Source organism: Tardiphaga sp., from assembly GCF_028290495.1.
GTDB lineage: Bacteria > Pseudomonadota > Alphaproteobacteria > Rhizobiales > Xanthobacteraceae > Tardiphaga.
In genome coordinates this window covers 1-57,671 of sequence record NZ_JAQGJT010000054.1, presented here as the reverse complement: position 1 = coordinate 57,671, position 57,671 = coordinate 1, and the positions used below count along the sequence as shown (strand labels likewise).

Genomic DNA, 57,671 nt, shown 5'->3' with positions numbered 1-57,671 from the left:
AGCCACGACGACGCCGATCCTGTATCTTCCGACCGTGGCAGGCAATTTTGTCACGGCAAATCTGGCTGCCGCACTTGGTTACGGGGACATCGCCGCGATGTTCTTCGGCGCGGCCATCTTCGCGTGGCTGGCGCTCGAATCCGTGTTGATGCACCGGCTCTACACGCTGCCGTCATTGCCGCTGCCGCTGCGACCGACGCTAGGCATCCAGCTTGCGCCCGCAGTCGTGGCCTGCTCCGCCTATCTGTCGATGACGACAGGCCAGCCGGATCTCTTCGCCAAGGGTCTGCTCGGATATGGCCTGATCCAGGCGTTGATTCTCGCCCGACTGTTACCATGGATCATGCAGCAACCGTTCGGCGCATCCTACTGGGCTTTCACATTCGGCCTGACGGCCCTTTCCTTCGACGCAATCAGGCTGATTGAACGCGGGTCCGACGGGGTGATGCCCGATCTTGCGGTCGGTCTGTTCGTCTTCGTCAATGCAGCGGTGGGCCTGATCGCCGCCGGGACGGCGTGGTTGCTCGTCACAGGGCGGCTCATTCCTCAACCGCAGTCGGCGGCTACGTCACGCCCCTGACCCTTCTCGTCACCAGCTACCGCGTACACCGCCAAAGATCGGACTTGCGTTAGCCAAACCAATGTAGCGGCCCATCTCGACCGCCATCAGCAGGAGCGCGCCATGCCTCTCGTTCGCATCAATCTCAGCAACAGCTACAGCGCCGAAGAACGCCAAATAATCGGCGACACCGTCTACTCGGCGATGGTCGACATCGCAAAAGCACCGGCCGGAGACAAGTTTCTGATTTTCACGCGCCACGCTGACGGTGAATTGATACATCCCGCCGCCGCTTTCATGGGGATGGAATACACCTCAAAAATTGTCTTCGTGCAGGTGTTTTGGGTCGCGGGTCGATCGACCGACGTCAAGAAAGCTTTCTATCGCAACGTTGCCGACACCTTGAACGAGAAGATAGGCATTCGGAAGGAGGATGTCTGGATCAACCTGGTGGACTGTGCGCGCGAAGACTGGTCGTTCGGCAATGGTGACATGCAGTACGCACCGAAATGAGGTGGCATCTCCATCTCTTCGCAAGATCCGGACCGAGCGGCGCACGGCGTCGCTCGTCTCCCGCATTCCGGGAACCTTTGGTTCGCCGGCTCTCAACTCCACATCTCCCGTTAAGGGGACCGTTAGTCCACATTACCCCTCCTCCACATCCGATGACACCGGCCGCTTTGCGCCATGGGCGGCCAGTCAAAATCTATTCGATCGCACAACACTAGAATCAGAATAGGTTGACTTGCTCGCGTTGAGCGATGCGGAGGGCGGGACGGCGGAGGACTCCTCATGTCTGCACGTCTTATCGCTAAGACTCAGCAACCTTAGAACAAGGGATTGCTTGTCGGTCAAAAGAAGCCGCTCGAGCCAAAGCACGTCTGGTCCATCCGCGTTCGCCTAGAACTCGCAGGATCGAAGCGCGATCTTGCAATTTTTAACATCGCGATCGACAGCAAACTTCGCGCTTGCGACCTCGTAAAACTGCGCTTTGACGACGTTTACTCAGGGACAAAAGTGCGAAATCGCGCAACAATCGTCCAAAAGAAGACGGGGCGACCAGTGCAATTTGAAATCACGGAGCAATCACGGAATTCCCTTGAAGCCTGTTTACCAATGCTACGGGTTACAGGCTCCCGATTTCTATTTCCGAGTCGCCTTCACGCAAGTCTTCACATATCAACCCGCCAATATGCCAGACTGGTGCATCGCTGGGTCGAAAGCATAGGCTTAGATACGAGATTGTATGGCACGCACACGATGCGTCGGACTAAGGCGGCTCTAATATACCGAAAGACCGGCAACCTACGCGCCGTTCAACTTCTTCTCGGCCATACGAAACTGGAGAGTACCGTTCGATATTTGGGAATCGAGGTAGATGACGCTCTCAATATGGCCGAACAGATCGAGCTCTAGACCATTGGCCGCCGGTCCACGCCGGTGGCCGATCCGCGCCATGAGCGGCCATCCAGGACATGGCTGCCGCCTCCATCAATTCCGATATGACGGATCAACCCGGTCGAGCTTGCGGAGAAGCGCGGGCCAGGCCAGTTCACCACTGAGGCCCGGCACGTTGTCGCGCGGCTTCATACGATCGTAAGTCTGCTGCAGGACCTCTAGCGGAGGCATGATCAACTTGGTGTTGCAGGACAGGGCTGCGACCTGCACCTCGCAAGCGCGCTCCATCCGAAACAGCACATTGAATGCCGCGGCAATCGTCTTGCCGACCACGAGCAGTCCGTGATTGCGCAGCACCATGGCTTCATGGTTGCCGAGATGAGCAACCAGTCGCTCCCGCTCTTCAGGATTGTCCGCGATGCCCTCGAAGTCATGATAGGCGACGTGAAGGAACCGCATGCAGGTCTGCGCCACCGGCAGTAACCCGCACTCCATTGCAGAGACCGCCATGCCGGCAACCGTATGCGTGTGCGCAACGCAATCGACATCATGGCGCGCCATATGGATCGCGCTATGGATTACGAAGCCGGCCGCGTTCACAGCGTAATCGGACGCGTTGAACAGGACGTTGCCGTCGACATCGATTTTGACGAGGCTTGACGCGTCGATCTCCTCATAGAGCATGCCATAGGGATTAATAAGAAACTCGTTCTCCGTGCCCGGAACACGGCAAGAGATGTGATTGGCGATCATTTCAGTCATGCCGTACGTGGCGGTCAGGCGATAACAAGCCGCAAGGTTGACGCGCGACTGCCACTCTTCCGGGCTGACCTGATCCTGGACCGATCGAACGACCTTAACGGCCGGTGCACTGATGGCGGCATTCATAGGTTTTTCCCTTGATTGTTTTGCTGCAGGTTAGTGACCGCTCACCCCGCAGGCAAGCAGTCGGCGATCCTCCTCAGCCCTTTATTCCACAATGATGTTAGCGTCGCGAATGAGCTTGCCCAGACGTTCCCGTTCACTCACCACATGGGCACCAAGTTCGGCCGGCGTCATCGCCCATGGCACGTTGCCGATCGCTTCCATGCGCTTCGCGAAATCGGGCGTGTTCACGACGCGTGTGATTGAACTGCTGAGCTTGTCCAGCACGGGCTGAGGCGTGCCGGCCGGCGCGAATACCGCGAACCACGTTTCACCGACAATGCTGGGGTAGCCCAGTTCCTTGAATGTCGGCACGTCCGGCATCTGCGGCAGACGCTGCTCCGACAACACGGCCAACGCGCGATACATGCCTGCCTTGTGGTTTGGCGCTGAATTCGTCAGCGCCTCCACGTTGCTGTCGACGATGCCTCCGAGCATATCGTTCATCGCAGGCGCGGCGCCGCGATAATGCACATGCTGGAATTTGACCCCGAGCCCGCGCGCCACGATCTCGCCCATCAGATGTACCGTGCTGCCCGGTCCGTTCGTGGCGTTATTGACCTTGCCCGGATTGGCCAGCGCATAGGCGCGAAATGCCGTGATGTCGGCCGCGGGAAAGTCCTTTCTGACGACGAAGGCGAACGGCACCTTCACTACCATCGCGACCGGCGCGAAATCCTCCAGCTTGTACTTGATGGAGGGAAGCAGATGTGGGTTCGTCGTGAAGGTCGTCGCGCTGGCGAACAGCAACGTATAGCCGTCCTTGTCTGCGCCGGCGACCATCTGCGCGCCGAGCGACGTACTGGCGCCGCCGCGATTTTCGATAAGGACCTGTTTTCCGAAGTCCGCGCTGAGTTGCTCGACCAGAATGCGACCCACGATGTCGGTTGTTCCGCCCGGCGGAAATGGAACGACGAGGGTGATATTATGATCGGGATAGGCTTGCGCGTGCGCTTGAGTGTCGGCGAAGGCCAGCAGCGCCACCGCCATGCCTCCGAGCACCCGAGAAAAACTGAGCGTGGGCATATTAGCTTCCTTCCCTGATATCTCGCGCCATTCGGCATCGACTTTTTGCAATCCAAGGACTGTGGCACACAACATGGCCTCCGCAAAGATTCAGCCACTCTGCAGTGCTGCATGCAGGCTCGCTCAAATCGACATTACTGCGATGGGTTGACGCGGCGTGCTGCTATGGGATGGTGACGCGAAGGCTCGCCTTATTTCAATGACGAGCCGCACTGGCGAGAGAACGATTCCCATGACCATAGCAGACGCTCCGATTCTGGCCCCGCGCCTGACGCCCTATGCCCGGGATGATCTCAGACGATTGATCGCTCCGCGCAGCGTCGCCATCGTCGGCGCCTCCGACCGCAAGGGTTCATTCGGCAATCGCGCGATGGAGAACTTGCAGAGCTTCGATGGCCCGGTGCATCTGGTCAATGCGCGCGCCACGTCCGTGGCAGGCCGACCTTGTTTCCCCTCGGTACAGGCCATCGGCGAAGTACCCGACTGCGTGTTTGTCGCCGTACCCCGGGAGATGGTCGAGAGCGTGGTGCAGGATTGCGCGAGCGCAGGCGTCGGCGGGGTCGTGATCGTCGCGTCCGGCCTCGCCGAAACGGCAAAGCCCGATCGCGTGGCCGAGCAGAGTCGGATCGTCGCCCTCGCGCGTGGCGCGAATATGCGTCTGGTCGGCCCCAACACGATCGGTCTTCTCAACTACGACATCGGTGCCGGCCTGACGTTCTCGGCGATGCCCGCACGCCGCCCGCTTTTGCCGCATGCCATAGGCATTGTCAGCCAGTCAGGGTCCCTCGGCTTCTCGCTGGCACAGGCAGCCGAGCTTGGCGTCCCGGTCAGTCATGTCCTGACCGCCGGAAACTCGGCCGATGTCGACGTCGCCGACTATGTCGCCTACCTCGCAAAAGATCCTGCGTGTAAGGCGATCGTCTGCGTATTCGAGGGCATGACGCATCCACAGCGCATGGATCATGCCCTGCGACTTGCGTGGTCCGTCAACAAGCCGGTCATCATGTACAAGATGGCCACTGGTAACGAAGGCGCGCGCGCGGCGATGTCACATACCGGCTCGCTCGCGGGATCGAACGAAGCCTATGCCGCGATGTTCGCGCGCGCCGGGGTCATCCAGGTCGATCGGCTCGAATATCTGATCGAGACCGCCGCGTTCTTCGCGAAGGCGCCGCCTCCCAAAGCGGATGGCGTTGCCGTGATCGCGACCTCTGGGGGCGCCACTATAATGGCGGCAGACAAGGCCGAACTGCACGGCATTCCGTTGCCACAACCTGCTGCCCACGCACGCGAGCTGCTGGCGACCCACGTGCCGGACTTCGGTTCGCCGCGAAATCCCTGCGACGTTACCGCGCAACTGATGAACGACATGGCCGCGCTGGATACCTGTGTCGATGCTTTGATGGCTGACGGGCAATTCGGCGCGATGGTGACGTCGCACGCTTATGCCTATGAATCCGCCACCTCCCGGCTCCCCGTCTTCGGCCGCGCCGCCGCCAAACATGGCAAGATCGTTTGCAACGTCTGGGCGCCGGCCTGGCTTGGCGGCCCGGGTACGATCGAAACCCATCGAGACAGCCATCTTGCGTTGTTCATTGGCATGGATCGCTGCTTTGCCACCCTGGCTGCTTGGCAGCAGCGCGAACGCTTGCGTCACATGGTGCCCGACAAGCCGGCCGCACGGTGCTCCCCACCGGAAGCTGCAGGACGCGCAGCCGAGATCCTGAACGCCACCGCCGAGGCGGCATTGACCGAGAGCCAGAGCAAGCGCGTCGCCGCCACTTACGGCATTCCCGTGGTCGAAGAGGCTGTGGTGGCGACCGCCGATGATGCTGTGGTCGCAGCCGATCGTCTGGGATATCCCGTCGTGCTCAAGATCGAGAGCCCGGACATCATGCACAAGACGGAAGCCGGCGTGGTCAGCCTCAGCTTGCAGAATGCGCAGGATGTCCGCGATGCTGGGCGCCTTCTGTTCGAACGCGCGCGCGCCATCGTTCCGACACCGCGCATCAACGGACTGCTGGTCCAACCGATGATCCCTAAGGGCGTGGAGGTCATGGTCGGCGTGCGCAACGATCCGCTGTTCGGCCCGCTGGTGATGGTCGGACTGGGAGGAATTCTAGTCGAACTGCTGAAAGACGTGGCCATTGCAATCGCTCCTGTCTCAGTCGCAGAAGCGCGACGCATGGTTATCGGTCTGAAGGGCGCGACATTGCTGACCGGCTTTCGCGGCAGCGCGGCAATCGATATCGATGCGCTCAGCGAGATTGTGGCGCGCGTCTCGGAACTCGCCGACGATCACCGCGTGACAATTGCGGAAATGGATTTCAACCCGTTAATCTGTGGCGCGAACCGTATCACCACGGTTGATGCGCTTATTGTGAAAAGACCAACCGAATAGAAGACTGCGATGCCAAGCCGACCTTCCACCGCCGTTGTAGTGCTGCTCATCGGCGTCCGCTTTGCGCCAGGAGCCGCCGGTCGCCACGTAACATTTTTGCTGTGTCTCTGGCCCCAGCGTCATTCCGGCTAGCCGGCGGCCTAGAGCTCGTCGCCGAGAGCCGCAGCCATTGTCGGTTCACAGCTCACGCCGGCGAACTGTTTGCTGTAGCGAAATGAGGGCTAGAGTTGCAGGACTTCCGCGGCGGACATCCTCGCCTGATCGAGCCTGACAGCGTTCACCAGCGACGCGGTGATCAGCATGTGAGAAATGCTGTGGCCAGGATTGGCATGGACGACCTTCTGGTCGGCACTTGTAGCTTCTCGAAGCTACCGCGATGGAAATGGCCCAGTGCCTGCACGTGAAGCGCGGACCATGCCCACGGGTCGAACGGACTCAACCGCATCGCGCACGCCCCCCATTCGATCGCCTGCTTGGCCTTTCCCGCCCGCCCTAGAATGACGCCCCCAAAATATAAGTGATCGCCGACAACGGACTGACCGCGAGCGCGGTGTCGAGCGCCGCACCAGATCGCCATCGCCGGGCGCTACAAGCCTCCATTCAGAATGAAAAGTTAGGAAATGCAAAAAGTGCCTGCGCCGCAGGGCTAAATGCTGGCTGGGGCGGGAGGGTTCGAACCTCCGCATGGGGGAATCAAAATCCGCCAACTTCTCCAGCAATATCAACGTTCATTCTGAATTTGGCGGGGAATTCGCCCCTAGACGCATCAGTAGGTTAGCTAGGCTTTCAGAATGCCCACCCGGGCCAGCACATGACGAGGGCACACTTTTGCGCTTGAGAACTCTTTTTGGGACTGTCGCTGCCCGACGCAGATCTCAGTAGATAACGGAAGCTGCGCGATGACGGGAATCGACGAAGTGAAGTCGGTTCCGGCCCGATAGACGGCGCCGCCGACACACGAGCGCGGTTAGAAGCTGGACATGGCCATCACGCGGCCTAAGTCCCACCTAAGCTGACACGGCTAGGCATTTTGCATCGCAATAGCAGTGCTGATCATGCCTTCCGGATTACTCTTCGTTTCCCGTAAACTGAATATGCGTCTCACGGGCGCCGTGACGGTTATCGTGTTGCTTTCGGCTTGTTCGCAGGTGCCTATCTACGAGCGGCCAAGCGTGCCTGCTTTGTCATCCTGGTCGACGCGCCCCTTGATCGATCAAGCCAGTCACGATGCCTTCTGGTGGCGGGAATTTGGCAACGCCGAACTGACCTCACTGGAGCAGGCAGCTCTCAGCGACAATTTCGACCTGCAATCGACCATCGCACGGATCCGGCAGGCACATAGCACGGCCACCATCGCTTCAGCGGCATTGCTGCCTTCGATCGATCTCAACGGCACGCTGGATCGGAGCACGGGCTTTTCGACCAAGAGCACACAGGATGTTCTCGCGCTTGCTAGCTACGAAGTCGACTTTTGGGGAAAGAACCGCGCGGCGGCGGACGCGGCTAGGACGCTAGTGGCTGCCGCTTCCTCCGACGCTGACACGGTCGTCATCACGCTGGCCGCCTCTGTCGCCAACACCTACTTCCAGGTTTTATCGCTGAAAGAGCGTATCGAACAGGCAAGCCGGATCGCCAACGATGCCAAGCGAATCCTGTCGCTGGTGGAATTGCAAAGAAACGGAGGGACAGCCGCCGAACTCCAAGTGGAGCAACAGCGCAACGTGGCGGCAACCTTCGCCGCCAGTGTTCCGGTGCTGCAGCTCCAGCTCGATCAGAACGAGCACCTTCTCGCTGTGCTTGCCGGCGTGCCGCCGGGCAGCCTGCGCGTCGCTGGTCGCGGCCTTGGCAGGATCGCCGTGCCTCGACCGCGCAGCGGCCTGCCATCTTCACTGCTTGAGCGCCGTCCCGACATCCGCGCTGCGGAGTCGCGGCTGATCGCGGCCAATTTCAACATCGGTGCTGCACGGGCGGCATTTTTGCCAAGCCTGACACTGAATGGCAGCGCCGGATTATCCGCACTGGCACTTAGCAAGACGTCACCGGCCACAGTCATCACCGACGCGGCGGCCGGCCTTGTACAGCCGATTTTCGATGGCGGCCGTCTGCATGGCCAACTTGCTTTCGATGAAGCGCACGCGACCGAACTCGCCGCGACTTACCGCCAGACCGCGCTGAACTCATTTCAGGACGTCGAGGATGCGCTCTCGGCGCAGCGACGGATCAAGGCACTCGCCGCATCGAGTCTGGAAGCCGTCGCCTCCGCCCGGCGCTCCCAGGCTCTTGCCGAAGAGCAATACAAGCTCGGCGGCTCCGACTACCTGACCGTCCTCAACACCCAGCGGACCCTTTTCCAGGCCGAAGACAGCTATCTGCAAGTCCGCCTACAGCGGCTTCAGGCGGCCGTGAGCCTGTTCAGGGCGCTGGGCGGCGGCTTCCCCGATCGCGCGGGCGCCATCTAATCTCATCGAGGGAAAAACGTGAGCGCTTCAAACGACCACCAGAACATCGGTAACGGCCAGCAGCTTCCCCTGCGCAGCCGACGTGCGCGCATCATCGTCGTTGTCAGCCTGATCGCAATGGCAGGCACCGGTGTCTTTTGGTATGGAAAGGCATACAGACCCGTTGCAAAATCGACTGCCGCCGCAGCAATCCCAGTCACCGCGGTCAAAGCGAGCGTACGTGATCTGCCGATCGAGCGCTCGGGACTTGGCACCGTCCTGCCGCTCAACCAGGTTGACGTAAAGGTCCGTGTCGACGGCCAGTTGCAACGCATTGCGTTCATCGAGGGGCAGGATGTTCAGGCCGGTGATCTGCTCGCCGAGATCGATCTGCGTCCCTACAAGGCGCAGCTTGATGGCGCCGAGGCGACATTGCAAAAAGATCTGGCCCAACTCGCCAGCGATCGCACGGAAGATGCACGCGCGGCCAAGCTGACGATCTCCGGCGCAGGCACCGGCCAGGCTGCCGATAAGGCCAAGGCGCAGGTCGCCATCATGCAGGCGACCGTGCTCGGCGATCAGGCTGCCGTCGATACGGCGAAGATCAACCTGAGTTATACGCACATCCTTGCCGCAATCACCGGTCGCGTCGGCCTCAAACAGATCAATCAAGGCGCCATCATCCACGCCAATGACACCACCGGTCTGGTGACGATCACACAGATCCATCCGATCTCGGTGCAGTTCTCGCTGCCGCAGGACGAGCTCCCGGATCTGCTCGCCGGCCAGGCGAAAGCACCGTTGCAGGTGACCGTCCACATCCGCGATGGATCGAAATTGCTCGCAACCGGCAGGCTGACTGTGATCGACAGCCAGGTCGACACGCTGACCGGCATGATCAAGCTGAAGGCGGAGTTCGACAACAACGATGGCAGCCTGTGGCCAGGTGAACTGGTGACGGCACGCGTCGTCGTCAGGAGCGACCGGAATACGACCGTCGTGCCGTCGGCCGCCGTTCAGAACGGCCAGAACGGCGCATATGTCTTCGTCATCAATCCCGCCAACACCGTCGCACTGGCGAAGATCAGGACTGGCCCAACGGTAGGCGATGTCACCGCACTGACCTCTGGCATCAATCCCGGCGATAACATCGTGCTCTCCGGCCAATCACGCCTGACGCAGGGCACATTGGTGTCCGTCACGCAGTCCGACAACAAGACAGCGTCCTCAGCGGCAAGGACGGAGTGATGAGCATCTCGGAGCTGTTCATCCGCCGGCCTGTCGGCACCTGTCTGCTGGCGCTGGGGCTCGTGCTTCTCGGCACTGTCGCCTATTTCATGCTGCCCGTGGCGCCGCTGCCGCAGGTCGACTTTCCGACTATTCAGGTCTCCGCCCAATTGCCCGGCGCGAGCGCCGAAACGATGGCGACTGCCGTAGCGACGCCTTTGGAAAACTCGCTGGCAACGAATGTCTCCGGCATTGCCCAGATGACGTCCACAAGCTCGTCCGGCCGCACCACCATCGTGCTGCAGTTCGACCTCGCCCGTGACATCAACGCCGCGTCTCAGGATGTGCAGGCCGCAATTTCGGCAGCAGCAGGAACGCTCCCCAAAAACCTGCCGAACCCGCCGACCTTCCACAAGGTCAATCCCGCGGAATTTACGCTGCTGACCCTGTCGCTCAGTTCCGACATCATGTCCACGACCGAGCTCGATCATTTCGCCGAAGACGTCATCGCTCAGCAGGTGTCGCAGATGTCTGGCGTCGGCCTCGTGGACTTCCATGGTCCGCAGCGGCCATCTGTTCGCATCAGGCTGGATCCCGACAAGGTCGCGTCGCGTGGCCTCACATTGGAAGACGTCCGCGCCATGATCGGCCAGCAGACCGTCAATGCGCCCAAGGGCACCCTAAGCAATGCGGACCGCACGGTGGTGCTCGACGCAACCGACCAACTGATCGACGCGCCGGCCTATCGCGGCATGGTGATCGCCTACCGCGACGGCGCGCCCGTGCTGCTGAGTGATCTCGGCACGTTGATCACCGCCCCTGAAGATACCCACCAGGCGGCGTGGCTGCAGGGCGCCCGCGCGGTCATGATCGACATCCACAAGCAAGCCGGTTTCAATGTGCTGAGTACGATCCAGTCGATCAAGGACCGGCTGCCCGCGCTTTCCGCCGGCCTGCCCGCGGCCATCACGCTGTCCGTGGTCGGCGATCGCACCCAGATCATTCAGGCGTCGGTCGACGACGTCCAGTTCACGATGCTGATCACCATCGCCCTCGTCGTCGCTGTTATCTTCGTGTTCCTGCGCAACGTCTGGGCAACGATTATCCCGAGCATCACAATTCCGCTGTCGCTGCTGGGCACATTCTGCGTGATGTATCTGCTCGGCTACAGCCTCGATAACCTGTCGCTGATGGGGCTGGTCATAGCGGTCGGCTTCGTTGTGGACGATGCGATCGTGGTGATCGAAAATGTCATCCGCCATCTCGAGATGGGCAAGACGAAGGTCCAGGCGGCCATCGAGGGCTCGCGCGAGGTCGGCTTCACTATCATCTCAATGACTGTCTCGCTGATCGCCGTCTTCATTCCTATCCTGTTGATGGGCGGCATCGTCGGACGGCTGTTCCGCGAATTCGCGGTCACCGTCAGCGTCGCCATCCTGATGTCGGGGCTGATCTCACTCACCGTTACGCCGATGATGTGTGCCTGGCTGATCGACGATAGCCATGACAAGTCACGTGGCCGTCTGTTTCGGTGGTCGGAACGGGCCTTCGAGTCAGTGACGAACGGCTATGCGCGTTGCCTCGACGTCGTATTGCGGCACCGGATCCTGACGCTGCTGGTCACAGTGGGGACGCTGGCGCTCACAGTCTGGCTTTACACAATCATGCCGAAAGGCTTCCTGCCGCAGCAGGACACCGGCTTCATCCAGGGGCAAGCGCAGGCGGCAACCGATATTTCCTTCGACCTGATGTCGACCAAGATGCAGCAGCTTGGCCACATCGCCTCGGCCGATCCCGATGTTTTCAATACCGTATACTGGATCAATCCCAGTCCCTCGGCGAGCGTCGGACAGATCCAGATCAACCTGAAGCCCTTCTCCGAACGAAAGTCCACCGCCGCAGAGATCCTGGCGCGCATCAAGGCGGCCACCATCAATATAGAAGGCCTGACGCTGGCGATGCAGATCCGCCAGGACATTCAGATCGGCGGCCGAGCATCGGCGGCACAGTATCAGTACACGCTACAAAGTGGGGATCTCGCCGAACTGGACAAATGGGCGAGCGTTCTGGCGAAGACCATGTCCGCTTTGCCCGGCATTCAGGACGTCACCTCCGACAAGCAGAAGGCCGCCACCAGCGCCACGCTCGTCATCGACCGACCCACGGCCGCCCGGCTCGGCGTCAGCGTGCAGGCCATCGATGACATCCTCTACGACGCCTTCGGACAGCGCCAAGTCGCGACGTTGTTCACGCAGGTCAGCCAGTATCACGTCGTTCAGGAGTTGGACCCCAGCTTCCAACTCGACACCGAAGCACTGACGCATCTCTATGTGCGCTCGTCGATCACGCAAAAGCTTATCCCCCTGAGCATGCTCGCCGCCGTGAAGATCGGCGTGCTTCCGGTCACGATCAATCATCAGGGCGCGCTGCCGGCGACGACGCTGTCGTTCAATCTGGCGCCCGGAGTCTCGCTCAGCGACGCCGTCACCGCGATCCGTGATGCCGAGGCCAAAGCCGGCATGCCCGTCAGCCTGACGGGCACGTTCCAAGGCACGGCGCAGGCGTTTCAGGAATCGCTCAAGAGCCAACCGTGGCTAATCCTGGCCGCCGTCATCGCGGTCTATATTGTGCTCGGCGTACTCTATGAGAGCGCCATTCACCCGCTGACCATCATCTCGACGCTGCCGTCGGCGGGGCTTGGCGCGCTGCTGGCGCTGTATCTGTTCGGACAAGATCTCTCGATCATGGGCATGATCGGCATCATCCTGCTGATTGGCATCGTCAAGAAGAACGCCATCATGATGATCGACTTCGCGCTCGAGGCGGAGCGCGAGCACGGCATGTCACCGGCGGAGTCGATCCGGCAGGCTTGCATTCTGCGATTCCGGCCGATCATGATGACGACCCTGGCCGCGCTGCTCGGCGCGCTACCGCTGGCTCTCGGCCACGGCCCCGGCGCCGAACTGCGAGTACCACTCGGCATCGCCATTGTCGGCGGCCTGGTCATTTCGCAGATCATGACGCTGTTCACGACACCCGTCGTGTATCTGGCCTTTGATCGGCTGTTCGGGCGCCTTGTTCGGGGCGCGAGCACAGCCGCCGCGCTCTCGAAGCAGGTCTTGTAAATTCATCGCGCGCACAGGGAAATGGCGACCACTTTCAAAAGGTGGCCTCCATGCTTGTCGCTCCAAAATCGTGTAGTTCACGTCATCCCGTCACGAGCGCATCCATCGTCGATAGAACGTTGGTGAGCGCCTGCTTGCACTTCGCCGCGTCCGGAGTGCTGGCGCGAACGGCGTCGAGCGCAGCGTCGATAGCCTTGTCCACCTTGTGCCAATCGGCCGCGGCCCGCGGCTTCAACCCGGCTTCGGCCTCGTCCCATTGCGTCTCGAGATCCTTGATACGGGTCTTCGCACCGGCAAGATCTCCCTTGTTTACCAAGGCTGCTGTATCAGCGACGATCGTCCGGAACGGCGTCAGATCTCCGAGCTTCGAGAGCGTTGCCGCCTGCGCCAAACTGATCAACTCAAACGAGCCTGACGGCACGAACTGGACGTGACCTCCCAGCACTGCCAAAATGCTAGCGGCCATCACAATTGATTTCTTGTTCATCGGCATTCTCCTCTAGGCTCGATCCGTACGTTATTGCGCGGATCGCGATACACGGTGTTTTGGTTCTCAGGCGGACCGCTTCGCCGACGGGCGATCAGTCGACAGCGTGACCCAAGCGACAAGAGCGACGATCCCGGTCAGGAATGCGAGGCTCGTATAGATCGTGCCCCAGCCGAAGCCGCCATAATTTTGGGCCTGCGAAAGCAGATCGCCGAGCGACGCACCCAGCGGTCGTGTCAGGATGTAAGCCAGCCAGAAGGCCAGGACCGCGTTTGCACCCGAAAAAAAATGAGCGACTGCGATGACGGCAATCAGGGCGGCAAAGACGAAGACACCGAGATCGAAGCCCAGACCCAGCGCTTCGGTCGCGAGATCGCCGGCAGCCGTTCCCAGTGCGAAGGTGAAGAGGATGGCCGTCCAATAGAACAGCTCGCGCCGGGTCGTGACGATCGTGTGGATCGACAGCGTTCGCTCGATCCCATACCAGACGGCAAAGGTGATAGCCAAAGCCACAGCGAATGCGGCGGTGCTCGCATAGAGGCTGACGTCCAGCTTGTCGGTCAAGACGTCGGTGATCTGCGTTCCCACCACACTGACGAGAACTACCGTCAGCCAGTAGACCCACGGCACGTAGCGTCGTGCCAACAGTTGCCTTGCCAACGACACCGCAAGGATGCAGACCATAATGAATCCGGTGACGGCCATCCCCAGACCGACATGCACAGCCAGATAGTCGGCTCCCGTTTCACCGACGGTGGTCGACATGATCTTGATCATCCAGAAGACGAGCGTTGCTTCCGGGACATTGTTCAGCATGTCTGATGGATTTGTCGGGTTGCCCATGTCTGATCTCCTCAAAGGCGGTGGAACCGCATCGCTGCGCTAAGGAGATCGTGGTTGCCGCAACTTAGAAGCGACATAGGGCATGACGTTTCGCAGCACAGATCTCGATGCATCTGCTTGCGCACCGGGATACCGACCGCCGGACATCGGCCCTGCATCCTTCGTTTTCACCTAAGTAACAGCTAAGTTTGACGAACGATAATTATCGTCCGGCCATCGCTGCCGATCCACGTGACAGGGTCCGAATGAGAGTTTTGCTGATCGAAGACGACCGGATGATTGGAGCAGCCGTCGAGCAGGCGTTGAAGGATGCCGCCTATGCCGTCGACTGGGTGATGGACGGCGAGACCGCCATTCAGGCCGCAAAGGTAGAAACTTACGAGGTTGCGCTGCTGGATCTGGGCCTGCCCGAAATAGACGGGACGGAAGTGCTCCGGCGCCTGCGGGCGAGCGGAAGGAAGCTGCCGGTGATCATCGTGACGGCACGCGACAGCATCGACGACAGGATCGGCGGTCTCGACCTCGGCGCAGATGATTTCCTCGTCAAGCCGTTCGAAATGCGCGAGCTGCTTGCCAGGATGAGGGCCGTGCTTCGCCGCCAGGGCAGCGGCTCATCACCTACTCTGAGCAACGGAAAGATCACTCTCGACCCTGCAACAAGGGAAGCCTCCTTTTCAGGCGAGACGACGATCGTCACCGCACGCGAATTTGCGCTTCTGCAAGCGCTGCTCACGCGCCCAGGCACCATTCTCTCCCGCACCGACCTGGAGCGCCAGATCTACGGTTGGAATGAGGAGATCGAGAGCAACGCGGTGGAGTATCTCATCCATACGCTCCGCAAGAAGCTCGGTGCGCTAGCGATCCGGAACGTCCGCGGAGTCGGCTGGATGGTCGATCGGCCGTCATGACCTATTCATTGCGCGGACGGCTGTTGATCGGGCTGGTTCTCATGATCCTGGGCGCAGGTATGGCCACCGGAGCGATCATCTTTCGATGGGCTTTCGACGAAGCGATCGAAATGCAGGATCGCACACTGACGCGGATCGCCGCCGTCACGCTGCAGACACGCTTTCCAACCGGCAAACCCATCAGCAGCGGCACCGATGATAAATCAGGGATCGTCATCGAAGAGCTGGGCAACAGACCCGATGGCAGCGCGGGGTCGCAGCTACTATGGCCGCTCAAAGAAGGACTGCACGTCGCAACACTCGATCAGCATCCTTGGCGGATTCTGCTGCGAACGCGCTCCGACGGCAGCCGCATCGTCGTCCGCCAGCCGACAGCCGCGCGCGACGGCATCGCGCGAGAGAGCGCCGTCTACGCGATCTTACCATTCGCAGCCGCCATGCCATTTCTGATGCTTGTGATCGCGCTCGTGGTGATGCAATCGCTACGCCCGATGGTCCAGCTCGCCGAACACCTTGATGCGCGACGATCGGATGACCTGAAGAAACTGCCACTGGAACGCACACCTCGCGAGCTTCACCCGTTCATCGACTCGATTAATCGTCTGCTAGACCGCGTGCAAGTGCTGCTGGAGCAACAACGGCGCTTCATCGCTGACGCATCCCACGAGCTACGGACGCCGATCACCGCGCTTAGCCTGCAAGCCGAAAACCTGGAACAAGCCGAGCTGTCCGAGGACGGCCGTAAACGCCTCGCGACATTGAGGGACGGCGCCCGCCGGACAAAGTGGCTGGTGGACCAGTTGCTGACCCTGGCGCGCTATGACATCGGCCACGCCACCGCGCCGGTCACCACATCGCTGGATCGGTGCGCCAAGGACGTGGTTGTCGACTTCCTGCTGGACGCCGTCTCGCACGACGTCGATCTCGGCTTCGACAGGATCGAACCGATAATCGTAAGCGGCGATTCGATCACGCTGACGACCGCGATCCGAAACCTCGTCGATAATGCCTTGAGATTTACACCGCGCGGCGGACGCGTCGATATCAGCGTGTTTGGCAACGGCGCCAACGCCGTGCTGGAAGTCAGGGATACCGGACCGGGCATTCCGCCCGGCGATCTCGACCATATCTTCGAACCCTTCGTTCGCGGCAGTCGCCCCAACGGAGACGGAACGGGCCTCGGCCTTTCAATCGTCAAGCGCGTCGCCGAACGCCTCGACGGGACGGTTTCACTCTCCAATATCGATGGCTCCGGCACGACTGGGTGCAGGGTTGTAATGACACTGCCCTTGGCTGCTCCGGAAGCTTCGAAGAGTTAGATGAGTAGCAGCCCGTGACAGAGCGCCACGAATGACAAATACCGGGCTGCGTATCTCGCATTTGCGGAATGCCTTCGCCGGCCCGGTGACGCTCGACGTCTCGGAAGCGACGTGCGCCGCCATCACGGGACCGTCTGGCTCCGGCAAGAGCCTTCTGTTGCGCATGGTCGCCGATCTGGATCCCAACTATGGCGAGGTCTGGCTCGACGGCAAATCACGTGGCACCATGCCCGCACCAGAATGGCGCAGACATGCGATCTATCTCTCCGCGGAATCCGGCTGGTGGTCCGACATGGTCGGTGACCATTTTGCCTCTGACGAGCGTCAGGCAGCCGCAGAGCTCGCGCAGCGACTCAGCATTCGGACGTCGGCCATGGATGCGCCCATCACTCAGTTGTCGACCGGCGAGAAACAGCGCCTCGCACTGATCCGTGCACTGGTCAAATCACCAAGGGTTCTGCTGCTCGACGAAGCCACGGCGGCACTCGACCCAGCGTCAGTCGAACGCGTCGAAACATTGCTGTCAGAATTCATGTCCCGCGGACGCGCGATTGTGCTCGTAACCCACGATCCAGAGCAGGCCGAGCGCATGGGCACGCGTCGATATCACATGAACTCAGGCCGACTGGTGCCCGCATGACGCCGATTTTACTGCATCCCCTGGATATTTTGATCGCTGCATCGCTGATCGTGTTCGACGCGCTGCTGTCGATCTGGCTCAGCCTGCGCCTGCACAAGCAACTCATCGTCGCGGCTGCGCGGATGGTGGTGCAGTTGATTGCGATCGGCATTCTCCTGCGCCTGATTTTTTTGATCGATAGCCCCGCAGCGACATTGTTGCTGGTCGCCGTCATGATCCTCGTCGCCGCCCGCGAAGTCGCGGCACGGCCCGAGGTTCGCTTCAAGAGCGGCGCCAATCTAGTCATCGGCATCTCCAGCGTGGGCTTTGCCACGCTGCTGACTGCCATCCTGGCGCTAACCACTGCGATACGTCCGCAGCCGTGGTATGACCCGCACTACGCCATACCACTCGCAGGCATTGTCCTCGGAAGCGTTCTCAATTCCGCAAGTCTCTCGCTCGATGCATTTCTCGAATCGGTCCGGCGCGAGCGCTTCGCCATCGAGGCCCGGCTTGCGCTGGGTGCGAGCTATCATGTCGCCATCGCGCCACTGGTGAGAAACGCAATCAGGCGCGGACTGCTGCCGGTGATCAACCAGATGTCTGCAGCAGGCATCGTCACCCTGCCCGGCATCATGACCGGGCAGATCCTGGCCGGCCTCGACCCGCTTGAAGTTGTCAAATACCAGATCCTCCTGATGTTCCTGCTCTCGGGAGGCAGCGGCCTCGCAGCCGCAACATCAGCCTATCTGGCATCATGGCGCCTCAAGGATGATCGCGACCGCCTTCGTTTGGATCGGCTGGCCATCTGAGGATTGGCATGCGCGATCCCGACGCAGCGCTCCTAAGGCGAGGCTAAGTCAGCAGGATCATCGTCGACCGGCAAAACATATTCAGGTCAGTCGCATGTATAATCCGCGTGAAGATGTTGTGAGCAATGTCCCGGAAGCCTCGCTAGGATTCTGGGTTATAACCGGCTGACGAGGTGGAACAGGAGCTGTCCGCCGGCTTGGGCGAAGGGCAGATAGAGGCCGGCTTCAGTTCAACGCTCTTGTGATCTCTTCCAACAATTCGTCCTCGGCATAGGGCTTCCTCGCTAAAGAGACCAAATGAGTAGACCGTCTTCATTGATCGAGCCATGTCATGCAGCCAGGACGGCCTCCGCACCGTTTGCTCGAATTTACAACAGACGCATCGTGCTCAAGGGCTCGGTGGCGTGGGCCGAGCTGATTTCGGACCGAAGGCCCTAGCCGTATCGCGCTGGGGACGATTTGTCCGCGCAAGTTCGCGTTGGCGCGCAAGCTCGATCACACCTTGATCCTTGTAATCCGGGCTCGTTAGCGATGCCAGGAATGCGACGAGGTCGTCAATGTCTCCCTCCGTCAGGGCGAGGGGCTGAATATCTCCATCCAGATACGGATTCTGCAGCCCGGCGCCTTTGTTATAGTGATCCACGACATCCCAAAGCGTCAGTTGTGAGCCGTCGTGAAAGTAAGGACCTGTAACCAATATGTTCCGGAGATTTGGTGTCTTGAAGGAGGCAGTATCGGACTCGTTCTTGGTGACGAGGAAGCGGCCAAGCGCTGACATGTCCGTCTGAATAGCGGCACGATCGACCGACGCCGCATCCTCCGAGTTGATGATCTGCTTGGCCTGCCGTGCCAGGGCAACGACGTTATGTCGGATGATACCTATACCGATGTTATGGAAGTCGTTATCGGTGAAGTTCGTGGCGTCCCGCACCTCTTCCGTCAACGCATGGCATTTGTTGCAACGGCCTCGGGTGTTGAAGAGCTCCCAGCCGCGCTTTGCTGACACGTCGATTGCGTTCGCGTCTCCGGCGACAAAGTAATCAAATGGGGAATCAAATGGGGAATCAAACGAAATTTGCGTTCGTTCATAGGACGCTATGGCGCGCAGCAAATCGGGACCATTCGGACTGCGGCCAAAGATATCACGAAAAGCTTGATCGTACTCCGCAATGGACGCAATGCGGGCGACAGCTTTATCGAGGCTGGGTTGGCCCATTTCGCTTGAATTGACGATCGGCTGCGCGGCCTGGTCCTCAAGCGTCCGGACGCGGCCGTCCCAAAACTGAGTCTTGTTATAAAGGGCGTTCAGGATAGTTGGCGCGTTTCGCTGGCCTACACGGCCTTTGATACCGATCGAGACTGGTCGACCGTCCGTGAACGCTTTTTTTGGGTCATGGCAGCTACTGCAAGCGACAGTCTCATCCGCAGATAAGCGACGCTCGAAGAACAGTTTCTGGCCGAGAGCAATTTTAGGAGGGGTCTGCGGATTGTCGGACGGTATCGTCACGCGGGTGTTGTCGGCAGAGACACCAGCCTGTTGAGGCGACTTTGGCTGGGCAAGCGGACCCGGTTCAAAAATACCTACATCATGGTCACCTTGCTGCTTCGTTCCGGCAGTTGCAACTTGGGCATCGGCATTCGCCATCTTGCCTGCAATCCCGCCGAGGATGAGCACCGGTGCGCCTCCTAGGATCAGCCACAACGTGACGTAGAATTGCGTGCGCTGCATGAGACCCTCGCGCTTCATTTTTGGACGTTCGGCACTTTCGAACGCAACAATGGCTGAATTGCAGGACAATGTGATATAGTGGCCAACACCCCCCAAGCAACTCACCGGGCTGGACGCATCGTCCAGCCCCATATGGTCGCCTCACATCCGGCAAGCCGACTAGCTCAACCCAGTTTGGCGAGAGCGGCTGCAACGCCAGCACCGTAGGCGGGATCCGCCTTCGTGCAATTGGCCACATGCCGTTCCTGGATGTGCTTTGCAGCGCCGCCGACTTGACGAGCCGTATTGTCGAACAGCGTATGCTTCTGTGCAGGAGTCATCTTGCGGAACAGATCGCCCGGCTGCTGGTAATGATCGTCGTCGACACGATGGTCCCAATGCGCCGCGGAGCCATCGATCTCCAGCGGGGGCTCGTTAAGTTGCGGCTGGTCGGTCCACTCACCTCGGCTATTGGGAAAGTAGGTCGGAGTTCCGCCGAGGTTACCGTCAGTGCGCATCGCACCGTCGCGGTGATAACTGTGGTACGGACATTTCGGCGCGTTGACCGGGATGTGGTGGTGATTGACGCCCAGCCGGTAGCGCTGTGCATCTCCATAGGAGAAGAGCCGCGCCTGCAGCATCTTGTCGGGCGAATAGCTGATGCCCGGCACGATATTAGCGGGAGAAAACGCCGCCTGTTCGACTTCGGCAAAGACGTTTTCAGGGTTTCGATTGAGTTCGAAATATCCGACCTCGATTAGCGGGAAGTCGCCCTTTGGCCAGACCTTGGTCAGGTCGAAGGGGTTGAAGGGGAAAGCCTTCGCCTGAGCGTCCGTCATCACCTGGATGAACAGCGTCCAGCGAGGGAAATTCCCGGCCTCGATGCTTTCGAAAAGATCGCGCTGATGGGTCTCGCGGTCTTTGCCGACAAGGGTCTCCGCTTCGGCATCCGCCAGATTCTGAATGCCCTGTTGGGTACGGAAGTGGAATTTGACCCAGATGCGCTCGTTTGCGGCGTTGAGGAAACTGTATGTGTGGCTGCCGAAGCCATGCATATGGCGGAAACTCCTCGGGATACCGCGCTCGCTCATGACAATCGTTACTTGATGCAGGGCTTCGGGCAGCAGCGTCCAGAAGTCCCAATTATTGTCGGCGCTGCGCATTCCAGTGCGCGGATCACGTTTGATGGCGTGGTTGAGGTCTGGGAACCGCAGCGGGTCGCGGAAGAAAAACACTGGCGTGTTGTTGCCGACGACATCCCAGTTGCCCTCCTCCGTATAGAACTTCAGCGCGAAGCCGCGGATATCGCGCTCGGCGTCTGCGGCCCCGCGCTCGCCGGCCACCGTCGAGAAGCGGGCGAACATCGGGGTCTGTTTACCGATCTGTGAAAATATCTTGGCCCTGGTGTAGCGTGAGATGTCGTGCGTGACGGTGAAGGTGCCGTGGCCGCCGGAGCCTTTGGCGTGCATGCGGCGCTCCGGGATCACCTCGCGGGCGAAATGGGCCAGCTTTTCGATGAGCCACACATCCTGCAACAGGGCAGGACCGCGCGGCCCGGCTGTCTGGATGTTGAGATTGTCCGTGACCGGCGAACCCGATGCATGGGCCAGGGGCGGTCGTTTGGATTCGTCGTTCATTGGGTTGCTCCTTTGGTAATATGGTTGGATGGATCATCACGGTGGCCGGACGGGCCAGGGCCGTTGATCGGTGTCATCTCCGCCGCTTGGCGCGTTGGTGGAAGATCGAACCGATGAAGTCGAGGCTGGTCCGTGCGGCAAGCAACGAAGTGATGCCTGATTGATCGTAGAGCGGACATACTTCGACGAAATCGACGCCTACCACCTCAAACCGCTTCGCGACTTCGCGTAGGAGGTCCTTAGCTTCATAGTAGGTGAAGCCGCCGTGGCTAATCGTTGCCGTTCCTGGCGCAATCGAAGGATCAAAGCTGTCAATGTCGATCGAGACGTAGACGCGTTCGCCGTCTGGAATATGTGCGAGTGATGCGACCGCGCCCTGAGCCCGGATCTTCCGCAGCGGAACGACGTGGGTGCCATAGGCCTTGGAAGCTTCCCAATCCTTGCGGCTCACGGCTGCCATGTTATGTGGCCCGAGCGTGGTGATACCCTTCACATGGGACATCTCGGAGGCGCGGCGCATCGGACTGCCATGCCCCCATGTGATGCCGTTGCGCCCGTCGATGAAGTCGAAATGGGCGTCGAGATGAACGATGTGGATCGGTTTCTCGTTTGCGAAAGCGGCGACGGTTGCCATGGTGATTGCGTGATCGCCACCCAAGATGTAGGGCATAGTCTTGGCGTCGAGTAACGCGCGCACGGCCTGTTCGGCATTGGCGAGGCTTCGCTTCGTATCGGCATAGATCACGTCGCTGTCGCCGGCGTCGACAATCTTCACTTCGCCGATCGTCAGATAAGTGACCTCATCCTCGAAATCGAAGACGCCCTCCGGTCCGAAGCCGTGGAACATGGAAGCCTCGCGGATTGCCCGCGGTCCGAATCGCGTGCCAACGCGATAGCTCGATGCCGTGTCGATCGGGATACCGAGGATGGCGACATCGGCGCCGTCGAGCTTATCCCAATCGGAGCATGCTGGTTGGCGAGCAAACGTTGCTAGACCGACGAAGGGTAAGTCCATCCGGTTGGGTGTGTTGCGGCTGGTTTTTTCGGGTGACATTGCAATGGTCCTTTCCGCGGACCGCGGAGACTCACCTCCGACTGCCGGATTGGTTGATCGCTCAGCAGATCTCGTCGGTGATGCCTTCGCGCGCATACGCGCGCCGTACCGACGGAAGAGCTGTTACCTTGTCGAGGAGCTTCGCGATGTTCGGACGCGAGCGCGGCGGCTTGGTCATCGGGCGCGCCCAGCGCGAGAGCATAATGAGATAGAAGTCGACGGCGCTAAGTTCATCGCCGAAGAATAGCGGACCGTTCGCCTTGAGATGATCTTCGACAACATCGAGGAAGATACTGGCGCGCGCTTCTGCGCCGTGCTTGACGGTTTCCCTCGCCGCCGCGTCCTCACCGGCCAGACGCTCCGGATATTGCCAGATCATCAACTCTTCCTGGAGCGAGTTCGTCAGGAAGGTCAGCCACTGATAGAATTTTGCGCGCTCAGGCGTGCCGACCTTCGGCGCAAGCCCGGCGCCGCGATGTTGATCGACAAGATGAAGCACGATGGCAGCGGCCTCCGACAAGACCAGACTGTTATCGACCAAGGTTGGGATACGCCCGTTCGGATTGATCTTCAGATATTCCTTGGATTTCTGAGCGTCCTTGGTCCGGTCGACGAGCAGAAGCTCATATTTGGCGCCAAGCTCTTCGAGCAGCATGTGAGGTGCTGCGCTGGCATTCGCCGGGAAATAGTGAAGTCGATACATCGGTACATTCCTGTTCGTGTTGCCCTAGTCAGGAAATAGAATTATGTGAGTTTGGCCACAATAACCGTAAGCCGACGATTTCGGCCAAAGCCGCGGCATATCTGGCCATGCGGCGTTTTGCTTCTCGCGCGCGAAGCGGCGCTACGGACGCGCAAAGAAGGGATGAAGGAACATGAGTGCAAAACCGGCGCGGAGCTCGATTGCGATTGTCGTGCCGCCGAACGCGCAATCGCTGGACGTGTCGGGTCCGCTCGACGCCTTTCTCGAAGCAAACCGTCAATCATCCGGCCGGGTTCACTACGATATCCGGCTGGTGGCCGTCGATGCCCGCAGAACGATCAGGGCAGGTGGCATGTCGTTGATCGCGGATACTTCGATTTTTGATGATTCCCAAGCTATCGATACACTTCTCGTCGCCGGAACGCCCGACTTTGCACTCGCTTATTCGAGCCAAGATTTTCACGGATGGCTGCGCCGCCGCGTGCCGAAGGCACGGAGATACGGCTCGGTATGCACGGGGGCATTTTTTCTCGGCGCGGCAGGCTTGCTTGACGGACTAAATGCAACGACGCACTGGCAACACGCGGCAGAACTCGCCGAACGCTTCCCGGCAGCCAAGGTCGTGCCGGACCAGATCTATGTCGAAGATGGCTCACTCTATACGGGCGCCGGGGTCACAGCCGGGATCGATCTTGCGTTAAAGTTGATCGAGGACGATCACGGTCGGGATCTCGCATTGATGGTCGCGCGTCGGTTGGTGGTATTTCTCAAACGCCCCGGAGGTCAATCACAGTTCAGCGTGCACCTTGCGGCGCAAATTGCAAACGAGGGGAGGATTCAGTCCGCGCAACACTGGATCCTCGACCATCTCCCGCTCGATCTTACTTTGACGTCCCTGGCGGGACGAGCCGCCATGAGCGTGCGCAATTTTTCGCGGGTGTTTCAGAACGAGACCGGTATTACGCCTGCAGACTTTGTCGAAATGGCGCGCGTGGATTCAGCCCGGCGTCTGCTGGAGGAAAGCGATACTCCATTGCAACGCGTGGCTTCGCGCTGCGGATTTGCGAGTCCAGATACAATGCGGCGGGCCTTCCTAAGGCGGATCGGCACCGGACCTAGTGACTATCGAGAACGATTTCGAAGATAGGTGTTCGAGGCTCAGTGCTGTCTACTTGCGAGAGCACGGGCTGCTGGCCAGTGCCTGAAGTTACTGAGAGATCCGAGTCGGTCATCTGAACCTCTCTGACAAAGAAGAGGATGCGCTCATGAGCTTCATGCAGGCGCTGACCGACGGATTTAAATCCGTCGGTCAAAAATAAATAGTCACGCTGACAACATTGATGTCTCATCAAATGCAATCAGGATCCTAGCCATCCGGGTGCTGCGGATAGATATTCATCAAGTTTAAAAAAGCGCGCGCGGCGTTATCTGACGGGCCTTGGTCTTCGCCGTCCGCTGCCAGATAAGCCACTACCAACTCCCAGCAAATTTCTGGCTCCGCCAGTTGGGCAATTCCGAGGGAGGGTCGGCGAGCTTCTGCGATCGCCTCAGGAAGCAGGGCAATTCCCATGCCCCGACTGACGAGTTCAAGCAGGGTTTCGAGATCACTGACCTCGAAGGCAATATGCCGGCTAACGCTGGCTCCGGAAAATCCCTGGTCGACCAGTTTTCGAGTGCCCCAGTCAGGTTCGAAATCCACAAAAGACTCGTCCTTCAGAGCAGCGAAGGAAATGTTGCTCGCTCCGGCGAGAGGGTGGCTTGGAGCGCATGCGACAACGAGTGCCTCACAAGCGATCATATCGCACTTGATATCGTCTGGAGATTCACTCAGCGGAAGAAACGCTAGATCGAGCCGGCCGCTTCTGATTTTCTCGAGAAGATCTGTCGAACTGCCCTGGCGTAGTCTGACTTCGACGCCAGGATACGCGGCATGAAATTTTTCGATGAGCGAGGGTAGATCCAAAAACGCCGGTAGGCTTTGGACTGTGCCGATGCTCAGTGATCCTCCTTTGAGATTGCGAACCGAAGCCACCGCGTCGCGGGCGTCCTGAATGGACTCGAGCGCGGTCCTCGCCTTGTCGAGCAACATCCGTCCGGCATCGGTCAGCCTGACCTGCCGCGTACTCCGGACAAATAGCTTGGCATCCAGTTCTTCCTCAAGCAGCCGGATCGAATTTGAAAGCGCCGATTGCACAATGTTCATGCGCTGCGCGGCCCGGGTGAAGTGCTTCTCCTCGGCGACGGCCACAAAATGCTGCAACTGGCGAATTTCCAAGACGAACGGCTCCTTATTTAGCTGTTCCATCGCTTAATGGCATCACTATATTCTATTGGAACGATGGGCAAGGGATACCCATGTTGCCTTCTCCAGCATGTGAGGAGAGCAATATGATTGAGCCCAGAAATTTACCGACAGACATTCCATTGCCGACGCGCCGTCTCGGTCTCACCGATATGCACATCACCCGCGTGGGGTTCGGCGCGTGGGCGATCGGCGGATCTGATTGGGCTGTCGGCTGGGGCACCCAGGACGACAAAGATTCGATTGCAGCCATTCGTCATGCCGTCGGTCGCGGCATCAACTGGATCGATACTGCTGCGGTCTACGGGCTCGGTCATTCGGAAGAGGTGGTTCGTCGGGCCCTTGCAGAGATGTCCGCGAACGAGCGTCCCTATATTTTCACCAAATGCGGTCTTGTCTGGAACGAAAACGACCGGAAAGCGCCGCCCCAGCAGGTCGGTGCTCCCGCAAACATCCGGCGCGAAGTGGAAGCGTCGCTCAAACGTCTCGGCGTTGAGCGTATCGATCTTTACCAGATGCATTGGCCAGCTGAGGATGGTACGCCGCTGCAGGACTACTGGCAAACGCTGCTGGATCTGAAGGCTGAAGGAAAAGTTCGCGCAGTTGGCTTGTCGAATCATAACGCCGCACAGCTCGATGCTGCCGAACTGCTCGGTCATGTGGATACGCTCCAGCCGCCTTTTTCCGCGATCCGTCGCGGTGTGGGCTCGGCGGAACTGCCTTGGTGCCATGCACACCACACCGGCGTGATCGTCTACAGCCCGATGCAGTCCGGATTGCTCTCTGGCCGCTTCACGCTCGCACGCGCGCAGGCGCTTCCGAAGGATGACTGGCGTTCGCGCAACCCTGAATATTCTAGCAAAAAACTGACGAGCAATCTCAAGCTTGCTGATGCCTTCCTGTCCATCGCTGATCGCTATCATACAACGGTCGCCGCGAGCGCGGTCGCGTGGACGCTTGCGTGGCCCGGCGTCACGGCTGCTATTGTCGGTGCCCGCAGTCCATCGCAGGTTGACGGGTGGATCAATGCAGCCAGCATCGAACTAACGAACGGCGATCTTGCAGAAATCGCAGCGGCGATTGAATCGACGGGAGCAGGCAGCGGTCCCTTGTCTCCATCCCGCGGGAGTACCATTCATGCATAAAATCGTCGGAAAGCCGCGCCTTGTCGGAATGGCGGGAAGCTTGCGCAGGTCCTCCTATTCGAGTGCCGTTTTGTCTGGGCTGCGAGAGAATCTCCTTCCTGCCGCTCAAATCGAAACCTGCGACCTGCGGCTTCCCCTCTACAACGAAGACGAAGATGGACCGGCTGCGCCGGAGGAAGTGAGAACATTTCGCGAGGCCATCTGGGCCAGCGACGGAGTTGTGATCGTTACACCGGAATACAATCACGGCATTCCCGGCGTCCTCAAAAATGCTTTGGATTGGGCCTCCCGGCCTTTCGGTGAATCGGCATTGATCGACAAACCGGTTCTGGTCATCTCGGTATCGCCCGCCTTCACGGGCGGTGTGCGGGCGCAGGCGCAGGTGAACGAGACCTTGCTTGCGATCGGAGCGGGAATCGTTACCGGACCCCAAGTCGTTATCGGCAGCATTACAGGCAAGATACAGGACGGCCTGCTCGTCGATGGAGAAAGTTTGAGATTTGCGCTTGGGGCTCTCGATCGTTTGATCGCGATGTCTCGGAACGATCGCACATCGCAACGATTATTGGCTTGAACCACGTATGCGGCGCGCGGGTTTGAGACTACCCGATGCCCGTCGCTCGCCTTCACCACCATGCCGAAAGCTGCCAGTGACCCGGTCCATATCCAGAGGGCCAAGTTCATCGAGAAGCTGGAGGAGCAGAAGCTGCTCCTGAGTGATCCGGACCATCCAGAGAATGCTCGAAGTGGAAGGCCAGCTCCGGGATCCGGCCGCCTGACTTCAACGCGGGTCGGCTTGTCTTTGGGTTGCGCCAAAACAATGTTGTCGGGCGGGCTGCCGGCTTCCGAATTTTGAAGTTCGGTCTTGAGTTCTTTCAGTACCTTTGATGCGTGCTCCAACGTACTTCAACTAGTGCCTGCCCTGCTGCGTCACACTTTCAATTTGCGGTTGTTCACTCAGGAGGTTTGAGTTCGCCTTTGATCCACGCACGTTCGATTGGATTTGGAACACCGCAATTCAGACAGACCCATTCGCAAAGACCGCTGTCGCGCATCTTCTCGATTTCATGGCGCTGCTGCATTTCGGGCAGATTTGGCGTGAATGCACGAAGTTTTCCTGAGTCGCCTTTGCGCGACCGGCAGACGTACCAGACGATAATTAGCGCAGAATGAGGAAGGCCGAAGCTCGTCACGTTGAATGCATGGAGATGGTTCGAATTGCTTCGTCGAGCGCCGCCCGGCTGGAGCGCACAGCCCGCCTCGATCGCATCGAGTGACCTAGTTCGACCTAGGGCCTAGCGACGAAGCAGTTACCTCCGCCTGATCCATTGTTCGCCGCCGGACCATTTTCCGCCCACTGAAGGCGAACCGTTCTCCTCATCCAGGCGGCATTGCCATTTGGCTTCTTCCGTCAGCCAAAATTCACGATGACGCGGATCCTGAAAGGCCCTTTCCCGGCATATCTTCACTTGTACTTTGCACGACTGCCGGCGGTCCACGAGCGTCACCATCTTTCCACGGGGCAACCCAGAGACTCCGCTTCTGCGACAGTGGCTCCGGACGGCACCCGCGAATACACCGATTCTCTACCTGCGGTCGCCGCGGCAATATCGGTATCGCTGACGCCGCCGAAGTTGCTTTCCGTGCTGCGGCTGCAGGGCACGGAAATCTCCGCCTGCTCGGCGTGGTAGCGCGATAGCGCGACTGCTCCGAACGTACTGATGGCAAGAGACATCAGAATGACTTTCGCGATCTTCATGGACTAACGACCATCCCGACCATCCTTTACTGGGCCTTTGGTGCGGCCGCAGCCGCCGCCTGCTTGGGGCCGCTCGCGATTTGCACGGCGTCGCCGGCGACGAGCGTCTCCGCCGGATTGTTGATCAGCCGGTCGGAGATCGACAGGCCAGCGGTAACCTCGACGGTGTCGCCGAAGTCGCGCCCGAGCTGCACCGTCTTGACGACCACCTTGTCTTCGCTGCCGACGAGCGCAACCTGCTTGCTCTGGCTTCCGGAGATCAGTGCCGTCGAAGGGATTGTGACAAGGTTGGGCGCGCTCGGCAGGCTGAAATGGACATTGCAGTAGCTGCCGCCGAAGAACTTTCCGGCGGCATTGTCGGCCTGCAGTTCGACCTGCATGCTGTGCGATGAAGCGTCGATCGACTGCGAGATGTGCGATACCACGGCTTCGAACTGCACGCCGGGATATTGCGGCATCTCGAAGGTCGCCTTGATGCCCGGCGCGAGGCCGGCCGTGAAGGCCTGCGGGACCTGCACGTAGATGCGCACGCGGTGCAGGTCGGAGACCTGGAACAAGGCCTGCCCGCTGCCGCCTGAACTGATCAGCATGCCGAGTTCGATGTTGCGCGCGGTGACGACGCCATCGAAGGGCGACGTCAAGGTCTTGAACGACTGCAGCGCCTCAAGCTGGCGAACGTTCGCCTCGTTTGCATCCACGACGGCTCTCTTGGCATCCGCATCCGCCTGGGTCTGGTCCGCAAGCTGCTGCGACACGATCTGCTTGCCGACCAGGATGCCATTCCGGTTGGCCGTCAGCGTCGCGATCTGCTCGTTGGCCTTGGCGCTGGCGAGCGTCGCCTTGGCCTGGCCGAGTTGCTGATCAAGGTCCGGAGCATCGATAACGGCGAGCACCTGCCCGGCCTTTACCGGCGAGCCGATGTCGTGATCCCACTTTTGCACGTACCCGTTCACGCGTGCATAGATCGCCGCCTTGTTGAAGGGCTGGATATTTCCCGGCAGCGTCAGCGCTTGCTGGGGGCTTGACAGAGCGAACTTCGCCAGCGCCACGGTTGGCACCGCCTGCGAAACCGTCCATTGCGCGATATCCCTGGTACTGCGGGCACGCTCGAAAAAGCCGTAACCGAGCACGACGGCTGCCACCAGCACCACCACGGACGCCGTGATCAGGAGGCTGCGCCGGCTGGGTGGCGTGATGGTTTTCGGTTGCATGTTGGTTCCGCTCAATTCGATGCTGCAGGTGCAGCGTGTGACTTGACGACCGTTTTTTGCTTGCGGCCGTGCACGAGACTGAAGATGGAGGGCACGAGAAACAGGGTGGCAAAGGTCGCAAACAGCAGTCCGCCGATCACGGCCCGTCCCAGCGGCATGTTCTGTCCGGGCTCGATCGCCATCGGCAACATGCCGATGATCATCGCGAGCGCGGTCATCACCACCGGGCGGAAGCGGGTGCTTCCCGCCTCGAAGGCGGCCCCCAAGGAATCCACTCCAGAAGCCAGTTGCTCCCGCGCGAAGCTGATGACCAGGATGCTGTTGGCGGTCGCGACGCCCATGCACATGATGGCGCCGGTAAGCGCGGGAACCGACAGCGTCGTCCCCGTGGCGAACAGCATCCAGACGATGCCGGCCAGCGCGGTCGGCAGCGCCATGATGATGACGAACGGATCCAGCCAGGACTGGAAGGTCACAACGATCAGCAAATAGATCAGCACGATCGCCACCGCGAGGCCGATGTAGAGCTGCTTGTAGGCGCTCGTCATGGTGGCGACCTGGCCGCGCAGCGTGACGGTGGCGCCCGTGGGCAGCTCGGAGGCGGTCGCGGCGACCACCTTGTTGATCTCAGCGGCGACCGCGCCGAGGTCGCGTCCCTGCGGCGTCGCGTAGATGTCGATGATCGGCTGCACATTGTAGTGCGACACCACGACATTGCTGTTCGACCGCTGGACGTCGGCGAGCGCGCCAACAAGCTGCGTGTTTGTCGACCCGGAGGCCGTGACCGGGATGTTTTTCAGCCCCGTCATGGTGTCGATGTCGCGCTGCGGGGTCTGCACGGAGACCGCGTAGGAGACGCCGTTGGCCGGGTTGAGCCAGTAGGTGGGGGCGGACTGCGAGCTGCCCGAAAGCGTCGTCAGCATCGCCGTGGCGACGTCCTTTTCGCTGAGGCCGGCGAGCGAGGTGAACGAGCGATCGACGTTTACGTTCAGCGTCGGCTGCTGGAACGCCTGCTGGATGCGCGCGTCGGCGATGCCCGGAATCTGCTTGATCTTCGTCAGCAGCGAGTTCGCATACTTGCGGTTGGCTGCGACGTCGCGGCCGGCGATCTGCAGGTCGATCGGAGCCGGCACGCCGAAGTTCAGCACCTGGCTGACGATATCCGCCGGCAGGAAGGCGAAGTCGGTGCCGGGAAACTGGCGCGGAAGCTGGGTCCGCATCGTCTTGATGTAATCGTCGGTCGGCGCGTGGTTGGCGCCGAGGCTGATCAGGATATCGGCGTCCGCGACGCCGATGGTGCCGGAATTGTTGTAGGCCATGTTGATGCCGCTGACCGTCAGGCCAATATTGGCGACGACGCCGGTCAGTTCATTGGCCGGAATGATGCCCTGGATCTCCGTCGTGATGCGGTCGGAGAGGCTGGTGGTTTCCTCGATCCGCGTTCCCGTCGGCGCCCGGATGTGCAGCTTGATCTGTCCAGCATCCACAGTCGGGAAGAAGTCCTGACCGAGAAATGGTGCCAGGCCGAATGACAGGACGCTGACGGCGAGAAACCCGATGATGACCGGAATTCGCGCCTTCAGGCATAGTTGCAGGATTCCCAGATAGCCCTCGTGTATCCGGTTGAACACGCGCTCAAAGCCCTGCTGGAAGCGTACCAGCGGATTGCGGCTTGGCGGCTTATCGAGGCCGTGGCCTCCGCTCTCCGCCGACGGCGAATGCTGGCCGCGCAACAGATAATTCGCGAGCGTCGGCACCAGCGTTCGCGACAGCACGTAGGACGCCGCCAGCGCCAGCATCACGGCCTCGGCCAGCGGCTGGAACAGATAGCCGGCGACGCCGCCGAGCCCGAACATCGGCACGAAGGCGATGCAGATGCACAAAACCGAGACCGTTGCCGGGATGACGATCTGCTGCGCGCCGTCGAGAATGGCCGTTTCGATGTCCTTCCCCTGCTCCATGTGCCAACTGATGTTCTCGATCGTCACCGTCGCGTCGTCGACCAAGATGCCGACCGCAAGCGCCAATCCGCCCAGCGTCATGACGTTGATGGTCTCGCCGAGCAGCGACAGCCCGGTCAACGCGGCCAAAATCGCCAGCGGGATCGACAGCGTAATGATCAGCGTGGAGCGCCAGCTTCCCAAGAATAGCAGGATCATGAAGCCCGTCAGCGTGGCGGCGATCACGCCCTCCCTGATCACGCTGCTCACCGCATCGGTGACGTACACCGATTGATCCCCGACCGCGATCAGCTTCAGGCTGTTCGGCAGCGTCGATGATACGGTCGGCAGCAGCGCCTTGATGCCGTTGACGATATCGAGTGTCGAACTTGCGCCCGCCTTCAGTATCGTCAGCAGGACCGCGCTGGCGCCGTTGACGTGCACCGCGTTGATCTGCGGCGGGTTGCCGTCGTGGACGTACGCGACGTCACGCATGTAGACCACAGTGCCGTTGACGGTCTTGACCGGCAGGTTGTTGAACGCATCGATCGCCTGCGGCGACCCGTTGAGGTTGACGGTGTATTCGTAAGTGCCAATCTTCTGGGTGCCCACCGGCGTGATCAGGTTCTGCAGCGACAGAGCGCTGATGACGTCGTTCGCCGAAACTCCATACTGGTGCAGCGCCTGCTGGTTCAGGTCCGCCTGCACCTGACGGACCTTGCCGCCGAACGGCAGCGGCAACGCCGCGCCGGGAACGGGCGCCAACGCAGGCCGGATGAAATTGAGCGCCGCATCATAGATCGCGGTCTCAGACATCTGACTGCTCGACAGCGCCAGCTGCAGGATCGGCACGCTGGAGGCGTTGAAGCTCACGATCAGGGGCGGCGTGATGCCGGGAGGCATCTGCTTCAGCACCGTCTGCGACATCCCGTTGACCTGCGCCAGCGCGGCGTTGATGTTGACCGTCGGCTGGAAGAAGATCTTGATGATCCCGTAATTGACTATCGACTGGGACTCGATGTGCTCGATGTCGTTGACGCTGTTGGGCAGCGAGCGTTCGTAGAACGTTACGATGCGTCCGGCCATGTCGTCGGCCGGAAGTCCCGTGTAGCTGAATACCACGCTGATGACCGGGATGTTGATGTTCGGGAAGATGTCGGTCGGAGTCCGCAGCGCCGACGACACGCCGAACATCAGGATCAGCACGGCCATCACGATGAACGTGTATGGACGGCTTAGGGCGAGACGAACAATTCCGATCATGGGACGCTTTCGGGTCTATCGGTTCCGGCTTCGAACCGGGCGCGGCGCCGTCGTTTGCCGGAAAGCGCCGCAACGACGCACGTGCCTGGCTTTCGAAAAGCCCGGGCATATCGTAAGGTAGGGTTGATCTACCCATTCGTAAAATGCATTCTCTTCATTCTGACATGTCCGCAGTGAATGATAATGACGCCGAAGCCTGCGCTCAGACTAAGCGCTATCGACCTGAACCTGCTGGTCGTGTTCGATGCTATCCTGCGTGAGAAATCGGTGACCCGCGCCGGTCTTTTGCTCGGGTTCAGTCAACCCGCAATGAGTCATGCCCTCACCCGGCTGCGCCACATGCTGAAGGACGATCTGTTCGTTCGCAGCCCGAAGGGTATGATTCCGACGCCCCGGGCCGAGCATCTGGCAGAGCCGATCCGGAGCGCGCTGGATTCGTTGCAGCAATCGCTTGAACCGACGAAGTTTGATCCGCACCTAGCGACACGTACGTTCAATATCGCCGTCGACAATTATTCCGCCGTCGTGCTGGTCCCGGAGATCATGTCCCATATCGCCGGGATCGCACCGCAATTGAGGCTAGATATTAGACCCAGCGGTACGCTGAACATTCCGGAAATTCTGGACCGCAGCGAAATTGACTTGGTGATCGGGCGGCACAAAATCGAAGGCGAGCGATTTTCAACGAAACGCCTGCTTCAGGACCGGTTCGTCGTCGTATACCGCAAGGGGCACCCAGCGGGCAGGAAGACGTTCTCACCCGAAAAACTGGCCTCCCTGTCCAGGCTCGATATTTCGTCTGCTCAGTTCGGGGTCGACGTGGGCTTGCCCGGTTCGGCCAAGCCGAAGCAACGACCAACGATGAGGGCGCCGTTTCTGTCCGCCGCAAAAATCCTGTCGTCATCCAACATGATCTCGATTCTCCCGTTGAACGTCGCAAGAGATATCGTGACCCGCGGTCCCCTCGCATTTGCCGAATTGACCGGACCGGCGCAATCCGTCGACGTCTACATGAGTTGGCCTCGACGTCTCGACAACCAACCGGCACATTCCTGGCTTCGCAGGATCATCGGGCAGGTAAGCTCGGAACTCTGATCTCGACCAAACAGGAACCTTCGTCCGGCAAATCCGCGTCAAGCTGACGTATCGCATCAGCCTATGAGATCAGTTCGTACCGCTCGCGAAGGCGCAGACACGAGGCTTGGAGACTGCCCCTGAAATCGTTTTTCGAGGCGCCGAGAACCCAATCAGAACGCTCCAGCAATCGTTCACAGGATAGATGACCACGTTCATATTTCGCGGCCACGCCCCAAGCGTCCGCGCTTCAGCACGTATCACCTCTTCCAGATCCGCCTTGGTCTTCGAAATCTTTGTCATTCTGGACGCCGTGTAATCCAGCCAAAAACCGCTCTAAAATTATTTAATCACGAGAACGAGACGTCGCACGGGGCGCAGATGCCCGCAGTGTCCCTTAATCACCAGCTAAGTGAACGAGCATAGGGACCCTACATCGCAACAGTTAGCGGCAAATTATGTCCTGCAGTTCGAAGTCCTCGACCCAAAGATCAATCCTGGAGAGACGCTCGCCTCGGTCGCTGCGATTGCGCTCTCAGCTTGCTCCCATCAGGCGGCTGGTGCAGACTCAAGGACTGGCGCCGCGTCGCCACGCGCTATGACAAGATCGCCGCCAACTACCTCTCCGGCGCTCTCATCGCCACAGCCGTAATCTTTTGGTGCAATTGAGTCTGGAGCCTAGGCGCCAAGCATCATAGGCGGCGCAAGGCTGAGCGCGCCAACGTCATCGGCCATATTTCAATTTTTGATAGAGCTTTCCACGATTGACTGATCAAAAGCCATACGTTACATCCTAGTCAACGGACGTTGACTAGGATGTAAAGGAAAGCCATTTGTCCCTCCTTCAGCCCTTTATTGCCTATTACCGTGTCTCAACAACGAAACAGGGGATTGGCGGCCTGGGCGTAGACGCCCAAAAGGCAGCGGTCGCTAATTATTTAAATGGTGGCTCTTGGAAGATCGTAGGTGAGTTCGTCGAGGTTGAAAGCGGACGCCGCAGTGATCGACCCGCGCTTGAAGAAGCGCTAGCGGCCGCGCGACTTCACCAGGCGCCACTTATTGTCGCGAAAGTTGACCGGCTAACTCGTTCTGTCGCGTTCCTTTCACGCCTCCTCGAAGCCGGAGTCGACGTCCGCTTTGCGGATCTTCCGGCCCTTGAGGGACCAACAGGCCGCTTCATGCTCCAACAGATGGCCGCCGTCGCAGAATTGGAAGCGGGGCTGATCTCGACTAGAACGAAAGCGGCACTCGCCGCAGCGAAGGCTCGCGGCAAGAAGCTGGGCGGCCACCGCGGCTCGACCTTGTCCGCCGCAGCCCGAGGCGCCGGTCGTGAGTCCCAGGCCCAAAGGGCGGAAGAAAGAGCAAAGGACCTTTCCCCGCTATTACGCAAATTGCAGGCGGAGGGATTGAAGACCGCTGCAGGTTTGGCTAGAGCCCTCACCGACCTCGGCATTCCGTCCGCTCGCGGGGGCAGTAAATGGACCGCAACGCAAGTTGCTCGGGTTCGCCAACGCCTCGACAGCATAATGTAGGCGGATTTGGCAACTACCTCGGCTTTCAAGGATTGGCGCAGCAAGAGCTCGACGATCCCAGTCGCAGATCGCGCAATCTTCCGCCGCTAGTTCGAAAGATCAAATTCAAGTCGATCACTGCGCACACCGCCGCAGGGCGACGCCGATCAGCCAGAACACGAATCTCACCAGGAAGATTACGGCCATGATCTGTATCCATAGGAAGCCGCCCAACTCCCTGAGGATGACCTCCGCTTGCGCGCCCCGAGAGCTCGGCAGGGAATCGCCAACGGCCTCGATCGCACGCGTGCCAGCTCGCATACCGTCTCGGATCCATTGAGGCCGGCAAAGGAACGTCACTACGAGAAGGGCCCATGCAAGCAACATGGTGCCGAAACGAAAGCTTTGGACTTTAGCGTGGCGCTTGAGGCCGGCGTACTTTAACTCTGGCGGCACGATCGGCATCCTCTGAGCGAGATTGTAAACGCCTCGTCAAATTGCCAATTGCACCGGTTCGATCGCAGCAAAGAATCTTGTGATCTACTACCACACGCCTAGAACCATTCGATGATGGGACACCTCAGCGCTGTTGAGTTCGATCGTTGAATGGAACTAGCATGTTGTCGTGTACATAGAGCCGGAAGAATCTCAGCGCGTACTTCCGAAACGAAATCGAGAGTGCAATGAAGTTTAGCCCGCGACAGCACCTAAGGTTAGCCGATTCACTTGACGGGAAGGCGGATAGAGAGCCTGATCCGCAGCGCGCAAAGAAACAGAAAGCAATGGCGAAGCTGTACCGGCAACTTGCGCGGAGGGCTTACAATCTGAAGCCGGATGCGATTGATTGAGCTGTCGATGTGTGGCGGGACCCGCGTAACAAGTATCGACGCAAATGCTCTTGACGAGCTACTGGAAAAATCCCTCTTGGAAAGAAGTGCGCTCTCTTCGATGTCAGGCGAGCAAGGGAAGCATTTATTAGAAGTCCTTCAACGATATTGTTCTGACCGGTAAGTTTCCGTTCTTCTGACGGATCAATTCCACGCTATAGGTGTGTTCGTCATCGAATGAGAACAGCCTCCCCGTTTCATGAACTTGAGTGCTCGCCCCAAACAGCTTCTGATCTCCGCACCATGTTTCGCCTGTAGCGTACTTTAAGGCGTACGTGCCGTTCGGCATTTTGTGCTGTATTGTTTCACCACCTTTCGCGAAGAAAGTCATGATCGTTCGGTTTGTCCCTATCTCTTGAAACTTTATGAAATAGTTGCTTCCACCTTCAGTTCTGATGGTGAGAGGTGCAACCAATGGCAATTGGGCATATCGCGCATAACGGCCCGTTGCAGGTTGCAAAAGATCGCAAGCCTGTGTCGGCTCATGATGCTCATTTAATAAGGCAACTGCGAGTGGAATTACACCGACGCCGCCCAAAATGCCGAGTATGAGAAATGAGCGGTGGCGCCAGAACGCACGAGTAACACGTACCCTCCCTGCTTCCGGCAAACCGACGGCGCACCGCCCACAGCGGGGTAAGAGCTTTACCTTGTAATCGCCTAGTCGATTGCGAGCACCGCAACTCGGACAGACGATTACATTTGTTGAGACAATTGCCATATTTTCTAGCGGATTCGAACAATGTCTAAAAACAATGCGTCGCGCGCGTAGTATCTGTTAGGTCGATCGTGATGCAATCCAGGCTAGACGACTTTGGACGCTGCCGCGGCGGTTTTGGGTGGACTTCAAGTTGCTCTCCGTACTGCGACAGGTCGGGGCCTGATTCTTCTCTTTTGACCGGAATCGCCGTTTGTCGAGCGCGCGCCCGTCGTTGGGCACTGTCGTGCATCCGGTCTCTTAAGTCCTGTTCCACAAGGTCCAAAAGGTCTCGCGATCGAGCGCTAGACGAAGCCGCGATTAGCGTCACTAAAAACCATAGCCCGATTGCAGATCGCCACATTACGAAATTCCAAGAACTGATCGATTCTAGGATCAACTGCCAAGCATTTTGTCGAGTATACTCCGTGGTTGTAAACTCTACAAGAGGCTGCACTCGCGTGCATGAAGCTTCGTGATGTCTTAGCCACAAATATTAGGAAGCGCCGGCGGGAACGTGGTCTTTCCCAAGAAGAACTCGCCCATCGGGCCGGAGTTGATCGAACATACATCAGCTCGCTGGAGCGGAGCATCTACGCCGCTAGCGTGGACGTGGTAGAACGACTTGCGAAGGAACTTGAGATTGACCCAGCCGATCTCTTCGTCAGAAAGTCACTAAGTAAACCCGAACGGTAGGAAATGGACGTTTGCGCAACTTCAAGCTCAGTTCAAACTTATGGATCTGGCAGCGCAGCTCTAATGCAGTTTTTGCAAATGACACCTTGGGGCGACCCAGGCCGACCAAGCCGTTACGTCAGCAATGCTTGAGGCATTATTCGTAGCAATGCTCGGACCATTCCTCCGGGGATGCTCCGGGCAATACTTAGAGCACTTCTGAGCCCCTAAGGCATTGATAGTTTCACCGCCGGACCCCGCGGTTGACCTCTCGGGTGTGCCACCAACTGTGCCGCGGTTTTCGATCGCGACGCCTTGCCAATAGGCGGTGATCGCCCGATGGAGGGCATTTTCGACGAATAGCGCGGCTTTCCAAGGAAGAACGGGCTGTGCCGGCGCCAACTGGGCCATGTGCTGTGCCTGTGCCTGTGCCTGTGCCACGGCAACGCACGCGTGGCACAGCGGCACGGCATATCGATATTATGAGCTCTTGGACCGTTTGCGGCTGTGAAATTCGATTTTGTGTTCCCTACAACAAAACATCGCGTCGGATCTGCGCTTTGCGCCCGGTCCAACTTCAAACGGATTTCCGCAAAGACTGCATACCTGGAATTTCGATCCGCCGGACATTTTACGTGCCAACTGAATCAATAAGCCGTCAATAAGCGTTTCTGCCTTTAAAGACATTTTGAAGCCGCCCGACTTCAACTCAAAACTAAGCTCGCCGAGCTTTGGACCGAGTATACGATCTTCGATCCAGCCTGAAAGACTCTCCGACGCTCTACCTTTTCTACTGATCCACTTCAGAAGCTCGCGAAACTTACTTGCGGTCTCAAGTTGTAGATCAACGTCTTCGCCATAAATTATACGCCGCCCCGGCATAGGAAAAAAGATTTCATCAACAGCTGCTCTGCCTGACTGCGCAACATAGCTCGGTCTCTCAAGATGGCCGTAGTGATGGACAAACGCCAGCAGATCCTGAGGCGCCTCTAGCTTTTTAAAGGCTAGAAAAGCAGCATCGTTGTCTAATGGGCGGTTCGGGGCAAGTTTTCCACCATTGCCAATTATCCAGATTCCGTACTTCCCGTAATCATCGATCCTATATCCTTTTGTGTCCTTGAACCAATCAAGGGAGACTTCAAGTGCGTTCATTCGACGTCACCGCTATGTAACCGATAAATATTCTATCCGTTACAATACGTCACGACAAGAAACATAACGGTACCCGAAGAAACAGCGGGTACCGAAATGGATCATACTGAGAGAGTTTTAAACGGTTGCGTTTTTGGAGCCCTCACTTTCTCCATTCCGGCAGCAGGCGCTATGGCCGGAATCTCAAGAAACGCGAGCTACAAGGCTGCCCGACGCGGTGAGATCCCGACAATCAGGTTGGGCGGCAAACTCCGCGTTCCGGCAAGAAAATGGATGCGTATTCTTGCCGAAGGTCGCGATCCCTCAGACCTAGCGAACACTCTATGACCGGAGCAACTGTTGAAAGTGGCTTCTGCCGCCTCAGTGGAAAGGTTTGCTGGGCATCCACGGATCTCGGAAAATACACCCTGCTGTGCTCTGTAGCAGCTTCAAAAATTAGAAGTGGACGTATGTCCATTCAAGAAGGTGTGGACAGCATGCAGGATCGGGCAGTCGCCCGAGGACTCGACCGCCACTACGGTCAGGACCGCGTGCAAGACATCATTGCAAAGGCACTGAGCAATTCGGCCATCTCGACAGTTTCATCCGTCAGACCGCTCAATTCGGCCTCAAACAGTTCAGCCGCCCCAGCAGTAATTAAAGCGACTCCATACGTGTGGAAGCAGCCGAGTTCTATAAAAAAGAGGGACTTCCTCTATGGGCAGCATTCAATAAGAGAATTTGTTAGCGCCACAGTCGCGCCAGGTGGTATCGGCAAGTCGTCGCTGATCGTCACGGAAGCGCTGGCGATGGTTTCGGGAAAAGCCCTTCTGGGAATTCAACCGGCGTCTCGTCTCCGCGTCTGGCTGTGGAATCTTGAGGATCCTCAAGAGGAGATCGACCGGCATATTCAGGCGACCGGACAACGCTACAAACTGACGGCTGAGGACATCGAGGGCTATCTGTTCGTCGACAGCGGACGGGAACAGCGCTTGGTGATCACTGTTACTGATCGCACGGGTACCGCGATCCTCGAGCCTATCGTCGATGCGCTCGTCGCCGAGCTTATCAGGAGGAGCATCGACCTCTTGGTAGTCGATCCTTTCGTGTCCTCCCATGAGGCGCGAGAGAATGATAACGGGGCGATGGACCGTATCGTAAAGGCATGGGGCCGCGTCGCGCAGCGCGCGAATTGCTCCATCGAACTGGTCCATCACAGCAGGAAGTCATCCGCCGGCGCGACCGAAACGACAGAGGAATCTGCGCGTGGCGGCAAGGCGCTCACGGATGGGTGCCGGTCCGTCCGGGTACTCAACCGGATGTCAAAAGAGGAAGGAAAGAACGCCGGAGTCGAGAACCCGCGTTCCTACTTTCGCGTTTCTGTCGACAAGGCCAATTTAGCACCACAGGCAGAAACGTCCGATTGGTTCCACCTCGAAAGTGTCGACCTCGGCAATAATTCGACTGGGGGTTACGGCGATAGCGTCGGCGTCGTGGTGTCGTGGCAGTGGCCAGATTTGATGGCGGATGTCTCCGTTTCAGATCTCCAAAATGTACAGGTCATCATTTCAAAGGGGCGATTTCGCGCCAGCGTGCAATCGCTCGACTGGGCCGGACATGCAGTCGCAGAGGCCTGCCGGCTTGACCTTGCGAAAGCCGCCGATAAGCGCAAGGCAAGCAATCTGCTGAAGGCCTGGACAGCCTCGGGAGCTCTTAAATTGCAAACCGCCAAGGACGCGAAGGGTAATAACCGGCCCTTCATCGTCGTGGGAAAGCGGGCAAATGACTGATTTCCCCACCGCCCTTGGAAGTGAGGTGAGGAGGTGGGGATTTTCCCTCTTTGCCCCCACCCCCACCACCAACCCTTTAGGGGGTGTGGGGGTGGAGTGGGGAAGTATTGCTCTCCAATTTGAAGGTGAGGAATGTTCTGGACTGCCGACACGCCCCCGCCAGCAAATTCAGGCTGATTGCAAGAGATCCTGCGCATGAGCCGCCCCGCACGCCCATCAGTGATCCCGCCAGGCGCATGGCCGCGCCGTATGCCGGCCGACCTGTCGGCCGGCTATGTCGGAGAAACGACTGTCGAGGGCTTCCTCAGTCGCGTCGGTTCGGAGTATCCTTGGCCACGTGTAAAACAAGGCCGGCGGCAGCTATGGCTAATCGACGATCTAGACAAGGCAATCGCGGCACCGGGGCGGGAATACGACGCCGCCGAGGATTTGTAACCGTGGAATTGAACCTGCCGCGCCACGTGCGGGTCAAGCCGTTGGCCGGCGGCCGTCAGGCGTTTTATTACGAAGTGCCGACGCATTTTCGAAAGCTCGGCTGCTCGATCCCCAACGAACCGCTCGGCGATTACATCACGGCGTGCGGCGCCGATGGCGCCGGCGGTCGCGCCGCCATCCTCAACAGCCTGTTCGACGAATGGAACGACGCCCGCAAGGGCAACGTAAAAGACGAAGTCGCCGGCGCCGCTATCGGTACCGTCGATTGGCTGTTTCGTGAATACAAGCAATCGAAAGCCTATCTCGAAAAAGTCGGCGCCAGATCGCGTGGCGGCTATGAATGGTCGATGCAAGCCATCTGCGACACGCTCAACAAAAAGAGCGACCGCATCGGCTCGCTGCCCATCAAGTCGATCTCGCCGCGCGCCGCCGATCTGCTCTATGACAAGTTTATCACCACAGACGACGGCATTCGGATGCGGCGCGGCGAGAAGTTCGTCGGGCTGTGCCGCAAGGCATGGCGAGTTGTGCATCGGCTTTATCCCGCCGAATTCGCTAAAGACATTCCAAACCCGTGGCAGGGCGTCACGATGAAAACGCGCATCAAGGCGATCAAGTCTGCCGTCACGCGCGATGAGGTTTACAGGTTCGCCAAGGGCTGCATCGCGGAAGGCAGCGAGTCCGCCATTGCGGCAGCCGCGGCGGCGGTGATCTGTTTCGAGTGGCTGCAACGGCCCGAGAACGTGATCGCCGGACACATCAAATGGAGCAGCTATCGCGTCGCGGGCAAGCCACCGACGATCCAGATCGAGCACCACAAGACCGGGGCCATTATCGATCACCCGCTGGAGGCGATCCTTGACGACGGCTCGATCGTGCATCTCTACTCCGAAGCCGAGGCCGTGCTGTCGCATTTGAAACGGCTCGGCACTCCGATGATCCTCCGCGAGATCAAGACCGGCAAGGGCGAAGCCGAGAAAACGACCGGCAAGACGTTCGCCTTTTCCGGCATGCAGAAGATCGTGCAGCGGATGCGCTTCGCTTGCGAGCTTTCCGACGACTTCACCCTCGATGCCTGTCGGCATGGCGGCATGACCGAATTAGAGGAAGCCGAACTAACTGACGGACAAGGCCGCGCGCTGTCGGCGCACCGCACCCGCGAGAGTTATGCCGGCTATGCGAAGCGGACCGCGCCGCGCGTCTTGGCGGCTACCATGAAGCGTCATGCGCACGTTATGGCGACAAAGGCGGCTCAGGAAGCCCAGCCAGAGCAACCGCCGCCGGCGGCCGCTCCGCCAACGGGAGATCGGCCGCGAATCGTATCGAGCAAATAAGTAACATGCGAGAATCGCGCGCCGTCCGGCAGGAAGAAACCAAATCAACCGGCGGGCCGGCTACCCGCTTTTCGAATTCGGCTAAACGGCGTGTATTCCATCATCTCGGCCGCAGTGAACTTCCGGTCACCGCGGCGGGTATTGATGACAATCGAGTGCGGCGATCCTGCTGTATCCCTAAGTCTCTCTTCCAGACGCTTCGCGTAATAATACGGGTCATCGTCGATACCGACGCTATGAACTTCGATGATATTGCCGGCCGCGTCGAGCGTGATGACACGGTCGGGCGACGGCAATCGCGAGCGAAGTTCGCTCATCATCTTGTCATGCAGCTTCGGCCACCGAGCGCTCATTGCGTATTCGACCAGCGCCTTGGGTAAGACGACTTCCTCTGCAATTCCGTCGATATCTATCTCACCCGCACTGAGCATGACTTCATAAATAGCTCGTGCCGCCATGGGAAACATTACGGGAAGCGCATGCGCTATGGCGCGACGATCAGAGAGTGCCTGATCACCCGCCGTGGCAGGGTCGAAAAGGTCGTTCGACAAGGCCATCTGTTTAACCAGATCCTCGACATCTTCGAGGATTGAGACCCTATCTGCCATAGAGTCGAGGATGTGAAGAAGCTCTTTGGTCTGGAGTAAACGCTTCTCTCCAAGCGTCAGCGATTTCGCCGTGTAAATGTCCGCAACCCTGTAAGTCCATCCGAGAGATGGATATTCCCAGTGAGCGATTGACGCTCGCAGAGTCTCCGTGTCCATGTTCGGGTCGAAAAAATAGATTTCGTCCTTGATAGCGTGGGCACGAAGAAAATCGACAACGTGCTCGACTTCCACCGGCACAACTTCGCGGGCAGAAAATTCTTCAATCAGTTTTAGCAGCGAAGTCACGTGAGAGCATCCATACGAAAAGAGCCCGGGTTATGCCCGAGCTCTTAAAAAAGATTCGATTGACGCAGATACTACATACCGGAAAGTCGTTTGCGAAGATCAATTGGAGCCCGGCCGGTCTTTGCCGGACCACAAGCTTCTAGGCCGTTGTCTCGTTGAGCAACGATCGAGCACAGTTCAGCACTGAATGCTTCGGGATCAATTGTCTTTGCAGTGCCGCGCATGAATTTAATATTGATCAGCCGCTTGCCCGGGTCGGAGAAGAGGCAATCCTTAAGGATCTCTTTCTCATGATGTGACATCGACTTCACCCTCTGACTGACCATCAACATTCTACCACGCACCTACGGACGGTCTCACGTACGTGCGGTTGCCTAAACCTAACCTCATGCACCCAGCCGCGCCATTAATAGCAAACGCAATGTTAAGGCATGGTTAACGGCATATTAACCATAGGTACAGGCTTGTACAGCGCATTCAAGTTGGGCGGCGCCGACAACGTGTACACGCCGATATCGAACCAACCGCAACATGCTTAAAGCTGAACGATCAGTTGATTGTCAATGAACTTGAGCAATCAACGTTCCAAGCTCAGCCAGAGGGCGGGCAACCGAATTCACGTTCATCACATAAACATAATGGACATGATTTCAAGAACGCCAAGAGAACAGGCTTTCGGAATGGGTAGGGGACCGTTTTTCGGAATAAAAATAGTCACAAGATTAAATTATTGATTTCATTGGCATAACTGGCTGGGGCGGGAGGGTTCGAACCTCCGCATGGGGGAATCAAAATCCCCTGCCTTACCACTTGGCGACGCCCCAATAGACCTGCGGGAAGCCGGCGGATGCGGGTCTGCGCGATTTCCCTCCGGTCACGCCGGTCTATAGAGAGACTTCCGGCATTTCAACCACCTCGCCGGCCCATTCCCGGAGCGAAATCGCCGGCTGGCGTGTTGAGAGCCGCGCCGTTTCATGGGAAGACGGCATGCAAAGGCTTCCATTACCGAAAAAGAGTACCGGTTATGACCTACCGTGCGCCCATTCACGACATGTTGCTGGCCCTTAACCACGGTGCCGGCCTGCAGGCCGCCCTCAAAGCGGGCCATTACGGCGATTTCGACGGCGACATCGCCTCCGCCGTGCTGGAGGAAGCCGGACGATTCGCCACCGACGTGCTGGCGCCGCTCAACCGGATCGGCGACGAAAACGGTATCCAGCTCAAGGACGGCGGCGTCACCACCGCGCCGGGCTGGCCGGACGCCTACCAGCGCTGGATCGCGGCTGGCTGGAACGGGGTCTCCGGTCCGGAAGCGTTCGGCGGCCAGGGCCTGCCGATGGCGATCAACGCCGCCTGCACCGAAATTTGGTCGGCCTCGAACATCGCGTTCGGCCTGTGCCCGCTGCTGACGCTGAGCGCGATCGAGGCGCTCGACGCCCACGGCAGCGGCGAATTGAAGAATATCTACCTCGAGAAACTGGTGACCGGCGAGTGGACCGGCACCATGCAGCTGACCGAGCCGCAGGCCGGCTCCGACGTCGGCGCGCTGCGCAGCCGCGCCGAGCGTGCGCCGGACGGCAGCTACCGCGTCTTCGGCACCAAGATATTCATCACCTATGGCGATCACGACATGACCGATAACATCGTGCATTTCGTGCTCGCGCGATTGCCCGATGCGCCCCCGGGCACCAAGGGCATCTCGCTGTTCCTGATTCCGAAATTCCTCGTCAACGCAGACGGCTCGCTGGGCGCGCGCAACGACATTTTCGCCAGCGGCGTCGAGCACAAGCTCGGCATGCACGCCTCGCCGACCTGCACCATGACGATGGGCGATAAAGGTGGCGCGATCGGTTATCTGATCGGCGAAGAAAACCGCGGCATGCTGTGCATGTTCACAATGATGAACCAGGCCCGACTCGGCGTCGGCATCGAAGGCGTCGGCATTGCCGACCGCGCCTACCAGCAGGCGCTGGCCTATGCGCAGGACCGCAAGCAGGGCCGCGCGCCGGGCAGCAAGAGCGCCGGCATGGATCCGATCATCGTGCATCCCGACGTCAAGCGGATGCTGATGCAGATGCGCAGCATGACCGCGGCGGCGCGCACGATCTGCTACGCCACCGCCGTCGCGCTCGACGTCGCAGCGCGCAGCACCGATCCGACAGTGCGCACGGCCGCAGCCGCACGCGGCGCGCTGCTGACGCCGATCGCCAAGGCGTTTTCCACCGACATCGGCAACGAGGTCACCTCGCTCGGCGTGCAGGTCCACGGCGGCATGGGCTTCATCGAGGAGACCGGCGCCGCGCAGCATTTTCGCGATGCGCGCATCACCGCGATCTATGAAGGCACCAACGGCATCCAGTCGATCGACCTGGTGACCCGCAAGCTGGGCGCCAACGGCGGCGCATCGGTGTGGGCGCTGCTTGAGGAACTGGCCGGCATCGTGTCGCACGTCGAAGCCTCCAACGATCCCGCTTTCGGCACGACCGGCGTGAAACTGCGTGACGCGCTGGGCTCGCTGGAGCGCAGCAGCAAATGGCTGCTGGAACGTCTGGCCTCCGCGCCCACAGAGGCGCTTGCCGGCGCCACGCCGTATCTGCGGCTGTTCGGCTCGACGCTCGGCGGCTGCATGCTGGCAGGCGAGGCGCTGGCGGCAAAGGACATTACCGACGGCGGCGGCGATCCCGCACGCTATGTGACGCTGGCGCGCTTCTTTGCCGAAAACGTCGCGGTGCAGGCCGGTTCGCTGGAGCGCACGGTAATTGACAGCGCGGAATCGGTAATATCTGCCGACGCCGTGCTGCTGGCCTGATCTGATCCGCTCAACCGACGTAAGGACATCCCATGACCGGCCATCTGATCGTTACCGACGAAGACGCCACCCGCGTGATCACGATGCGGCGGCCGGAAAAGAAGAACGCGATCACTCACGACATGTATCGCCTGATGTCTGAGGCGATCGACACCGCGCAGAACAATCCCGCGATCCGCTGCCTGATCATCACCGGCGGCTCCGGCGTGTTCACGGCCGGCAACGATCTCGAGGATTTTGTCGCCACCGCCACTGCCACCACCGATTCCGGCCCGTTCGGCACCTCGCCCGCAATCAAGTTTCTGTATTCGCTGGCGCAGAACACCAAGCCGATCATCGCCGCGGTGGACGGCATCGCAGTCGGCATCGGCACCACCATGCTGTTTCACTGTGACTACGTGCTGGCGTCCTCGACCGCGACATTCTCGACGCCGTTCATTCATCTCGGCCTGGTACCGGAGGGCGCATCCAGCCTCCTGATGCCACGCACGATGGGCCACCAGCGCGCCTTCGCCATGCTGGTGATGGGCCGCAAGGCGAGCGCCGAGGAAGCCCGCGAAGCCGGCTTCGTCAACGTCGTCGTGGCGCCCGGCCATACCGAAGCCGAAGCGCACAAGGTCGCCCGCGAGATCAGCGCGCTGCCGGCCGAGGCCGTAGCGATCTCGCGCAAGCTCCTGAAACTGCCGCCGGAAGATCTGACGCGCCGCATCGACCAGGAAGGCCAGCTGTTCGGCGAGCGGATGAAATCCAAGGAAGCGATGTCGGCGTTCAAGGCGTTCTTCGGCCGCAAGCGAGCGTGAGGCGGTCTCCTACAGGACGGTCTCTTCTCTCGTCCCTGCAAAGGCGGGGGCAGCGTGAGGAGAGGGCCTTGGCCATCGCTCTTGTCGCGCTGGCCGCGTGCACGCTGGGCTCCGTCAGCGTCACCGCCCAATCCACCGCCGCTGTCGATCTCACTCTTCTCGCCATCAACGACTTTCACGGCAACCTGCGCCCGGCGCCGGGCGGCATCGTCATTGATGATCCCGCGGACAGGACCAAAAAGATCACCGTTCCCGCCGGGGGCGCCGAGCATATGGCGACGCTGGTCAAGCAACTCCGCACCGGCAAAAAGAACTCAGTGTTTGTCGCAGCCGGTGACCTGATCGGCGCCAGCCCGTTCCTCTCGGCGATGTTTCACGATGAGCCGACCATCGAGTCGCTGTCGATGATGGGACTGGAAATTGCCTCGGTCGGCAACCACGAATTCGACGAAGGCAAAACCGAGCTGCTACGGATGCAGAACGGCGGTTGCCATCCGGTCGATGGCTGCCAGGGGCCGCATCCCTTCATGGGCGCGACGTTTCACTATCTCGCCGCCAGCACGATCGAGACTGCGACAGGACGGCCAGTGCTGCCGCCCTACGAGATCAAGAATTTCGACGGCATCCCGGTCGGCTTCATCGGGCTGACGCTGAAGGCCACACCGACGCTGGTCTCGCCGCCCGGCGTCGCCGGGCTCGAATTCCGCGACGAGGCAGAGACGGTCAACGCGCTGGTGCCGGAATTGAAGGCCAAAGGCGTCGAGGCGATCGTGGTCTTGATCCACGAAGGCGGCTTTCCGAGCGGCGACTATAACGAATGCCCCGGCATTTCCGGACCGATCGTCGAGATCGTCAAGAAGTTCGACAAGGCCGTCGATGTCGTGATCAGCGGCCACACACACCGTGCCTATACCTGCGAGATCGATGGTCGCCTCGTCACCTCCGGCGACAAATACGGCACTATCGTCACCGCCATCGACCTGAAGGTCGATCGCACCACCCGCGACGTCATCAGCGCCAAGGCCAACAACATCATCGTGCGCACCGCCAGCTATGCCGCCGATCCCGCGCAGACCGCCTTGCTGGCGGCCTATGACAAGGTCGCCGGCCCTATCGCGGCGCGGCCGGCGGGCTCGGTGACCTCCACGCTGTCACGCATGCCGAACATGACGACCGGCGAGAGCCCGCTTGGCGACATCATCGCGGATGCGCATCTGGCGGCGACGGCGGCGGCCGGCGCGGTCATCGCCTTCACCAATCCGGGCGGCATCCGCGCGGATATCGCACACGGACCGGACGGCGCGGTGAGCTATGGCGACGTGTTCGCGGCCCAGCCGTTCCGCAACCAGTTGGTCACGGTGACGCTCACGGGCGCACAGATCAAGGCGGCGCTCGAACAGCAGTGGCTCACGCCGCAGCGGCCTCGGATCCTGCAGGTATCCAAGGGCTTCTCCTACGCATGGGACAATGCCGGCGAAGTCGGCCATCGCGTGCTGGCGGACCGCATGTTGCTGAACGGGCAGCGCATCGATCCCGCCGCGAGCTACCGCGTCACAGTCAATCAGTTCCTGTATGTCGGCGGCGATGGCTTCACGGTACTGAAAGACGGCATCGCACCGCTGGTCGGCGTCTACGACGTTGATGCGCTATATGCGTATTTCGGCGCGAACAGCCCGGTCGCGCCGGGAACGCTGGAGCGCATCACGAGGTTGAACTAGTCACTCTCTTTTTCGGGGAATGAGCGCCTGCGTCCTACGCAACGTCCCGCTGCGCCTCGCGCCGCGCACCCGCGAGCTCGGCGTAAATATCGAACGGCTCCGGCTTACCTATGGCATAGCCCTGCGCGTAGTCGACGCCGATCTCGCGAAGTGCCGCAACAATCTCCACGCTCTCGACGAACTCCGCGACGGTGCGCTTGTCCATCAGCTTGCCGATATGGCTGATCATCTCGACCATGGCGCGATCGATGGGGTCGATCAGCATGTCTTTCACGAAGCTGCCATCGATCTTGAGATAGTCCACCGGCAGATGCTTGAGATAGGCAAAGGACGACATCCCGCTGCCGAAATCATCAAGCGAGAAGCGGCAGCCGATGTCCTGCAGTGCGCGGATGAAGCTGTTAGCGTCCGCGAGGTTGGCGATCGCACTGGTCTCGGTAATCTCGAAACAGATGATGGTGGGCGGGATTGCGAAGTCGGCGAGTTGCTCGCGCACGTATTCAAGAAAGCCCGCGTCGCGGAACGTGGCGCCGGACAGGTTGATGGCGCAGGTCACGATCGGAGTGGACTCGCGCTCGGCGAGCCGCCCCGCCAGGATCGCGAAAGCATTGCGCACCACCCAGCGATCGATCAGCGTCATCAGGCCATAGCGCTCCGCCGCCGGTATGAAGTGGCCCGGCGCCACCAGTTGGCCGGTCTCGTCGCGCAGCCGAAGCAGCAGTTCGATGTGCAGGCCGGCGTTGCCTGCTTCCTGCAGCGGCACGATCTTTTGTGCGAACAGGCAGAAGCGGTCCTGATCGAGCGCCTCATGGATTCGCTGCACCCACGTCATCTCGCCAAAGCGCTCCATCAGCTCGGAATCGGTCGAGTGGTGCAGCTGGACGCGGTTGCGACCTTTTTCTTTCGCCATATAGCAGGCGACATCGGCCGCGCGCAGCGTCTCCACCAGCGTCTCATTGGGCTCCGACAGGCACACCAGCCCGACGCTGACGGTGACGTTGAAGGCACGACCGTTCCAGACGAAGTTCAATTCCTCGACGGTCTGGCGCAGCCGCTCGGCCGCGCTCGCGGCGCAATCCGCGTCGCAGTTCTGCAGCAGCACCGCAAACTCGTCGCCACCCAGCCGCGCCACCAGATCTCCATGGAGCACATTCTTTTCCAGCATGCCGGACACTTGCCGCAGCAACTGGTCGCCGGCGGCGTGGCCGCAGGTGTCGTTGACTACCTTGAACTGGTCGAGATCGAGGAACATCAGCGCGTGCGGCCGCAACGCCGGATCGATCCGCGGCAGCGCTTCCTCCACCCGGCGCTCGAATTCACGGCGATTGGCGAGGCCGGTCAGCTCGTCATGCGAGGCCTGGAAGGCAAGCCGTGACAGATACTCCTGCTCACGCGCCATATTATGCAACACCAGCACCGCGCCCGCGGCTTGGGCGCCGCGGTGCAATGGCGTTGCCACCCACGACACCGGGACCGAGCTGGAATCGGAGCGAACCAGAAGATGCGAATGCATCCCCGGACTGATCACATGACCAGCCAACACCTGTGCGATCAGCGTCTCGCTGTCCTCGCCTCTGTCCTGTTCTTTCGCCTGATTGACGATGCGGAACAATGAGGACAGTTGCCGGCCCTGCGCTTCGGCGACGCTGGTGGCCACCAGTTGCTCGGCCGTCGGGTTCATGTATTCGACGCAGCCGTTCACGTCGGTCGAGATCACCGCCTCGCCGATCGACGACAGCGTGATCTGCGCACGCTCCTTTTCGGTCTTCAACTCGTATTCAAACCGTTGCCGCTGGATCAGCAGGTGGCGCGTGCGCCAGATGCCGAGCAGGATCAGCAGCGCCGCCGTCAGCATGTTGGCGATCATCAGCAAGGTCTTGATCGCGCGCGATCCGACACCGAGGTGTTCGGAAAATGCCACCGCCAGCGGCGTTGTGCGCTCGTTGATATCATCGATCTGCGACTTGCGCCCAGCCAGCAACATCGAGCCGACCCGCCCGGCGAGCACATCCGCATGGACGGAATAGCCGATATCGACGAGTTCCTGAATCATCACATCGGTGTTGCGCCAGCTCTCGATCGCGCGGGCGAGATAGCTGACTTCGCTGAAATTACGAAACAGCCAGATCATGCCGGGAATGTCGTCGGGATGATTGCCAGCCTGCAGGAAGCCGTCATAGGCAAGCTTGGGATCGGGGACCGCCTGCTCCAGCGCGCGGCGCGCGATGCGGTCGCCGAGCGGAACGGCGATGGTTGATTGAAAGCGGCGGTAATATTTCTCGTCGCCTGTCTCGGAATAGAGGCTGAGCGAATAGACCGCCTCCTTCTGTCCTTTCGACCACAGGCTTTCACCGACGACATAGGCCCGGACCGACGATAGCGTCTCCATGCTGATGCCCGCAAAAAATGCCTGCAGCAACACGATCGCCGTGAACGGCCATACCGAGCGCAACAGATGGGGCGGAATCCTGGGCGTTTTCACAGCACACACATCGTAGTTTGATACCACCTGGCGTCCGCACCGTTTCCGAGGCGCGCTTTCTTCCGCTAGGCTTGCATGTCTTGGTCGCAAACCGTTTAACGCGAATTCGATTTTACGAAGCTGTGAGATCGCGCTGAATGAAAAGTGAAGATTGCCATCACCGCGATGTATGACGTCATCGGTGCTTCGGGTTCCGGCGGGGGAGTGAGCGGACACAATGCCGGGGTTTCATCCCCCTGCGTGAGAACTTCACCGTTCCAGACTTCCACAAACCCACGGCAGTTACGTCGGTTCCTTTGCTGCCAAACGCGTCGCTTTCCCCGGCAACGGGCGTGAAAGAAGATGCCTCCGCGTCGCGCCGCGCTGCCCTTTCGGAACCCATAATTACCTATTAGATTGTGCCGCCACCCCACCGCGCATCCCGCGCCCGGATTTCCCGCATGACGCTTCTGCTGTCACACCTCGCCTGCCTCGGCCACGACACGCCGCCCGGCCATCCCGAACGGCCTGACCGGCTGCGCGCCGTGGCCACCGTATTGGGCGAAGCGCGCTTCGATGCGCTGGTGCGCGGCGAGGCTCCGGAGGGCGATCTCGATGTCGTCGGGCTGTGTCACGACGCCCATTACATCGACGAACTGCGCCACATGGCGCCGTCCAGTGGCCTGGTCTACATCGACGGCGACACCTCGATGTCGCCCGGCACCTGGGAAGCCGTCATGCGCGGCGTCGGCGGCGCGGTCGCAGCCACCGACGCGGTGATGAAGGGTGAGACCACCAACGCCTTTGTCGCCACGCGGCCACCCGGTCATCACGCCGAAATCAACAAGCCCATGGGCTTCTGTTTCTTCGACAATGCGGCCATTGCAGCGCGCTATGCGCAGCGCACCTATGGCATCGAACGCGCGGCGGTGGTCGATTTCGACGTCCACCACGGCAACGGCACCCAGGACATCTTCTGGGCGGATCCGACCGTGATGTATTGCTCGACGCACCAGATGCCGCTGTTTCCCGGCACCGGCGCCGCCGGCGAGCGCGGCGAGCACGATACCGTGGTCAACGCGCCGCTGCACGACGGCGACGGCGGCGCGAAATTCCGCGCGGCGTTCGAGAACCTGATCCTGCCGAAATTGAAAAAATTCTCGCCGGAGCTGATCATCATCTCCGCCGGCTTCGACGCCCACCGCCGCGATCCGCTGGCCTCACTCAACCTCGACGCCGAGGATTTCGGCTGGGTCACGCGGCAGTTGATGGACCTCGCCGACAACACCGCCGGCGGCCGGATTGTCTCGGTGCTGGAGGGTGGCTATGATCTCCAGGGCCTCAAGGAATCGGTGGCGGCCCATGTCACCGCGCTGATGGGCGCGTGACCGGCGCGCCATCCGCCCCAATATCCCTTTGAATCGGCGCGTCGAGCGCACAGGAACGCGATATGGCTGAACCGACCCATGCCGACGTCAAGAAATTGACCTTCGAGCGCGCGATCGAGGAACTCGAGACCATCGTCAAGCGGCTCGAAGACGGCAAGGTGCCGCTGGAAGAATCTGTGGCGATCTACGAGCGCGGCGAGGCCCTGAAGCGCCGCTGCGACGAATTGCTGCGCCAGGCCGAAGCCCGCGTCGACAAGATCACCACGGATTCCGGCGGCCAGGTGACCGGAACAGAGCCGCTCGACGTCCAGTAAGGCACCGATTTAGAGCTTGGTGCTTCAACGGGCTGCTATAGTGCCGTCGCCAGTCCGGGGAATTAGCGTGCGCGTCGATCACCGTCATGTCATCTATGTGCAGGGATACGACCCGCGAGGCCTCTCGCAGTATTACCGCATGTTTCGCACCGAGCTGCGCAAGTATGGGCGGCTGTACGACCTTGCCACCACGGTAAGTCGCCCGAAGCGGCCGCCGGACGGTGAATTCTCCGCCGAATCCGCGTCCTGGCGCATCGAGACCGCCGGCCAGGGCTGGCAGACCCGCACCGATTACGAATTCCTGCGTTGGGAAGACCTGATCCAGCGCGACCTCGCCTGGCCCATCTGGAAGACGCTGGCCTATGCCATCGCGATCTACTGGCGGCTGGTGTTTTCCGGCACGATGGGCCGGTTCTGGTCGGCGCATTGGCGATTCGCCACCTTCATCAGCTACCCGCACGTCTTGCTGCTTAACGAAGCGATCTGGTGTGCCGCGATCGCCTGGGGGTTCGGGTGGGGGCTACAATGGCTGGGAATCCACGGATTCCTGGCCGCCGCGGGCGCCACGGCGGTGTTTGTTGCCGCACTCGGCACCCTGCTGAAAACCACCGAGCACCTCAGTTATCTGCTCTATCTGATGTCCGACACCATCTTCACCTGGCAGTTCTCGCACGGTGAGAGGCCGGAATGGGACGCCCGGATCGACCGCTTTGCGCAGCATCTGGTTGAGGTGGTTGGCAGCAGCGAAGCGCAGGAGATCGTTCTGGTCGGCCACAGCTCCGGCTCGTTCCTTGGTTCCGAAATTCTCGCCCGCGCCCTGAAGCTCGATCCGGACCTCGGCCGCCACGGTCCCCGCGTCGTATTGCTGACGCTGGGCGGCAATATGCCGATCGTCGGCTTTCACAAAGCCGCGACCAGCTTCCGCGACAACCTGCGCCGGCTGGCGATCGAGCCTTCGATCGACTGGATCGATGCCCAGTCGCGCAAGGATGTGATGAACTTCTTCCCGTTCGATGCGGTCACCGGCCACGGCATCGACGTCGGCCGGGACAGGCGCAACCCGACCATCATACCCGTGAGGTTCCGCGAGATCATCCGCCCGGATCATTACAACCGCTTCCGCTGGAAGTTCTTCCGGGTGCATTTTCAGTTCGTCATGGCCAATGAGCGGCCCCATGCCTACGATTTCTACATGATCGTCTGCGGTCCGATGCTGCTGAAAGACCGTATCAGCAAGCCCGCGGCGGCTTTGGCGCTGACCACGGGCGATGCGTCTGCCCGGAAAGACGCCTGGACGAGCCTCGGATTGGGTGCGGTGAACCCGTCTGCGTCTCCGGACGGTATGGACCCCGGCAACCGCCGCCTCGGCTGATACCGTTACGCAAATGTCCACCCCGGTTCCCGCACTGCCGAAAGCACGGGCACGGCGGTTGGCTTTGGCCGTCGCTTTAGTGTAAAGGGACTGAGACTATGCGCTGGCGATCGAGCTGAAATGCCGACCGTTAACGTTGATAAGCGCTTCATCCATCTGGCAAAAATGTTCAGACGGGGAGGCTGCTCAAGCATGCTAGATATCACAGCTAAACAGCGGGGCCCATTAAAAGGCTTCGAAACAGGCTTCCCGGTTCCGGGAGCTGCGATTGTCCGGAGGATGGCTGCGCGAATAACGCCGGCTGCCTCGGATTCCAGACGCAGCCCGGACGTGTAAAATTGGATAATACAGTGACCGATTTTAGTAAGACACCTCTGCTCGACACCATCAAGACCCCGGAAGACCTCCGCAAGCTGAAGGTCGAGCAGGTTCGACAGGTCGCCGACGAATTGCGTCAGGAAACCATCGATGCGGTGTCCGTCACCGGTGGCCATTTCGGCGCCGGCCTCGGCGTCGTCGAACTGACGACCGCCCTGCATTACGTGTTCGATACCCCGCGCGACCGCCTGATCTGGGACGTCGGCCACCAGGCTTACCCGCACAAGATCCTGACCGGGCGCCGCGACCGTATCCGTACCCTGCGCACGGCTGGCGGCCTGTCCGGCTTCACCAAGCGTAGCGAGAGCGAATACGATCCGTTCGGCGCCGCACACTCCTCGACCTCGATCTCCGCCGGCCTCGGCATGGCGGTCGCCCGCGATCTTTCCGGCGGCAAGAACAACGTTATCGCCGTGATCGGTGACGGCGCGATGTCAGCCGGCATGGCCTATGAGGCGATGAACAACGCCGGCGCGATGAATTCCCGCCTGATCGTCATCCTGAACGACAACGACATGTCGATCGCGCCGCCGGTCGGCGCCATGTCGGCCTATCTGTCGCGGATGTACTCCGGCAAGACCTACCGCTCGCTGCGCGACGCCGCCAAGCAGCTCGGCAAGCACCTGCCGAAAGTGATCGCGGACCGCGCCAGCCGCGTCGAGGAATACTCCCGCGCCTTCATGGCCGGCGGTGGTACGCTGTTCGAGGAACTCGGCTTCTATTATGTCGGCCCGATCGACGGTCATAACCTCGACCATTTGCTGCCCGTGCTGCAGAACGTCCGCGATATGGAGACCGGCCCGATCCTGGTCCACGTCGTGACACAGAAGGGCAAGGGCTATGGCCCGGCCGAAGCCGCCGCCGACAAATACCATGCGGTGGTCAAGTTCGACATCGCCACCGGCGCGCAGGCCAAGTCCAAGCCGAATGCACCGTCGTACCAGAACGTGTTCGGCGCCTCGCTGGTCAAGGAAGCCGCCAAGGACGACAAGATCGTCGCCATCACCGCGGCGATGCCGTCGGGTACCGGCGTCGATATCTTCAACAAGGCCTATCCGGACCGCACTTTCGACGTCGGCATCGCCGAGCAGCACGCGGTGACCTTCGCCGCCGGCCTTGCCACCGAGGGTTACAAGCCGTTCGTCGCGATCTATTCGACCTTCCTGCAGCGCGGCTATGACCAGATCGTCCACGACGTGGCGATCCAGAACCTGCCGGTCCGCTTCGCCATCGACCGCGCCGGCCTGGTCGGCGCCGATGGTGCGACCCATGCCGGGTCGTTCGACAACGCCTATCTCGGCTGCCTGCCGAACTTCGTCATCATGGCTGCGTCCGACGAGGCCGAACTGGTCCACATGGTCGCCACCCAGGTGGCAATCGACGACCGGCCGAGCGCGCTGCGCTATCCGCGTGGCGAAGGCCGCGGCATCGAGATGCCGGAAGTCGGCATTCCCCTGGAAATCGGCAAGGGCCGCATCGTTCGCGAAGGCAGCAAGATCGCGCTGCTGTCGTTCGGCACCCGTCTCGCCGAATGCGAGAAGGCCGCCGATGAGCTGGCCGCGCATGGCCTCTCCACCACCATCGCCGACGCCCGCTTCATGAAGCCGCTCGACCTCGATCTGGTGCTGAAGCTCGCGCGTGAGCATGAAATCCTGCTCACCATCGAGGAAGGCGCGATCGGCGGCTTCGGCTCGCACGTGATGCAGACCCTGGCCGAGCACGGCATGCTCGACAACGGCTTGCGGGTGCGGTCGATGGTGCTGCCCGACGTGTTCCTCGACCACGACTCGCCGAACGCGATGTATGCCCGCGCCGGTCTCGACGCCAAGGGCATCGTCACAAAAGTGTTCGAAACCCTCGGCAAGGACTTCAAGGCCGAGACGGTGAAGTTGGCCTGAGGCTTACGACCGCCGCATTTATCGGTGACTGATGAAGGTGTATCTGGCGGGTCCCGATGTGTTCCTGCCGGACGCCATTGATGTCGGGCGGCGCAAGGTCGAACTCTGTGCCCGCCACGGACTGACCGGACTGTATCCGCTGGATAATGTCATCGACCTGGCGGCAGCCGACGCGTCGCTGCAGATCTATCGCGGTAACGAGGCCATGATGAACGAGGCGGATGCCATCATTGCCAACCTGACGCCGTTTCGCGGGCCGGGCGCGGATGCCGGCACCGTCTATGAACTGGGTTACATGGCGGCGCGCGCAAAGCTGTGTCTCGGATACTCCAACGACCCCTCGCTGTACGCCGAGCGCGTCGCGCGCATCGCCGAATTGAAGACCCGCGATGGACGGCTGATCGACGCGCAGGGATTGACGGTCGAAAACTTCGGTCTTGCAGATAATCTGATGATGATCCACGCGCTCGATCTGTATGGCTGCCCGCTGGTCGTGCCGCGGCAGGCTGCGGAGGACATCTGGCACGATCTCACTTCGTTCGAGGCGTGTGTGCGGCTGGCCGCGAAGCGGCTTACGGCCCCTCCTGCGTTGAGCTGACTTTGTCAAAACCCCCTTCTCGCAAGCGCGCGGACCTGTTGCTGGTCGAGCGCGGCCTGTTCGAGAGCCGCGCTCGCGCGCAGGCCGCGATTGAAGCGGGACTCGTCGCCGCCAACGGCAGGCTGGTGACAAAGCCGTCCGAAGGCATTGCCGTCGACGCGGCGTTGCAGGCGCAGCCTGCGCATCCCTTCGTATCGCGTGGCGGCGTCAAACTGTCGGGCGCGCTGGAGCAATACCCGGTTGAGATCGAAAACCACGTCTGCCTCGACGTCGGCGCATCCACCGGCGGTTTTACGGAGGTGCTGCTGGCCAATGGCGCAAGCCTGGTATTCTCAATCGATGTCGGGCATGGCCAATTGCATCCGTCGCTGCACGGTCATCCAAAAATCGTTTCGATGGAAGAAACCGACATCCGCAGTTTTGAGGGCAGGCGGCTGCCGATGCGGCCTGATATCGTCGTGATCGACGTCAGCTTCATTTCGCTCAAGGCTGTGCTACCCGTTGCGCTGTCGCTGGCGGCGTCGCCGATGCATCTATTGGCGCTGATCAAACCGCAATTCGAGGCGGCGCGAAGGCATTCCAAAGGCGGCATCATCCGCAATGCGATGGTGCATCAGCAAGTCTGCGACGACATATCGGCATTCGCGGCTTCGCTCGGATGCACCGACATCCAGGTATTTCCGTCGTCAATCAAAGGCGG

The 57,671-nt window shown here is 60.1% G+C and carries 47 protein-coding genes, 1 tRNA gene and 1 pseudogene (1 of these 49 running past the window's edge); 29 read left to right on the top strand and 20 right to left on the bottom strand.

Translation table 11 applies throughout. From position 1 onward, the window contains the following. From tehA to JWQ24_RS10625, 3 genes are all read left to right on the top strand, one after another. Positions 1-580: the 3' portion of a dicarboxylate transporter/tellurite-resistance protein TehA gene (tehA, locus tag JWQ24_RS10635; protein WP_299807406.1), read on the top strand. 395 nt of this gene lie to the left of the window's left edge; the window shows 580 of its 975 coding nt (coding positions 396-975); its start codon lies off the left edge, out of view; it ends in the stop codon at positions 578-580. A gap of 102 nt (positions 581-682) precedes the next feature. Further along, positions 683-1,072, top strand: coding sequence for a tautomerase family protein (locus tag JWQ24_RS10630; protein ID WP_299807405.1), 390 nt, complete (start codon positions 683-685; stop codon positions 1,070-1,072). A 327-nt stretch (positions 1,073-1,399) separates the two neighbouring features. Beyond that, the gene (locus tag JWQ24_RS10625; RefSeq protein ID WP_299807404.1) at positions 1,400-1,975 is read left to right on the top strand and encodes a tyrosine-type recombinase/integrase; all 576 of its coding nucleotides are present in this window, start codon (positions 1,400-1,402) and stop codon (positions 1,973-1,975) included. Between the two features lie 75 nt (positions 1,976-2,050). Here JWQ24_RS10625 and JWQ24_RS10620 read toward each other — a convergent pair whose 3' ends face one another. Then, a complete protein-coding gene (locus tag JWQ24_RS10620; protein WP_299807402.1) occupies positions 2,051-2,845 on the bottom strand; it encodes a class II aldolase/adducin family protein in 795 nt (264 codons plus the stop codon). 81 nt (positions 2,846-2,926) lie between these two features. Then, entirely contained in the window at positions 2,927-3,907 is a 981-nt protein-coding gene (locus JWQ24_RS10615) for a tripartite tricarboxylate transporter substrate binding protein (protein WP_299807400.1), read from the bottom strand. 199 nt (positions 3,908-4,106) lie between these two features. Between JWQ24_RS10615 and JWQ24_RS10610 the strand changes: the two genes are divergently transcribed. The 4 genes from JWQ24_RS10610 (at position 4,107) to JWQ24_RS10595 (ending at position 13,098) form a co-directional block, all read left to right on the top strand. After that, positions 4,107-6,308, top strand: a complete 2,202-nt coding sequence (locus JWQ24_RS10610) for an acetate--CoA ligase family protein (RefSeq protein WP_299807398.1) — start codon at positions 4,107-4,109, stop codon at positions 6,306-6,308. A gap of 1,055 nt (positions 6,309-7,363) precedes the next feature. After that, positions 7,364-8,767, top strand: coding sequence for an efflux transporter outer membrane subunit (locus JWQ24_RS10605; protein ID WP_299807446.1), 1,404 nt, complete (start codon positions 7,364-7,366; stop codon positions 8,765-8,767). Positions 8,768-8,785: 18 nt separating this feature from the next. After that, entirely contained in the window at positions 8,786-9,994 is a 1,209-nt protein-coding gene (locus tag JWQ24_RS10600; protein ID WP_299807396.1) for an efflux RND transporter periplasmic adaptor subunit, read from the top strand. Next, complete coding sequence (locus tag JWQ24_RS10595) at positions 9,994-13,098, top strand: efflux RND transporter permease subunit (protein WP_299807394.1); 3,105 nt, start codon at positions 9,994-9,996, stop codon at positions 13,096-13,098. The genes JWQ24_RS10600 and JWQ24_RS10595 overlap by 1 nt, the downstream gene beginning before the upstream one ends. An 82-nt stretch (positions 13,099-13,180) precedes the next feature. On the opposite strand, the gene JWQ24_RS10590 is transcribed toward JWQ24_RS10595, so the two are convergent. Further along, entirely contained in the window at positions 13,181-13,585 is a 405-nt protein-coding gene (locus JWQ24_RS10590; protein ID WP_299807392.1) for a hypothetical protein, read from the bottom strand. A 66-nt stretch (positions 13,586-13,651) separates the two neighbouring features. After that, the gene (locus JWQ24_RS10585; RefSeq protein ID WP_299807390.1) at positions 13,652-14,428 is read right to left on the bottom strand and encodes a hypothetical protein; all 777 of its coding nucleotides are present in this window, start codon (positions 14,426-14,428) and stop codon (positions 13,652-13,654) included. Positions 14,429-14,673: 245 nt separating this feature from the next. Between JWQ24_RS10585 and JWQ24_RS10580 the strand changes: the two genes are divergently transcribed. Genes JWQ24_RS10580 through fetB form a run of 4 tightly spaced genes read left to right on the top strand, consistent with a single transcriptional unit; the run spans position 14,674 to position 18,086 of the window. Then, entirely contained in the window at positions 14,674-15,336 is a 663-nt protein-coding gene (locus JWQ24_RS10580; RefSeq protein WP_299807388.1) for a response regulator transcription factor, read from the top strand. Continuing rightward, complete coding sequence (locus JWQ24_RS10575) at positions 15,333-16,655, top strand: ATP-binding protein (RefSeq protein ID WP_299807386.1); 1,323 nt, start codon at positions 15,333-15,335, stop codon at positions 16,653-16,655. Before JWQ24_RS10580 ends, JWQ24_RS10575 begins: the two co-directional genes overlap by 4 nt. A gap of 31 nt (positions 16,656-16,686) precedes the next feature. Continuing rightward, positions 16,687-17,295, top strand: coding sequence for an ABC transporter ATP-binding protein (locus JWQ24_RS10570; protein ID WP_299807384.1), 609 nt, complete (start codon positions 16,687-16,689; stop codon positions 17,293-17,295). After that, the gene (fetB, locus tag JWQ24_RS10565) at positions 17,292-18,086 is read left to right on the top strand and encodes an iron export ABC transporter permease subunit FetB (RefSeq protein WP_299807382.1); all 795 of its coding nucleotides are present in this window, start codon (positions 17,292-17,294) and stop codon (positions 18,084-18,086) included. Before JWQ24_RS10570 ends, fetB begins: the two co-directional genes overlap by 4 nt. A 388-nt stretch (positions 18,087-18,474) precedes the next feature. On the opposite strand, the gene JWQ24_RS10560 is transcribed toward fetB, so the two are convergent. The 4 genes from JWQ24_RS10560 to JWQ24_RS10545 form a co-directional block, all read right to left on the bottom strand. Further along, entirely contained in the window at positions 18,475-19,947 is a 1,473-nt protein-coding gene (locus JWQ24_RS10560) for a cytochrome c peroxidase (RefSeq protein ID WP_299807380.1), read from the bottom strand. A 32-nt stretch (positions 19,948-19,979) separates the two neighbouring features. Then, positions 19,980-21,431, bottom strand: coding sequence for a catalase (locus JWQ24_RS10555; RefSeq protein ID WP_299807378.1), 1,452 nt, complete (start codon positions 21,429-21,431; stop codon positions 19,980-19,982). 73 nt (positions 21,432-21,504) lie between these two features. After that, a complete protein-coding gene (locus JWQ24_RS10550; protein WP_299807376.1) occupies positions 21,505-22,485 on the bottom strand; it encodes an agmatinase in 981 nt (326 codons plus the stop codon). A gap of 61 nt (positions 22,486-22,546) precedes the next feature. Beyond that, the gene (locus JWQ24_RS10545; protein WP_299807374.1) at positions 22,547-23,188 is read right to left on the bottom strand and encodes a glutathione S-transferase family protein; all 642 of its coding nucleotides are present in this window, start codon (positions 23,186-23,188) and stop codon (positions 22,547-22,549) included. A 172-nt stretch (positions 23,189-23,360) separates the two neighbouring features. On the opposite strand from JWQ24_RS10545, the gene JWQ24_RS10540 reads away from it, so the two are divergent. After that, positions 23,361-24,335 (top strand): GlxA family transcriptional regulator, encoded by a 975-nt coding sequence (locus JWQ24_RS10540; protein ID WP_299807372.1) that lies wholly within the window; start codon positions 23,361-23,363, stop codon positions 24,333-24,335. Between the two features lie 219 nt (positions 24,336-24,554). On the opposite strand, the gene JWQ24_RS10535 is transcribed toward JWQ24_RS10540, so the two are convergent. Beyond that, on the bottom strand, positions 24,555-25,493 hold the full coding sequence (locus JWQ24_RS10535) for a LysR substrate-binding domain-containing protein (protein ID WP_299807370.1): 939 nt from the start codon (positions 25,491-25,493) through the stop codon (positions 24,555-24,557). An 83-nt stretch (positions 25,494-25,576) separates the two neighbouring features. Between JWQ24_RS10535 and JWQ24_RS10530 the strand changes: the two genes are divergently transcribed. Together JWQ24_RS10530 and JWQ24_RS10525 are read left to right on the top strand one after the other, a co-directional pair. After that, a complete protein-coding gene (locus JWQ24_RS10530; RefSeq protein WP_299807368.1) occupies positions 25,577-26,635 on the top strand; it encodes an aldo/keto reductase in 1,059 nt (352 codons plus the stop codon). Further along, positions 26,628-27,209 (top strand): NAD(P)H-dependent oxidoreductase, encoded by a 582-nt coding sequence (locus tag JWQ24_RS10525; protein ID WP_299807366.1) that lies wholly within the window; start codon positions 26,628-26,630, stop codon positions 27,207-27,209. Before JWQ24_RS10530 ends, JWQ24_RS10525 begins: the two co-directional genes overlap by 8 nt. A gap of 379 nt (positions 27,210-27,588) precedes the next feature. On the opposite strand, the gene JWQ24_RS10520 is transcribed toward JWQ24_RS10525, so the two are convergent. The 4 genes from JWQ24_RS10520 to JWQ24_RS10505 form a co-directional block, all read right to left on the bottom strand. After that, positions 27,589-27,828 carry a hypothetical protein gene (locus JWQ24_RS10520; RefSeq protein ID WP_299807364.1) on the bottom strand — a complete coding sequence of 80 codons (240 nt, stop codon included), beginning with the start codon at positions 27,826-27,828 and terminating at the stop codon, positions 27,589-27,591. 311 nt (positions 27,829-28,139) lie between these two features. After that, on the bottom strand, positions 28,140-28,394 hold the full coding sequence (locus JWQ24_RS10515) for a hypothetical protein (protein WP_299807362.1): 255 nt from the start codon (positions 28,392-28,394) through the stop codon (positions 28,140-28,142). A gap of 26 nt (positions 28,395-28,420) precedes the next feature. After that, positions 28,421-29,605: an efflux RND transporter periplasmic adaptor subunit gene (locus JWQ24_RS10510; protein WP_299807361.1), complete on the bottom strand. Its 1,185-nt coding sequence runs from the start codon at positions 29,603-29,605 to the stop codon at positions 28,421-28,423. 11 nt (positions 29,606-29,616) lie between these two features. Next, positions 29,617-32,808 carry an efflux RND transporter permease subunit gene (locus tag JWQ24_RS10505; protein WP_299807360.1) on the bottom strand — a complete coding sequence of 1,064 codons (3,192 nt, stop codon included), beginning with the start codon at positions 32,806-32,808 and terminating at the stop codon, positions 29,617-29,619. Between the two features lie 183 nt (positions 32,809-32,991). Between JWQ24_RS10505 and JWQ24_RS10500 the strand changes: the two genes are divergently transcribed. The 3 genes and pseudogenes from JWQ24_RS10500 (at position 32,992) to JWQ24_RS10490 (ending at position 35,414) form a co-directional block, all read left to right on the top strand. Beyond that, complete coding sequence (locus tag JWQ24_RS10500) at positions 32,992-33,903, top strand: LysR substrate-binding domain-containing protein (protein ID WP_299807358.1); 912 nt, start codon at positions 32,992-32,994, stop codon at positions 33,901-33,903. 537 nt (positions 33,904-34,440) lie between these two features. Continuing rightward, a pseudogene (locus JWQ24_RS10495) lies at positions 34,441-34,551 on the top strand (IS5/IS1182 family transposase); the annotation flags it as partial. A 164-nt stretch (positions 34,552-34,715) separates the two neighbouring features. After that, positions 34,716-35,414, top strand: coding sequence for a recombinase family protein (locus JWQ24_RS10490; protein WP_299807356.1), 699 nt, complete (start codon positions 34,716-34,718; stop codon positions 35,412-35,414). Positions 35,415-35,528: 114 nt separating this feature from the next. Here JWQ24_RS10490 and JWQ24_RS10485 read toward each other — a convergent pair whose 3' ends face one another. Together JWQ24_RS10485 and JWQ24_RS10480 are read right to left on the bottom strand one after the other, a co-directional pair. Next, entirely contained in the window at positions 35,529-35,858 is a 330-nt protein-coding gene (locus JWQ24_RS10485; protein WP_299807354.1) for a hypothetical protein, read from the bottom strand. 510 nt (positions 35,859-36,368) lie between these two features. Further along, positions 36,369-36,818 carry a hypothetical protein gene (locus JWQ24_RS10480; RefSeq protein ID WP_299807352.1) on the bottom strand — a complete coding sequence of 150 codons (450 nt, stop codon included), beginning with the start codon at positions 36,816-36,818 and terminating at the stop codon, positions 36,369-36,371. 624 nt (positions 36,819-37,442) lie between these two features. On the opposite strand from JWQ24_RS10480, the gene JWQ24_RS10475 reads away from it, so the two are divergent. Next, positions 37,443-37,673 carry a helix-turn-helix transcriptional regulator gene (locus tag JWQ24_RS10475; protein ID WP_299807351.1) on the top strand — a complete coding sequence of 77 codons (231 nt, stop codon included), beginning with the start codon at positions 37,443-37,445 and terminating at the stop codon, positions 37,671-37,673. A gap of 459 nt (positions 37,674-38,132) precedes the next feature. On the opposite strand, the gene JWQ24_RS10470 is transcribed toward JWQ24_RS10475, so the two are convergent. Further along, positions 38,133-38,804 carry a hypothetical protein gene (locus JWQ24_RS10470; protein ID WP_299807350.1) on the bottom strand — a complete coding sequence of 224 codons (672 nt, stop codon included), beginning with the start codon at positions 38,802-38,804 and terminating at the stop codon, positions 38,133-38,135. Positions 38,805-39,253: 449 nt separating this feature from the next. Between JWQ24_RS10470 and JWQ24_RS10465 the strand changes: the two genes are divergently transcribed. Beyond that, positions 39,254-40,573, top strand: coding sequence for an AAA family ATPase (locus JWQ24_RS10465; RefSeq protein ID WP_299807348.1), 1,320 nt, complete (start codon positions 39,254-39,256; stop codon positions 40,571-40,573). A gap of 236 nt (positions 40,574-40,809) precedes the next feature. Next, positions 40,810-42,342 (top strand): hypothetical protein, encoded by a 1,533-nt coding sequence (locus JWQ24_RS10460; protein WP_299807346.1) that lies wholly within the window; start codon positions 40,810-40,812, stop codon positions 42,340-42,342. A gap of 44 nt (positions 42,343-42,386) precedes the next feature. Here JWQ24_RS10460 and JWQ24_RS10455 read toward each other — a convergent pair whose 3' ends face one another. The 3 genes from JWQ24_RS10455 to JWQ24_RS10445 all read right to left on the bottom strand — a co-directional run bounded on the left by JWQ24_RS10455 (position 42,387) and on the right by JWQ24_RS10445 (position 44,059). Further along, the gene (locus JWQ24_RS10455; RefSeq protein ID WP_299807344.1) at positions 42,387-43,235 is read right to left on the bottom strand and encodes a hypothetical protein; all 849 of its coding nucleotides are present in this window, start codon (positions 43,233-43,235) and stop codon (positions 42,387-42,389) included. Between the two features lie 71 nt (positions 43,236-43,306). Beyond that, positions 43,307-43,537, bottom strand: coding sequence for a hypothetical protein (locus JWQ24_RS10450; RefSeq protein ID WP_299807342.1), 231 nt, complete (start codon positions 43,535-43,537; stop codon positions 43,307-43,309). 447 nt (positions 43,538-43,984) lie between these two features. Then, positions 43,985-44,059, bottom strand: a tRNA-Gln gene (locus tag JWQ24_RS10445). A 200-nt stretch (positions 44,060-44,259) separates the two neighbouring features. On the opposite strand from JWQ24_RS10445, the gene JWQ24_RS10440 reads away from it, so the two are divergent. The 3 genes from JWQ24_RS10440 to JWQ24_RS10430 all read left to right on the top strand — a co-directional run bounded on the left by JWQ24_RS10440 (position 44,260) and on the right by JWQ24_RS10430 (position 48,562). Next, on the top strand, positions 44,260-46,044 hold the full coding sequence (locus JWQ24_RS10440) for an acyl-CoA dehydrogenase (protein WP_299807340.1): 1,785 nt from the start codon (positions 44,260-44,262) through the stop codon (positions 46,042-46,044). A 32-nt stretch (positions 46,045-46,076) separates the two neighbouring features. Continuing rightward, a complete protein-coding gene (locus JWQ24_RS10435; RefSeq protein WP_299807338.1) occupies positions 46,077-46,844 on the top strand; it encodes a crotonase/enoyl-CoA hydratase family protein in 768 nt (255 codons plus the stop codon). A 68-nt stretch (positions 46,845-46,912) separates the two neighbouring features. Next, the gene (locus JWQ24_RS10430) at positions 46,913-48,562 is read left to right on the top strand and encodes a bifunctional metallophosphatase/5'-nucleotidase (protein WP_299807337.1); all 1,650 of its coding nucleotides are present in this window, start codon (positions 46,913-46,915) and stop codon (positions 48,560-48,562) included. A 34-nt stretch (positions 48,563-48,596) separates the two neighbouring features. Here the strand turns inward: JWQ24_RS10430 and JWQ24_RS10425 are convergent, their stop codons facing one another. After that, positions 48,597-51,044, bottom strand: a complete 2,448-nt coding sequence (locus JWQ24_RS10425; protein ID WP_299807336.1) for an EAL domain-containing protein — start codon at positions 51,042-51,044, stop codon at positions 48,597-48,599. A 440-nt stretch (positions 51,045-51,484) separates the two neighbouring features. On the opposite strand from JWQ24_RS10425, the gene JWQ24_RS10420 reads away from it, so the two are divergent. The 6 genes from JWQ24_RS10420 to JWQ24_RS10395 form a co-directional block, all read left to right on the top strand. Continuing rightward, on the top strand, positions 51,485-52,411 hold the full coding sequence (locus JWQ24_RS10420; RefSeq protein ID WP_299807335.1) for a histone deacetylase family protein: 927 nt from the start codon (positions 51,485-51,487) through the stop codon (positions 52,409-52,411). 62 nt (positions 52,412-52,473) lie between these two features. Further along, positions 52,474-52,725: an exodeoxyribonuclease VII small subunit gene (locus tag JWQ24_RS10415; protein ID WP_299807334.1), complete on the top strand. Its 252-nt coding sequence runs from the start codon at positions 52,474-52,476 to the stop codon at positions 52,723-52,725. Positions 52,726-52,792: 67 nt separating this feature from the next. Then, entirely contained in the window at positions 52,793-54,097 is a 1,305-nt protein-coding gene (locus tag JWQ24_RS10410) for a hypothetical protein (RefSeq protein WP_299807332.1), read from the top strand. Between the two features lie 350 nt (positions 54,098-54,447). Beyond that, positions 54,448-56,373 (top strand): 1-deoxy-D-xylulose-5-phosphate synthase, encoded by a 1,926-nt coding sequence (gene dxs, locus JWQ24_RS10405; protein WP_299807330.1) that lies wholly within the window; start codon positions 54,448-54,450, stop codon positions 56,371-56,373. A gap of 31 nt (positions 56,374-56,404) precedes the next feature. Continuing rightward, the gene (locus tag JWQ24_RS10400; RefSeq protein ID WP_299807328.1) at positions 56,405-56,971 is read left to right on the top strand and encodes a nucleoside 2-deoxyribosyltransferase; all 567 of its coding nucleotides are present in this window, start codon (positions 56,405-56,407) and stop codon (positions 56,969-56,971) included. 2 nt (positions 56,972-56,973) lie between these two features. Further along, on the top strand, positions 56,974-57,671 hold a 698-nt coding region (locus JWQ24_RS10395), incomplete at its 3' end, for a TlyA family RNA methyltransferase (protein WP_299807326.1).

Excerpts from the sequence above, each read along its gene's own strand:
- JWQ24_RS10555 (WP_299807378.1), bottom strand. The coding sequence starts at position 21,431 with ATGAACGACGAATCCAAACGACCGCCCCTGGCCCATGCATCGGGTTCG.
- JWQ24_RS10460 (WP_299807346.1), top strand. The coding sequence starts at position 40,810 with ATGGCCGCGCCGTATGCCGGCCGACCTGTCGGCCGGCTATGTCGGAGA.
- JWQ24_RS10485 (WP_299807354.1), bottom strand. The coding sequence starts at position 35,858 with ATGCCGATCGTGCCGCCAGAGTTAAAGTACGCCGGCCTCAAGCGCCAC.
- JWQ24_RS10420 (WP_299807335.1), top strand. The coding sequence starts at position 51,485 with ATGACGCTTCTGCTGTCACACCTCGCCTGCCTCGGCCACGACACGCCG.
- JWQ24_RS10435 (WP_299807338.1), top strand. The coding sequence starts at position 46,077 with ATGACCGGCCATCTGATCGTTACCGACGAAGACGCCACCCGCGTGATC.
- JWQ24_RS10570 (WP_299807384.1), top strand. The coding sequence starts at position 16,687 with ATGACAAATACCGGGCTGCGTATCTCGCATTTGCGGAATGCCTTCGCC.
- JWQ24_RS10505 (WP_299807360.1), bottom strand. The coding sequence starts at position 32,808 with ATGATCGGAATTGTTCGTCTCGCCCTAAGCCGTCCATACACGTTCATC.
- JWQ24_RS10510 (WP_299807361.1), bottom strand. The coding sequence starts at position 29,605 with ATGCAACCGAAAACCATCACGCCACCCAGCCGGCGCAGCCTCCTGATC.
- JWQ24_RS10540 (WP_299807372.1), top strand. The coding sequence starts at position 23,361 with ATGAGTGCAAAACCGGCGCGGAGCTCGATTGCGATTGTCGTGCCGCCG.
- JWQ24_RS10580 (WP_299807388.1), top strand. The coding sequence starts at position 14,674 with ATGAGAGTTTTGCTGATCGAAGACGACCGGATGATTGGAGCAGCCGTC.
- JWQ24_RS10610 (WP_299807398.1), top strand. The coding sequence starts at position 4,107 with ATGACGAGCCGCACTGGCGAGAGAACGATTCCCATGACCATAGCAGAC.
- JWQ24_RS10630 (WP_299807405.1), top strand. The coding sequence starts at position 683 with ATGCCTCTCGTTCGCATCAATCTCAGCAACAGCTACAGCGCCGAAGAA.
- JWQ24_RS10545 (WP_299807374.1), bottom strand. The coding sequence starts at position 23,188 with ATGTATCGACTTCACTATTTCCCGGCGAATGCCAGCGCAGCACCTCAC.
- JWQ24_RS10450 (WP_299807342.1), bottom strand. The coding sequence starts at position 43,537 with ATGTCACATCATGAGAAAGAGATCCTTAAGGATTGCCTCTTCTCCGAC.
- JWQ24_RS10590 (WP_299807392.1), bottom strand. The coding sequence starts at position 13,585 with ATGAACAAGAAATCAATTGTGATGGCCGCTAGCATTTTGGCAGTGCTG.
- JWQ24_RS10530 (WP_299807368.1), top strand. The coding sequence starts at position 25,577 with ATGATTGAGCCCAGAAATTTACCGACAGACATTCCATTGCCGACGCGC.
- JWQ24_RS10550 (WP_299807376.1), bottom strand. The coding sequence starts at position 22,485 with ATGTCACCCGAAAAAACCAGCCGCAACACACCCAACCGGATGGACTTA.
- JWQ24_RS10440 (WP_299807340.1), top strand. The coding sequence starts at position 44,260 with ATGACCTACCGTGCGCCCATTCACGACATGTTGCTGGCCCTTAACCAC.
- JWQ24_RS10615 (WP_299807400.1), bottom strand. The coding sequence starts at position 3,907 with ATGCCCACGCTCAGTTTTTCTCGGGTGCTCGGAGGCATGGCGGTGGCG.
- JWQ24_RS10535 (WP_299807370.1), bottom strand. The coding sequence starts at position 25,493 with ATGGAACAGCTAAATAAGGAGCCGTTCGTCTTGGAAATTCGCCAGTTG.
- JWQ24_RS10415 (WP_299807334.1), top strand. The coding sequence starts at position 52,474 with ATGGCTGAACCGACCCATGCCGACGTCAAGAAATTGACCTTCGAGCGC.
- JWQ24_RS10560 (WP_299807380.1), bottom strand. The coding sequence starts at position 19,947 with ATGGGGCTGGACGATGCGTCCAGCCCGGTGAGTTGCTTGGGGGGTGTT.
- JWQ24_RS10525 (WP_299807366.1), top strand. The coding sequence starts at position 26,628 with ATGCATAAAATCGTCGGAAAGCCGCGCCTTGTCGGAATGGCGGGAAGC.
- JWQ24_RS10620 (WP_299807402.1), bottom strand. The coding sequence starts at position 2,845 with ATGAATGCCGCCATCAGTGCACCGGCCGTTAAGGTCGTTCGATCGGTC.
- JWQ24_RS10595 (WP_299807394.1), top strand. The coding sequence starts at position 9,994 with ATGAGCATCTCGGAGCTGTTCATCCGCCGGCCTGTCGGCACCTGTCTG.
- JWQ24_RS10400 (WP_299807328.1), top strand. The coding sequence starts at position 56,405 with ATGAAGGTGTATCTGGCGGGTCCCGATGTGTTCCTGCCGGACGCCATT.
- JWQ24_RS10470 (WP_299807350.1), bottom strand. The coding sequence starts at position 38,804 with ATGAACGCACTTGAAGTCTCCCTTGATTGGTTCAAGGACACAAAAGGA.
- fetB (WP_299807382.1), top strand. The coding sequence starts at position 17,292 with ATGACGCCGATTTTACTGCATCCCCTGGATATTTTGATCGCTGCATCG.
- JWQ24_RS10475 (WP_299807351.1), top strand. The coding sequence starts at position 37,443 with ATGAAGCTTCGTGATGTCTTAGCCACAAATATTAGGAAGCGCCGGCGG.
- JWQ24_RS10500 (WP_299807358.1), top strand. The coding sequence starts at position 32,992 with ATGACGCCGAAGCCTGCGCTCAGACTAAGCGCTATCGACCTGAACCTG.
- JWQ24_RS10605 (WP_299807446.1), top strand. The coding sequence starts at position 7,364 with ATGCCTTCCGGATTACTCTTCGTTTCCCGTAAACTGAATATGCGTCTC.
- JWQ24_RS10465 (WP_299807348.1), top strand. The coding sequence starts at position 39,254 with ATGTCCATTCAAGAAGGTGTGGACAGCATGCAGGATCGGGCAGTCGCC.
- JWQ24_RS10515 (WP_299807362.1), bottom strand. The coding sequence starts at position 28,394 with ATGAAGATCGCGAAAGTCATTCTGATGTCTCTTGCCATCAGTACGTTC.
- JWQ24_RS10575 (WP_299807386.1), top strand. The coding sequence starts at position 15,333 with ATGACCTATTCATTGCGCGGACGGCTGTTGATCGGGCTGGTTCTCATG.
- JWQ24_RS10585 (WP_299807390.1), bottom strand. The coding sequence starts at position 14,428 with ATGGGCAACCCGACAAATCCATCAGACATGCTGAACAATGTCCCGGAA.